The 55818-nt window shown below is 73.7% G+C and carries 55 protein-coding genes (2 of these 55 cut by a window edge); 21 read left to right on the top strand and 34 right to left on the bottom strand.

Going from position 1 to position 55818, the window contains the following annotated elements; all coding sequences use genetic code 11:
- The 6 genes in view from JOE61_RS12425 to JOE61_RS12400 are tightly spaced (each overlapping or abutting the next) and all read right to left on the bottom strand, a layout consistent with a single transcriptional unit that may run on beyond the window.
- Positions 1-212, bottom strand: partial view of a TVP38/TMEM64 family protein gene (locus JOE61_RS12425; protein ID WP_193668232.1) — the start only. The gene continues 463 nt to the left of window position 1, outside the view; 212 of the gene's 675 nt are visible here — the first part of the coding sequence; the start codon lies at positions 210-212; its stop codon lies off the left edge, out of view.
- Complete coding sequence (locus JOE61_RS12420) at positions 209-1324, bottom strand: ABC transporter ATP-binding protein (RefSeq protein ID WP_193668234.1); 1116 nt, start codon at positions 1322-1324, stop codon at positions 209-211. Before JOE61_RS12420 ends, JOE61_RS12425 begins: the two co-directional genes overlap by 4 nt.
- Positions 1317-2114 carry an ABC transporter permease gene (locus JOE61_RS12415; protein WP_193668236.1) on the bottom strand — a complete coding sequence of 266 codons (798 nt, stop codon included), beginning with the start codon at positions 2112-2114 and terminating at the stop codon, positions 1317-1319. Before JOE61_RS12415 ends, JOE61_RS12420 begins: the two co-directional genes overlap by 8 nt.
- Complete coding sequence (locus JOE61_RS12410) at positions 2111-2971, bottom strand: ABC transporter permease (RefSeq protein WP_193668238.1); 861 nt, start codon at positions 2969-2971, stop codon at positions 2111-2113. The genes JOE61_RS12415 and JOE61_RS12410 overlap by 4 nt, the downstream gene beginning before the upstream one ends.
- Positions 2968-4236 (bottom strand): ABC transporter substrate-binding protein, encoded by a 1269-nt coding sequence (locus tag JOE61_RS12405; RefSeq protein WP_307822989.1) that lies wholly within the window; start codon positions 4234-4236, stop codon positions 2968-2970. Before JOE61_RS12405 ends, JOE61_RS12410 begins: the two co-directional genes overlap by 4 nt.
- The gene (locus tag JOE61_RS12400) at positions 4233-4883 is read right to left on the bottom strand and encodes a CDP-alcohol phosphatidyltransferase family protein (protein ID WP_193668240.1); all 651 of its coding nucleotides are present in this window, start codon (positions 4881-4883) and stop codon (positions 4233-4235) included. Before JOE61_RS12400 ends, JOE61_RS12405 begins: the two co-directional genes overlap by 4 nt.
- A 119-nt stretch (positions 4884-5002) precedes the next feature.
- On the opposite strand from JOE61_RS12400, the gene JOE61_RS12395 reads away from it, so the two are divergent.
- Positions 5003-6484 (top strand): MFS transporter, encoded by a 1482-nt coding sequence (locus tag JOE61_RS12395; protein WP_193668243.1) that lies wholly within the window; start codon positions 5003-5005, stop codon positions 6482-6484.
- A 48-nt stretch (positions 6485-6532) separates the two neighbouring features.
- Here the strand turns inward: JOE61_RS12395 and JOE61_RS12390 are convergent, their stop codons facing one another.
- From JOE61_RS12390 to JOE61_RS12370, 5 genes are all read right to left on the bottom strand, one after another.
- Positions 6533-7228 (bottom strand): type 1 glutamine amidotransferase domain-containing protein, encoded by a 696-nt coding sequence (locus JOE61_RS12390; protein ID WP_193668245.1) that lies wholly within the window; start codon positions 7226-7228, stop codon positions 6533-6535.
- 120 nt (positions 7229-7348) lie between these two features.
- A complete protein-coding gene (purB, locus tag JOE61_RS12385) occupies positions 7349-8779 on the bottom strand; it encodes an adenylosuccinate lyase (protein WP_193668247.1) in 1431 nt (476 codons plus the stop codon).
- A 42-nt stretch (positions 8780-8821) separates the two neighbouring features.
- Positions 8822-9340: a hypothetical protein gene (locus JOE61_RS12380; RefSeq protein WP_193668249.1), complete on the bottom strand. Its 519-nt coding sequence runs from the start codon at positions 9338-9340 to the stop codon at positions 8822-8824.
- Between the two features lie 140 nt (positions 9341-9480).
- Entirely contained in the window at positions 9481-10743 is a 1263-nt protein-coding gene (gene purD / locus JOE61_RS12375; RefSeq protein WP_193668425.1) for a phosphoribosylamine--glycine ligase, read from the bottom strand.
- A gap of 50 nt (positions 10744-10793) precedes the next feature.
- Complete coding sequence (locus JOE61_RS12370; RefSeq protein WP_443678575.1) at positions 10794-12089, bottom strand: adenylosuccinate synthase; 1296 nt, start codon at positions 12087-12089, stop codon at positions 10794-10796.
- A gap of 129 nt (positions 12090-12218) precedes the next feature.
- Here JOE61_RS12370 and JOE61_RS12365 point away from each other — a divergent pair, with 129 nt between their 5' ends.
- Positions 12219-13145: a diacylglycerol/lipid kinase family protein gene (locus JOE61_RS12365; RefSeq protein WP_193668251.1), complete on the top strand. Its 927-nt coding sequence runs from the start codon at positions 12219-12221 to the stop codon at positions 13143-13145.
- An 18-nt stretch (positions 13146-13163) separates the two neighbouring features.
- Here the strand turns inward: JOE61_RS12365 and JOE61_RS12360 are convergent, their stop codons facing one another.
- Positions 13164-14156, bottom strand: a complete 993-nt coding sequence (locus JOE61_RS12360; protein WP_193668253.1) for a helix-turn-helix domain-containing protein — start codon at positions 14154-14156, stop codon at positions 13164-13166.
- A gap of 278 nt (positions 14157-14434) precedes the next feature.
- On the opposite strand from JOE61_RS12360, the gene lysS reads away from it, so the two are divergent.
- On the top strand, positions 14435-16195 hold the full coding sequence (gene lysS, locus JOE61_RS12355; protein ID WP_193668255.1) for a lysine--tRNA ligase: 1761 nt from the start codon (positions 14435-14437) through the stop codon (positions 16193-16195).
- Positions 16196-16261: 66 nt separating this feature from the next.
- Here the strand turns inward: lysS and JOE61_RS12350 are convergent, their stop codons facing one another.
- Both JOE61_RS12350 and fbaA read right to left on the bottom strand, forming a co-directional pair.
- Complete coding sequence (locus tag JOE61_RS12350; protein ID WP_307822984.1) at positions 16262-16618, bottom strand: DUF3151 domain-containing protein; 357 nt, start codon at positions 16616-16618, stop codon at positions 16262-16264.
- 101 nt (positions 16619-16719) lie between these two features.
- On the bottom strand, positions 16720-17751 hold the full coding sequence (gene fbaA, locus JOE61_RS12345; RefSeq protein ID WP_193668257.1) for a class II fructose-bisphosphate aldolase: 1032 nt from the start codon (positions 17749-17751) through the stop codon (positions 16720-16722).
- A 110-nt stretch (positions 17752-17861) separates the two neighbouring features.
- Here fbaA and JOE61_RS12340 point away from each other — a divergent pair, with 110 nt between their 5' ends.
- The 5 genes from JOE61_RS12340 (at position 17862) to JOE61_RS12320 (ending at position 23140) form a co-directional block, all read left to right on the top strand.
- Positions 17862-18368 carry a DUF2867 domain-containing protein gene (locus tag JOE61_RS12340; RefSeq protein ID WP_193668259.1) on the top strand — a complete coding sequence of 169 codons (507 nt, stop codon included), beginning with the start codon at positions 17862-17864 and terminating at the stop codon, positions 18366-18368.
- 58 nt (positions 18369-18426) lie between these two features.
- Positions 18427-19398, top strand: coding sequence for a PT domain-containing protein (locus JOE61_RS12335; protein WP_193668261.1), 972 nt, complete (start codon positions 18427-18429; stop codon positions 19396-19398).
- Entirely contained in the window at positions 19395-19898 is a 504-nt protein-coding gene (locus JOE61_RS12330; RefSeq protein WP_193668263.1) for a SigE family RNA polymerase sigma factor, read from the top strand. The genes JOE61_RS12335 and JOE61_RS12330 overlap by 4 nt, the downstream gene beginning before the upstream one ends.
- Before the next feature lie 129 nt (positions 19899-20027).
- Positions 20028-20798 carry a septum formation family protein gene (locus tag JOE61_RS12325; protein ID WP_193668265.1) on the top strand — a complete coding sequence of 257 codons (771 nt, stop codon included), beginning with the start codon at positions 20028-20030 and terminating at the stop codon, positions 20796-20798.
- Between the two features lie 170 nt (positions 20799-20968).
- Positions 20969-23140: a M14 family zinc carboxypeptidase gene (locus JOE61_RS12320; RefSeq protein ID WP_193668267.1), complete on the top strand. Its 2172-nt coding sequence runs from the start codon at positions 20969-20971 to the stop codon at positions 23138-23140.
- A gap of 48 nt (positions 23141-23188) precedes the next feature.
- Here JOE61_RS12320 and JOE61_RS12315 read toward each other — a convergent pair whose 3' ends face one another.
- Positions 23189-23836: a TrmH family RNA methyltransferase gene (locus tag JOE61_RS12315; protein WP_193668427.1), complete on the bottom strand. Its 648-nt coding sequence runs from the start codon at positions 23834-23836 to the stop codon at positions 23189-23191.
- 88 nt (positions 23837-23924) lie between these two features.
- On the opposite strand from JOE61_RS12315, the gene JOE61_RS12310 reads away from it, so the two are divergent.
- Complete coding sequence (locus JOE61_RS12310; RefSeq protein WP_307822982.1) at positions 23925-24578, top strand: DedA family protein; 654 nt, start codon at positions 23925-23927, stop codon at positions 24576-24578.
- An 83-nt stretch (positions 24579-24661) separates the two neighbouring features.
- Here JOE61_RS12310 and JOE61_RS12305 read toward each other — a convergent pair whose 3' ends face one another.
- Positions 24662-25624, bottom strand: a complete 963-nt coding sequence (locus tag JOE61_RS12305; RefSeq protein ID WP_193668269.1) for a DUF368 domain-containing protein — start codon at positions 25622-25624, stop codon at positions 24662-24664.
- Positions 25621-26172 (bottom strand): orotate phosphoribosyltransferase, encoded by a 552-nt coding sequence (pyrE, locus tag JOE61_RS12300; protein ID WP_307822980.1) that lies wholly within the window; start codon positions 26170-26172, stop codon positions 25621-25623. The genes JOE61_RS12305 and pyrE overlap by 4 nt, the downstream gene beginning before the upstream one ends.
- 44 nt (positions 26173-26216) lie before the next feature.
- On the opposite strand from pyrE, the gene JOE61_RS12295 reads away from it, so the two are divergent.
- Positions 26217-27431, top strand: a complete 1215-nt coding sequence (locus JOE61_RS12295; protein ID WP_193668273.1) for a pyridoxal phosphate-dependent aminotransferase — start codon at positions 26217-26219, stop codon at positions 27429-27431.
- Between the two features lie 70 nt (positions 27432-27501).
- Here the strand turns inward: JOE61_RS12295 and JOE61_RS12290 are convergent, their stop codons facing one another.
- The gene (locus JOE61_RS12290; protein WP_193668276.1) at positions 27502-28626 is read right to left on the bottom strand and encodes a hypothetical protein; all 1125 of its coding nucleotides are present in this window, start codon (positions 28624-28626) and stop codon (positions 27502-27504) included.
- Positions 28627-28694: 68 nt separating this feature from the next.
- On the opposite strand from JOE61_RS12290, the gene JOE61_RS12285 reads away from it, so the two are divergent.
- Positions 28695-29105: a DoxX family protein gene (locus JOE61_RS12285; RefSeq protein ID WP_193668278.1), complete on the top strand. Its 411-nt coding sequence runs from the start codon at positions 28695-28697 to the stop codon at positions 29103-29105.
- 36 nt (positions 29106-29141) lie between these two features.
- Here JOE61_RS12285 and clpB read toward each other — a convergent pair whose 3' ends face one another.
- On the bottom strand, positions 29142-31736 hold the full coding sequence (clpB, locus tag JOE61_RS12280; RefSeq protein ID WP_193668280.1) for an ATP-dependent chaperone ClpB: 2595 nt from the start codon (positions 31734-31736) through the stop codon (positions 29142-29144).
- 221 nt (positions 31737-31957) lie between these two features.
- On the opposite strand from clpB, the gene JOE61_RS12275 reads away from it, so the two are divergent.
- Genes JOE61_RS12275 through JOE61_RS12265 form a run of 3 tightly spaced genes read left to right on the top strand, consistent with a single transcriptional unit; the run spans position 31958 to position 34823 of the window.
- The gene (locus tag JOE61_RS12275) at positions 31958-32674 is read left to right on the top strand and encodes a hypothetical protein (RefSeq protein ID WP_193668282.1); all 717 of its coding nucleotides are present in this window, start codon (positions 31958-31960) and stop codon (positions 32672-32674) included.
- Positions 32675-32676: 2 nt separating this feature from the next.
- Positions 32677-33303, top strand: a complete 627-nt coding sequence (locus JOE61_RS12270; protein ID WP_193668284.1) for a hypothetical protein — start codon at positions 32677-32679, stop codon at positions 33301-33303.
- On the top strand, positions 33300-34823 hold the full coding sequence (locus tag JOE61_RS12265) for a response regulator (RefSeq protein ID WP_193668286.1): 1524 nt from the start codon (positions 33300-33302) through the stop codon (positions 34821-34823). Before JOE61_RS12270 ends, JOE61_RS12265 begins: the two co-directional genes overlap by 4 nt.
- Positions 34824-34899: 76 nt before the next feature.
- Here the strand turns inward: JOE61_RS12265 and JOE61_RS12260 are convergent, their stop codons facing one another.
- Positions 34900-35913: an Abi-alpha family protein gene (locus JOE61_RS12260; protein ID WP_193668287.1), complete on the bottom strand. Its 1014-nt coding sequence runs from the start codon at positions 35911-35913 to the stop codon at positions 34900-34902.
- Positions 35914-35932: 19 nt separating this feature from the next.
- Positions 35933-37231: a DUF445 domain-containing protein gene (locus JOE61_RS12255; protein ID WP_193668289.1), complete on the bottom strand. Its 1299-nt coding sequence runs from the start codon at positions 37229-37231 to the stop codon at positions 35933-35935.
- A gap of 131 nt (positions 37232-37362) precedes the next feature.
- Between JOE61_RS12255 and JOE61_RS12250 the strand changes: the two genes are divergently transcribed.
- Positions 37363-39267, top strand: a complete 1905-nt coding sequence (locus tag JOE61_RS12250) for an alpha-amylase family protein (protein WP_193668290.1) — start codon at positions 37363-37365, stop codon at positions 39265-39267.
- Positions 39268-39435: 168 nt separating this feature from the next.
- On the opposite strand, the gene JOE61_RS12245 is transcribed toward JOE61_RS12250, so the two are convergent.
- The 4 genes from JOE61_RS12245 to dnaK all read right to left on the bottom strand — a co-directional run bounded on the left by JOE61_RS12245 (position 39436) and on the right by dnaK (position 43702).
- The gene (locus tag JOE61_RS12245) at positions 39436-39876 is read right to left on the bottom strand and encodes a heat shock protein transcriptional repressor HspR (protein ID WP_193668429.1); all 441 of its coding nucleotides are present in this window, start codon (positions 39874-39876) and stop codon (positions 39436-39438) included.
- On the bottom strand, positions 39876-41084 hold the full coding sequence (gene dnaJ, locus JOE61_RS12240; protein WP_307822979.1) for a molecular chaperone DnaJ: 1209 nt from the start codon (positions 41082-41084) through the stop codon (positions 39876-39878). Before dnaJ ends, JOE61_RS12245 begins: the two co-directional genes overlap by 1 nt.
- A 72-nt stretch (positions 41085-41156) precedes the next feature.
- A complete protein-coding gene (gene grpE / locus JOE61_RS12235; RefSeq protein ID WP_307822978.1) occupies positions 41157-41819 on the bottom strand; it encodes a nucleotide exchange factor GrpE in 663 nt (220 codons plus the stop codon).
- Positions 41816-43702, bottom strand: a complete 1887-nt coding sequence (dnaK, locus tag JOE61_RS12230; RefSeq protein ID WP_193668296.1) for a molecular chaperone DnaK — start codon at positions 43700-43702, stop codon at positions 41816-41818. The genes grpE and dnaK overlap by 4 nt, the downstream gene beginning before the upstream one ends.
- Before the next feature lie 162 nt (positions 43703-43864).
- Between dnaK and JOE61_RS12225 the strand changes: the two genes are divergently transcribed.
- Positions 43865-44386 (top strand): GNAT family N-acetyltransferase, encoded by a 522-nt coding sequence (locus tag JOE61_RS12225; RefSeq protein ID WP_193668298.1) that lies wholly within the window; start codon positions 43865-43867, stop codon positions 44384-44386.
- A 22-nt stretch (positions 44387-44408) separates the two neighbouring features.
- Here JOE61_RS12225 and JOE61_RS12220 read toward each other — a convergent pair whose 3' ends face one another.
- The gene (locus tag JOE61_RS12220; protein ID WP_307822976.1) at positions 44409-44846 is read right to left on the bottom strand and encodes an NUDIX hydrolase; all 438 of its coding nucleotides are present in this window, start codon (positions 44844-44846) and stop codon (positions 44409-44411) included.
- A 64-nt stretch (positions 44847-44910) separates the two neighbouring features.
- Between JOE61_RS12220 and JOE61_RS12215 the strand changes: the two genes are divergently transcribed.
- Positions 44911-45756, top strand: coding sequence for an aldo/keto reductase (locus JOE61_RS12215; protein ID WP_193668302.1), 846 nt, complete (start codon positions 44911-44913; stop codon positions 45754-45756).
- A 38-nt stretch (positions 45757-45794) separates the two neighbouring features.
- Here the strand turns inward: JOE61_RS12215 and JOE61_RS12210 are convergent, their stop codons facing one another.
- From JOE61_RS12210 to JOE61_RS12200, 3 genes are all read right to left on the bottom strand, one after another.
- A complete protein-coding gene (locus tag JOE61_RS12210; RefSeq protein ID WP_193668304.1) occupies positions 45795-46379 on the bottom strand; it encodes a hypothetical protein in 585 nt (194 codons plus the stop codon).
- A gap of 23 nt (positions 46380-46402) precedes the next feature.
- The gene (locus JOE61_RS12205) at positions 46403-46960 is read right to left on the bottom strand and encodes a hypothetical protein (protein ID WP_193668305.1); all 558 of its coding nucleotides are present in this window, start codon (positions 46958-46960) and stop codon (positions 46403-46405) included.
- A gap of 90 nt (positions 46961-47050) precedes the next feature.
- Positions 47051-47476, bottom strand: a complete 426-nt coding sequence (locus tag JOE61_RS12200) for a nuclear transport factor 2 family protein (protein ID WP_193668307.1) — start codon at positions 47474-47476, stop codon at positions 47051-47053.
- A 45-nt stretch (positions 47477-47521) separates the two neighbouring features.
- On the opposite strand from JOE61_RS12200, the gene JOE61_RS12195 reads away from it, so the two are divergent.
- The 4 genes from JOE61_RS12195 to JOE61_RS12180 are packed head-to-tail and all read left to right on the top strand — an operon-like array spanning position 47522 to position 51670.
- The gene (locus JOE61_RS12195; protein WP_193668309.1) at positions 47522-48400 is read left to right on the top strand and encodes a TIGR03619 family F420-dependent LLM class oxidoreductase; all 879 of its coding nucleotides are present in this window, start codon (positions 47522-47524) and stop codon (positions 48398-48400) included.
- Complete coding sequence (locus JOE61_RS12190) at positions 48397-49638, top strand: hypothetical protein (protein WP_204797230.1); 1242 nt, start codon at positions 48397-48399, stop codon at positions 49636-49638. Before JOE61_RS12195 ends, JOE61_RS12190 begins: the two co-directional genes overlap by 4 nt.
- Complete coding sequence (locus JOE61_RS12185; RefSeq protein ID WP_227491501.1) at positions 49635-50513, top strand: SDR family oxidoreductase; 879 nt, start codon at positions 49635-49637, stop codon at positions 50511-50513. Before JOE61_RS12190 ends, JOE61_RS12185 begins: the two co-directional genes overlap by 4 nt.
- A complete protein-coding gene (locus JOE61_RS12180; protein WP_307822975.1) occupies positions 50510-51670 on the top strand; it encodes a sulfotransferase family protein in 1161 nt (386 codons plus the stop codon). Before JOE61_RS12185 ends, JOE61_RS12180 begins: the two co-directional genes overlap by 4 nt.
- 40 nt (positions 51671-51710) lie before the next feature.
- Here the strand turns inward: JOE61_RS12180 and JOE61_RS12175 are convergent, their stop codons facing one another.
- The 5 genes from JOE61_RS12175 to JOE61_RS12155 form a co-directional block, all read right to left on the bottom strand.
- A complete protein-coding gene (locus tag JOE61_RS12175) occupies positions 51711-51848 on the bottom strand; it encodes a hypothetical protein (protein ID WP_193668312.1) in 138 nt (45 codons plus the stop codon).
- Positions 51849-51852: 4 nt separating this feature from the next.
- On the bottom strand, positions 51853-53151 hold the full coding sequence (locus JOE61_RS12170; RefSeq protein ID WP_193668314.1) for an MFS transporter: 1299 nt from the start codon (positions 53149-53151) through the stop codon (positions 51853-51855).
- A 107-nt stretch (positions 53152-53258) separates the two neighbouring features.
- On the bottom strand, positions 53259-54689 hold the full coding sequence (locus JOE61_RS12165) for a cytochrome P450 (protein WP_204797229.1): 1431 nt from the start codon (positions 54687-54689) through the stop codon (positions 53259-53261).
- A 39-nt stretch (positions 54690-54728) separates the two neighbouring features.
- The gene (locus tag JOE61_RS12160) at positions 54729-55703 is read right to left on the bottom strand and encodes an alpha/beta hydrolase (protein ID WP_193668316.1); all 975 of its coding nucleotides are present in this window, start codon (positions 55701-55703) and stop codon (positions 54729-54731) included.
- A protein-coding gene (locus tag JOE61_RS12155; protein WP_193668318.1) for a TetR/AcrR family transcriptional regulator crosses the window boundary here: on the bottom strand, positions 55700-55818 show its 3' portion. Its footprint extends 484 nt past the window's final position; 119 of the gene's 603 nt are visible here — the last part of the coding sequence; its start codon lies beyond the right edge, outside the window; its stop codon occupies positions 55700-55702. Before JOE61_RS12155 ends, JOE61_RS12160 begins: the two co-directional genes overlap by 4 nt.

The following is a 55818-nucleotide window of genomic DNA, read 5'->3' as shown; positions in this document are numbered from 1 at the left end:
CCGAGCACCGTCATCACCGCGGTGGGACCGGCCGGCAGCAGGCTGATGGCGGCGTAGGCCGCCACGAACGCCGGCACCGCCCACCCGCCGAGCCCGTCGAGGGTCGAGCGCAGCTCGGCCTGGCTGGGCAGGCCCACGCTCAGCTGCAGCACCACCGCGGCGACCACCAGCGCCAGCAGCACGCCGGCCTTGAGCAGCACGCCGCGGCTCACCGCTCCCCCTCCAGCACGTGGCAGCGCTCCGGCGCCAGCACCAGCCGGGCCGCGGCTCCGGGGGCCACCGCCGAGCCGACCGGCAGGTGGGCACGCAGGGGGGTGCCGTCGGCCAGCGCCGTCTCGACCACCAGGTGGGTGCCGGCGAAGCGGACCTCCTTGACCGCGACCCCCACGTCGTACGCCGCCGGCGCGGCGTCGCCGGCCAGGGCGAGCGTCTCGGGGCGGACGACGAGCACCGCCGGGCCGGTCGGGGCGCCGGTGGGCACCACCAGCGTGCCGTCGCGGCTGGTGAAGCGGCCGCCCGCCACCTCGCCGGGCAGCTCGTTGACGGGGCCGAAGTAGCGCGCGGTGGCCAGGGTGTCGGGGCGGGTGTAGACCTCCTCGGGCGTGCCGGCGCCGACGACGCGCCCCCGGTCGAGGACGACGACCCGGTCGGCGACGTCGACGGCCTCGTCGCGGTCGTGGGTCACGAAGAGGGTGGTCACCCCGAGCTCGTCGTGCAGGCGCCGCACCAGCCCGCGCATGTCGCCGCGCAGCTCGGGGTCGAGCTGGCTGAACGGCTCGTCGAGCAGCAGCACCCGCGGGCGGCGCAGCAGCGCGCGGGCCAGCGAGACCCGCTGCTCCTGCCCGCCGGAGAGCTCGTGCGGTCGGCGGGAGCCGAGGTCGTCGAGGCGCACCCGGCGCAGCATGTCGCGCGCCTCGGCCCGCTCGTGGGCGCGGGACGCGCCGGCCATCCGCAGGCCGAAGCCGACGTTGCGGGCCACGTCGAGGTGCGGGAAGAGCAGCGGCTTCTGCAGCACCAGACCGACGGGTCGGTGCTCGGGCGGGCTGGCGAGCACGTCGACGTCGTCGATGCGCACGCTGCCGGCGTCGGGTCGCTGCAGGCCCGCGAGGACGGCGAGGGTGGTGCTCTTGCCGCAGCCCGAGGGGCCGAGCAGCGCGGTGAAGCTGCCGGGCTCGAGGTCGAGGTCGAGCCCGTCGACGGCCGTGGTGGGCCCGAAACGGACCACCAGGTCGCGCACCGCCACCCGGGCGGCCGGCCCGGAGGCCGGCCGGTCGGCGGCGTCGCGCTCGTGGTCGTGGTGGTGGTCGTGCCGGCGCCTACGCACGGGAGACCCCCATCCAGGCGACGTCGCGCCCGGCGACCCGGGTCACCGCGAGCACCAGCAGCACCGGCGGCGCCACCACCAGCAGGCCGAGCGCGGCGGCCGCGGTGCGGTCGGAGGACTCGATGGCCGAGAAGAGCAGCAGCGGCAGGGTCGTGACCCGGCCGCCGCCGACGAGGAGGGTCAGCACGTACTCGCTCCAGGAGATGAGGAAGGTCAGCAGGAAGGCGGTCACCAGCGCCGGGCGCAGCAGCGGCAGGCTCACGTGGCGCAGGGTCGCCACCGGGCCGGCGCCCAGCACCCGGGCCGCCTGCTCGTGGTCGGTGTCGAGGTCGGCGTGGGCGGCGGCGAGCAGGCTGGCGGCGTAGGGCACGGTCGGCACCAGCTGGACCAGCACCACCCCGGCGACGGTGTCGGCGAGCCCGTAGCGGATGAAGAAGACCTGCAGGCCCAGGGTGACCGCCAGCGGCGGCACGATGATCGGGGCCAGCAGCAGGAACTGCACCAACCGGCGCCCGCGGAAGCGGTGCAGGCCCAGCGCCCGCCCGGCCGGCAGGCCCACCAGGCAGGCCAGCAGGGCCACGCTGGTGGAGACCAGCACGGACGTGCCCAGGGCCGCCAGGACGCCGTCGCCGAGCAGCAGGCGCAGCCCGCGGGCGCTCAGCTCGGGCGGCAGCAGGGCGGGGTAGCGCCAGGCGCCGGCGACGGCCCACAGCACGACCGGCACCATCGGCAGCACGGTGACCACCGCGACGACGGCGACCGCCGCGCCGCGCCAGGGACTGCGCTTCACAGCGACCGCCTCGCCAGGCCGCCGACGAGCCGCAGGTAGGCCAGCGCCGCCAGCGTGGTCAGCAGCGCGATCAGCACGGCCAGGGCCATCGCCTCGGGCCGCGAGGTCAGGTCGATGTCGCGGTAGCGCTGGAAGGCCTCCACCGACAGCGTCGTCGGGTAGGGCCGCCCCAGCAGCCGGGGCACCTCGTAGGAGGCGGTCACGAAGGCCAGCACCAGCACCGACGCGGCCGCGACCGGCGGGGCCAGCACCGGCAGCGTCACCTCGCGCAGGCGCTGCCAGCGCGAGGCGCCCAGCGTCGCGGCGACGTCCTCGAGGTCGCCGACCCGGCGGCCCAGCGCGGCCAGCGCCACGACGGCCACGAAGAAGGTCTCCTTCCACGTGTACTCCGCGATGATCCCCCAGCCGAAGGCGTCCTGGGTCAGCGCCGGCACGTCCTGCACCGAGTCCACCAGGCCGAGCCGGTACGCCGCGCGCGAGAGCAGGCCGGAGGGGGCCAGCAGCAGGCCGATCGCCAGCGCCCCCACCAGGTGCGGCACGGCCAGCGTGCCGTGGAACAGCACCGCGAGGCGGCGGCGCCCGCCCAGGCGGCGTACGAGCAGGGCCAGGGCGGTGCCGAGCACGGCGGCGGCCGCGGTGGAGATCAGGGAGACGCGGGCGGTGAGCAGCAGCGAGGCGTGCACGGCCGGGTCGGCGAGCACGCGGCGGTAGGCGTCGAGCGACCACTGCGACTCCCCCACCACGGGGGCGTGGCCGAGGCTCTGCAGCACCGCCTGGAGCACCCCGCCGACGACGAAGACCCCGACGACCAGCAGCGCCGGGGCCAGGAGCAGGGCGATGCGCAGGCGCGGGCTCATCCCTCGCCCCGCAGGACCCGTGCCCTCCAGTCGTCCTCGATCCGGGCCAGGGTGGCGCTGTCGAGCTCGGGCAGCGCGTCGGCGGTGAGCTCCTCGGGGCTCAGCACCGAGGGCCCGGCGTCGACGGCGGCGAAGCGCTCGGCGAGGGCGGGCTCGACGGTGTCGAGGTCGATGACCGGGAAGATGCCGGTGGCCTCGTAGAGCCCGAGCTGGACCTCGGGGTCCTGGAGCACGTCGGCCAGGACCATCGCCCCGGCGCGGTCCTCGGCGTTGGCGGGCACCCCGACGAAGCTGACGTTGGAGATGTTGCCGACCGAGAGCACCGTCTCGCGGGTGCTGCCGGGGAAGACGCCGTCCTCGACGAGGCTGCTCACCGCGCCGGGGCCGTAGGTGAGGAAGGCGCTGATCTCGCCGTCGGCGTAGAGCTTCTCGACCTCCTCCTGGCTCACCGGGTAGGTCTCGCCGCCGCGCCAGAAGCCGTCGGCGGCGTCGAGCAGCCGGTCGAAGGTCTCGTCGCGGGCCTGCTCGTAGACGTCGTCGTCGAGGCCGCCGGCCTCGGCCGCCGCCGTGACGGCCTCGGCGCCGAGGGTGTCGTAGAGGAAGGTGCGCACCGCCATCGAGCCGGTGAAGTCGGGCGGGGCGGGGTGGGTGAAGCGCCCCGGCTCGCTCGCGGTCCAGGCCAGCAGCGACTCGACCGACTCCACGTCGGCCTCGTCCAGCGCCGCGCTGTCGTAGACCAGCGCCGAGCTGGCCTGCTGCCAGGCGGCCTCGCAGCCCTCGACCGGCACCCCGAAGTCGGTGGCCACGGCCGGGTCGTCGAGGTCGACGTGCTTCGCGTTGGGCAGGTCGGCGGTCCAGCCGCAGGCCCACAGGTCGGCCTGCACCCCGGTGGCGAAGTTCTCGCCGTTGACCCAGATCGCGTCGACCGAGCCGCCCGAGGTGCGCCCGGCCTGCTGCTCGCCGAGCACCTTGTTGACCGCCTCGGCGGTGTCGGTGATCTTGACCTGGTCGAGGCTGACCCCGAGCCCGGCGAGCCGGTCGGCGACCTCGCCGTTGACGAAGTCGTTGAGACGCTGGTCGCCGCCGTACATGTACCAGTCGACGCTCTGGCCCTGTGCCTCGGCGAGCACGGCGTCCCAGTCGGAGGCGTCGACCGCGGCGGCCTCGTCGGGCTCGCCGCCGCACGCGGAGGCCACCAGGGCCGTGACCGCCAGGGCGGCCGTCAGCAGCAGGGGTCGGCCTGGGCGGCCGGCGGGGCGGGTCACGGGGTCTCCTCGGGAAGCGTCTCGGAGGTGGTTCGGAGCGGACGCGGGGCCCGGATGCCCAGGCTCCGGACACCCAGCCCGATGCGCTGCAGCGCGGTGAGGGCGACCATGGCCGCGAAGACCCACAGCACGGTCTCGGCGTGGGCCGGCAGCAGGCACAGCACGGCGTAGGCCAGCACCGTCTCGGTGCCCTCGGCCAGTCCGCCCACGAAGAGCACCGAGCGGCCGTCCCCGCGGGCTCCACGCCTCTCCAGCAGCGGCGCCAGGGTCAGGAACGCGGTCCCGGAGACGTAGTAGGTCAGCAGCAGCACCAGGCAGGCCAGGCGCGCCTCCGGCACCGCGACGCCCACCGCGAGCACGAAGCCGCCGTACACGCTGAAGTCGGCGAGCAGGTCGAGGAAGCCGCCCAGGTCGGTGGCGCCGCGGCGGCGCGCCAGCGGACCGTCGAGACCGTCGAGGGCCCGGTTGGCCAACCACAGCACCAGCGCGGTCGACCAGTGCGAGGTGGCCACGGCGACGCAGGCGGCGAGGCCGACCAGCCAGCCGAGACCGGTCACGGCGAGCGGGCGCACCCCCAGCCGGTCGAGGCCGGCCGCGGCGGCGTCGAGGCCGGGGGCGATGACGCGGCGCACGGGGGCGTCGAGCACGGTGGGTCCTCCGGGTCCTGGATGGGCATGTCCTGGACCGGGAACCCGGTGGGACCCCGGCCATCATCCCGGGCCGGCCCACCCCCCGGGGTCTGGGGTGGTAGGTCAGGCTGGAGGGCATGGTCGAGCACCAGGAGTCCCCGCGCGCGGCGGACGCCCTCGCGCCCTGGTCGGGTGGCGACGGCGGCGACGAGCCCGACCCCCGGCGCTGGCGGATCTTCGCGGTCTCGCTGGTCGTCGGGTTCATGGCGCTGCTCGACGTCACGATCGTCAACGTGGCGATCCCCTCGATCCAGGAGGGCCTCGACACCTCCACCGGCACCGTGCAGTGGGTGGTCTCGGGCTACGCGCTGAGCTTCGGGCTGGTGCTGGTGACCGGAGGCCGGCTCGGTGACGCCTACGGGCGCCGCCTGCTGCTCCTGGTCGGGCTGGGCCTCTTCGTGCTCACCAGCGCGGCGGTCGGGCTGGCGCCCAACGTCGAGCTGGTGATCCTGGCGCGGCTGCTGCAGGGCGCGGCCGCGGGCCTGCTGACCCCGCAGAACTCGGGGCTGATCCAGGAGCTCTTCTCGGGCCGCGAGCGGGGACGCGCCTTCGGGATCTTCGGACTGACGGTCTCGGTCTCCGCGGCCCTCGGCCCCGTGCTGGGCGGGCTGATCATCTCGCTCTTCGGCGAGGAGGACGGCTGGCGCTGGATCTTCCTGGTCAACGTGCCGATCGGGCTGGCGGCGCTGGTGGCGGTGCTGCGGCTGGTGCCGCACACCAACCCGCGCGAGGCCGGCGAGGCCCGCCCGCGCCTGGACCCGCTCGGCTCGGTGCTGCTGGGCGTGGCGGTCCTGCTGCTGCTCTACCCGGTGGTCCGGGCGGAGAGCGGCAACTACCTGTGGCTGCTGGGGCTCCCGCTGGTGCCGGTGGTCATCGCGGTGTTCGTGCGCTGGGAGCACCGCGTCGTACGCCGCGGCGGTGCGCCGCTGCTCGACGTCGCGCTGCTGCGCCGTACCCCCGGCTTCGCCAACGGCATCGCGGTCGGCACCCTCTACTTCACCGGGTTCACCGGGCTGGTGCTGGTGCTCTCGGTGCACCTGCAGACCGAGATGGGCCTCGCTCCGCTGACGGCCGGGCTGCTGCTGACCGGCTTCGCGGTCGGCTCGGCGATCTCGGCGCCGCTGGCCGGGCGGGTGGTCACCACGGTGGGCCGCCAGCTCAGCGTCGGTGCGCTGGTGACGGTGGTCGCGGCGGTCCTGGCGATGGCGGTGCTGGTGCCGGGCCGCGAGGGCGGGGCGCTGTGGGCGCTGCTGCCCCCGCTGCTCTTCGTCGGCGGCCTCGGCGGCGGCGCGGTGATCTCGCCCAACTTCACCCTGACCCTCGACCAGGTGCCACCGCGGATGGGCGGTGCGGCGGGCGGGGCGCTGCAGACCGGTCAGCGCATCGGCTCGGCCGTCGGCTCGGCGCTCGGGGTCACCGCCTACACGGTGGCGCTGGGGCTGTGGGGGCCGGAGGCCGGGCTGCGCACCGCGTTCCTGACCTCGGCCGCGCTGGTGGCGCTGGCGCTGGTCGCAGCCGTCGTGGCCCTGCGCGACGAACGCGCCGGCCGCGAGGCGTGAGCCTCGCGACCGGCGCGTCCTCGTCCGGGTCTCCAGGTGCGGGTCGGCTCAGGAGCCGATGGCCTCGAGCATCCGGCGCGCCAGCGGGCCCGAGGAAGCGGGGTTCTGGCCGGTGAAGAGCGAGCGATCCACGACGACGTTCTCGCTCCAGGGCTCGGCCTCCTGGAAGTCGGCACCCAGGGCGACGAGGCGGTCCTGCAGCAACCAGGGCGCGCCGTCGGCGAGCCCGGCCTGGGTCTCCTCGGCGTTGGTGAAGCCGGTGAGCCGGTAGCCGGAGAACGGCGAGCCGCCCTCGCCCTCGGTGGCCAGCAGCGCGGCCGGGGCGTGGCACACGATGCCCAGGGGCTTGCCCGACTCGAGGGTCTGCACCAGCAGGCGCGCGGAGTCGGCGTCGCCGGAGAGGTCCTCCATCGGGCCGTGGCCGCCAGGGTAGAAGACCGCGTCGTAGGCGGTCGGGTCGACCAGCTCGAGCGACTCCGGGGAGCGCAGCTGCTCGATGTCGTCGATCGCCTGGCGCAGCGCGTCGGCGTTCTCCTGGCCGCCGTTGGCCTCCGCGGCCAGGCTGCCCTCGTCGACGACCGGCGGCACGCCGCCCGGGGTGGCGACGACGACCTGGTGGCCGGCGCCGGTGAAGACCTGGAAGGGCGCGACGAGCTCCTCGGCCCAGTAGCCGGTGGGGTGCTGGGTGCCGTCCTTGAGGGTCCAGTGGCGGGCGCCGGTGACGACGAAGAGGATCTTGCTCATGGGGTTGCTCCTTCTGCGAGGCAGGTGGTGCGTACCCCGTCCCAACCCCGCGCCCCGCGGCGCCCATTCCTGACGCGGGGGTGAGGCCGGCCTCAGGGCCGCGTCAGGAGCGGACGACGGTCAGAGGATCGCGCCGGGTGCGTACGCCGCCGCGGCCGGGTGCTGCTCGGCGAGCGCGGCCACGCGGCGTACGACGGCCTGGGTCTGGGCGACCGCGGCGCCGGTGAAGGCGATCGGCTCGGCGACCAGGCTCTCGAGCTGCGCCTCGGTGAGCCCGAGCCGCTCGTCGGCGCCGAGCTTGGCGAAGACGTCGTTGTCGGCCTGGCCCTGGCGCATCGCCAGCGCCGTGCCCACCGCCGCCTCCTTGATGGCCTCGTGGGCGCTCTCGCGGCCCACCCCGTTGCGCACCGCGGCCATCAGCACCTTGGTGGTGGCCAGGAAGGGCAGGTAGCGGTCGAGCTCGCGCTGGATCACCGCGGGGAAGGCACCGAACTCGTCGAGCACGGTCAGGAAGGTCTGGAAGAGCCCGTCGACGGCGAAGAACGCGTCGGGCAGCGCCACCCGGCGGACCACGGAGCAGGAGACGTCGCCCTCGTTCCACTGGTCGCCGGCGAGCTCGCCGACCATCGAGAGGTAGCCGCGGGTGACGACGGCCAGGCCGTTGACGCGCTCGCAGGAACGCGTGTTCATCTTGTGCGGCATCGCCGAGGAGCCGACCTGGCCCTCCTTGAACCCCTCGGTGACGATCTCGTTCCCCGCCATCAGCCGGATCGTGGTAGCCAGGTTGGAGGGGCCGGCGGTGAGCTGGACGAGCGCGGAGAGCACGTCGAAGTCGAGGCTGCGCGGGTAGACCTGGCCCACGCTGGTCAGCACCCGCTGGAAGCCGAGGTGGCCAGCGACGCGCTGCTCGAGGTCGGCGAGCTTGTCCTCGTCGCCGTCGAGGAGGTCGAGCATGTCCTGCGCGGTGCCCATCGGGCCCTTGATGCCGCGCAGCGGGTAGCGGCCGAGCAGGTCCTCGACCCGCTCGAGGCTGACCAGCATCTCGTCGGCGACGCTGGCGAAGCGCTTGCCCAGCGTGGTGGCCTGCGCGGCGACGTTGTGGGAACGGCCCGCCATCACGGTGGTCTCGTGCTCGGCGGCCAGTCGCCCCAGACGGGCCAGGGTGGCCACCGCCCGGTCGCGCAGCAGCTCGAGCGACTGCTTGACCTGCAGCTGCTCGACGTTCTCGGTGAGGTCGCGGCTGGTCATGCCCTTGTGGATCTGCTCGTGCCCGGCCAGGGCCGAGAACTCCTCGATGCGCGCCTTCACGTCGTGGCGGGTGATCCGCTCGCGCGCGGCGATCGAGCCCAGGTCGACGGCGTCGACGCCCTGGGCGACCACCCGCTCGTACGCCTCGACGACCCCGTCGGGCACCGCGATGCCCAGGTCGCGCTGCGCCTTGAGCACCGCCACCCACAGCTCGCGCTCGAGCACGATCTTGTGCTCGGGCGACCAGATCTGGGCCAGGTCGGCGGCGGCGTAGCGGGTGGCGAGGACGTTCGGCACGGTCACGGGCACAGTGTCTCGCACCCTCGCGACCGGCGGGGCCCTGGCCTACGCGAAGGCTGCCCCGTGGAACCTCCAGGGTCGACCCGGCCCGGTCGGCAGCCGCCGTCCGCGGAAGGACTCGAACCACGACGTGGGCTCGACCAGGTCGAGGCGGCAGGTGTCGCGCCGCCCTCGCGCCGTCCCCTCCCCGTGGGTGTCGACGATCCCGGCGCCGTCCGTCACGAAACCACCCGTCGTGGCCACCATCGGGAGCTGACCATCGGCTTGTGCCACCCGGCTGATCTCGAGCCGGGCGTACAGCGGCAGCGTCCACGCGTCTCGAAGCTGATCCGCGCTCCGACGGGCCACGAGGAGCCCCGACGGACACACCTCGTCGACCTCTGCCCAGGACAGGACCGGACGGCGCATCAGATCCTCCACGCGCTCGGAGTCGAAGAGCAGTGCTGCACTGGTGCGCAGGGGCTCTCCGGCCAACCCGGCGTCCAGGACCTGCCGTGCCTGGCGAGGGCCGATGCCCAGGGAGCGCAGGCGCTCGGTCGCTGCGCGCTGGGTGAGGAGCTGCATCTGGTCACGCTAGGCGACCGTCGGGCGACGCGCAGCGTGCCTGACGCCGGCTGTGGACAGTGGCCCTGCGTGCCCTTTGCAGAGGGGCACGCGTGTGCCCCTCTGCAAAGGGCTCGGCGCAGGCGTTGGCCTGGGACGGGTCAGTCGGTCGAGGCGGCCCTCAACGCGATGTCGGTGCGGTGCTGGGCACCGTCGAAGGAGATCGCGCCGACGCCTTCGTACGCCGCGGTGCGGGCCTCGGCCAGCGAGTCGCCGGTCGCGACGACGGCGAGCACGCGCCCGCCCGCAGTGACGACCTGGTCATCGACCAGCGCGGTGCCGGCGTGGATGACGTGCACGTCGGGCAGCGCCTCAGCGGCCTCGAGGCCGCTGATGACGTCACCCTTCGACGACGACTCGGGGTAGCCGGCGCTGGCGAGCACCACGCCCACGGCCGAGCCGGCGCGCCACTGCGGAGCGGGCACGTCGGCGAGGGTGCCGGTCGCGGAGCCGAGGAGCAGCGGCGAGAGCGGGGAGTCGAGCAGCGCGAGCAGCGGCTGGGTCTCGGGGTCGCCGAAGCGGGCGTTGAACTCGACGACCCGCACGCCTCGGGAGGTGAGCGCCAGGCCGGCGTACAGCAGGCCGGTGAAGGGGGCGCCGCGCCGCGCCATCTCCTCGACGGTGGGGCGCAGCACCGTGGCCAGCACCTCGTCGACGAGTCCCTCGGGCGCCCACGGCAGCGGCGTGTAGGCGCCCATGCCGCCGGTGTTGGGGCCCTCGTCGCCGTCACGGATCCGCTTGAAGTCCTGGGCGGGCTGCAGCGGGTGCACGACCGCGCCGTGCTCGTCGTCCCAGCCGCAGATCGCGAAGAGCGAGACCTCGGGGCCGTCGAGGAACTCCTCGACCAGCACCCGCTCGCAGCCGGCGGCGTGGGCGACGGCCTCGTCACGGTCGGAGGTCACCACGACGCCCTTGCCGGCGGCCAGGCCGTCGTCCTTGACGACGTACGGCGCCCCGTGGGCGTCGAGCGCGGCCGCGACCTCCTCGGCGGTGGTGCAGCTGGTGGCGGCGGCGGTCGGCACGCCGGCGGCGGCCATCACGTCCTTGGCGAAGGCCTTCGAGCCCTCCAGCTGCGCCGCAGCCGCCGAGGGGCCGAATACCGGGATGCCGCGCTCGCGCACGACGTCGGCGACGCCGGCCACCAGCGGCGCCTCGGGGCCCACGACCACCAGGTCGGCGCCGAGGCGCTCGGCGAGGTCGGCCACGGCTGCGCCGTCCATCGGGTCGACGTCGTGCAGCTCGGCGACGGCCGCGACACCGGGGTTGCCGGGAGCGCAGTGCACCGCCGCGACGCCCGCGTCGTGGGCCAGGGCCCGCGACAGCGCGTGCTCTCGGCCACCGGTGCCGATCACGAGGACGGTCAGGGGGCCGGTCGGCACGGTCGCGGAGGGGGTGCTCACGGGCCCTGATGCTCTCAGATCAGCGGGTGCACGACCACGGTGGCCTCACGGTCCGGACCGACGCCGACCGCGGAGATCCGCGCCCCCGACAGCTCCTCGACCCGGCGGACGTAGTCCTGCGCCGCCTGCGGCAGGTCGTCCATGGTGCGTGCGCCGCTGATGTCCTCGCTCCACCCGGGCAGGTACTCGTAGACCGGGGTCGCGTGGTGGAAGTCGGTCTGGTTGACCGGCATCTCGTCGTGGCGGACCCCGCCGACGTCGTAGGCCACGCAGACCGGGACCTGCTCCAGCCCGGTGAGCACGTCGAGCTTGGTGAGCACGAAGTCGGTGACCCCGTTGACCCGGGCGGCGTAGCGCGCGATCACGGCGTCGTACCAGCCGCAGCGGCGCTGGCGACCGGTCGTGGTGCCGAACTCGGCGCCGACGCTGGCCAGGTGCGCGCCGAGCTCGTCGAAGAGCTCGGTGGGGAACGGACCCTCGCCGACGCGGGTCGTGTAGGCCTTGACGATGCCGATGACCTGGTCCATCCGCATCGGCGGGATGCCCGAGCCGGTGCAGGCACCGCCGGCGGTCGCCGAGGAGGAGGTGACGAAGGGGTAGGTGCCGTGGTCGACGTCGAGCAGCGTGGCCTGGCCGGCCTCGAGCAGCACGGTCTCGCCGCGGTCGAGCGCCTGGTTGAGCAGCAGCCCGGTGTCGGCCACCATCGGGCGCAGGCGGTCGGCGTACTGCAGCAGCTCCTCGAGCGTCTCGTCGACCGAGGGGGCGCGGCGGTTGTAGATCTTGGTCAGCACCTGGCCCTTGAGCTCGAGGGCGCCCTCGATCTTCTGGCGCAGGATCTTCTCGTCGAAGATGTCCTGGACGCGGATGCCGATGCGGTTCATCTTGTCGGCGTACGTCGGGCCGATGCCGCGCCCGGTGGTGCCCAGGCGGCGCGAGCCGAGGAAGCGCTCGGTCACCTTGTCGACGGTGCGGTTGTAGTCGGCGATGACGTGGGCGCTGGCGCTGACGACCAGCTTGCTGGTGTCGACGCCGCGGGCCTCGAGGCCCTCGATCTCCTGGAAGAGCACGTTGAGGTCGACCACGACGCCGTTGCCGATGACCGGGGTGCAGCCGGGGGTGAGGATGCCGCTGGGCAGCAGGTGCAGGGCGTACTTCTGGTCGCCGATGACGACCGTGTGCCCGGCGTTGTTGCCGCCGTTGAACTTCACGACGTAGTCGACGCGCGAGCCGAGGAGGTCGGTGGCCTTCCCCTTGCCCTCGTCGCCCCACTGGGCACCGATGATGGCGATCGCGGGCATCTGCTCGCTCACTCTCCTCGAGAAATCGAAGGACCCCGGCACAAGCGCACCGGGGCCTCTTGCGGCGTCACGCTACCAAAACGGCCCACCCGCTGCCCTTTCGCCGCGGCCCGTCCCGGGTGGCGGATAGGGTCACCGGCGATGGAACCCCTGCTCGTCATCAAGAACAGCGACGCGGGCACCGCCGACGAGCAGACGCTCGAGCGGGGCCTGGCGGTCCTGCGCGCGCGCACCTCCGTCGAGGTCGCCGGCACCTCCGACCCGGGCGAGCTCAACGGGGTGCTGCACCGCGCCGGCTCGCGGCGCATCGTCGTCGCCGGCGGCGACGGCAGCCTGCACGCCGTCGTCTCCGCGCTGCACCGGCGCAACGAGCTCAGCGAGCGCACCCTGGCGCTGCTCCCGCTCGGCACCGGCAACGACTTCGCGCGCGGCAACGACATCCCCCTCGACATCGAGGAGGCGGCCCGCGTGGTCCTCTCGGGCGAGCCGCGACCGGTCGACCTGGTGGTCGACGAGGTGGGCGAGGTGGTCGTCAACAGCGTCCACGTCGGCGCGGGCGCCCAGGCCAGCCGCCGCGGGGCGCGCTGGAAGGAGCGGCTGGGCTCGATCGGCTACCAGAAGGTCAACCTCGGCAAGCTCGGCTACCCGGTCGGGGCCGCGCTCGCCGCGTTCCGGCCCCCGTTCGTGCGCCTGCACGTCGAGGTCGACGGCCGCAGCGTCGTGGGCTTCGACCAGCCGGTGCTGATGGTCGCGGTCGGCAACGGCTCCAGCGTCGGCGGGGGCACCGACCTGGTGCCCGACGCCGACACCGAGGACCGCCGCCTCGACGTGATGATCTCGCGCTCCATCGGCCCGGTGGCGCGGTTCGGCTACGTCGCCGGGCTGGTGCGCGGGCGCCACCCCGAGCGCGACGACGTCATCTGCCTGCGCGGCAGCGAGGTGTCGGTCTCGGGCGAGGAGTTCTGGTGCGCCGCCGACGGCGAGGTCTACGGCCCGGAGCGGCGCCGCACCTGGCGCCTCGAGCCGGCGGCGTACTCGATGGTGCTGCCGCGACGTCACCCCTCCTGAGCGGCCGGCAGCGAGTCCTCAGAGCCAGCCGCGGCGGGCGGCCTCGACCCCGGCCTGGAAGCGCGAGTCGGCGCCCAGCTCGGCGAGCAGCTCAGCCACCCGGCGGCGCACGGTGCGCAGGCTGACGCCGAGGCGGCGGGCGATCTGCTCGTCCTGCGCCCCGGAGGCCAGCTGCTCGAGGAGGAACTCGCGCATGTCGGGGACGCTGTCACGGGTGCCGTCGAGGTCGAGGGGCACCGCGCGGTCCCACATCGACTCGAACCACAGCGTCATCGCCTCGACCCAGCCCTGCTGGCGCACCAGGGTGCGCGGCTCGTCCATGAAGCCCAGCGGCTCGGGCAGGATCACGTGCGTGGTGCCGATGATGATCATCCGGGTCGGCAGGTCGGGCAGCAGCCGGATCTGCTCGCCCACCTCCGAGCGCAGCCGCAGGGTGTCGGGGACCTCGCTGACCGCGCGCACCGGGTAGATCGCCCGCGACTGGCGCCCGCTGCGGATCGCCTCGTGGACCAGGTGGGCCATCGCGTCCTCGCGCGGCTTGCGGAACTGGTCGGGGCGCAGCCAGAGCATGTCGCCGCGGCTCTCGCGGATCAGCGCGGTCAACAGCTCGACCGGCTGGCCGCCCGAGCTGATCTCGCCGTCGATGGGCTCCACGTCGAGCACGTCGATCGGGCCCGGGCGCGCGTTGCTGCCGCTGAGGTAGGGGATCGCCTCGGCCACCGCGCTCAGGCGGGCGTGCGCGGCGGCCGCCGACTCCGCGGTCGAGGCGACCATCCGCCCCACCACCTCGGCGGGAGAGGCCACGAAGAGCCGGGAGTCCTCCAGGGTCACGATGCCCCGCTCGCGCAGCGGCGCCAGGTCGCGCAGCAGCTCCTCGGGGGTCTGCAGCAACGAGGCGGCCACCCAGACCAGCTCGCGACCCGACTGCGGCAGGACCCGGTGGTAGGCGCGGTCGGCGTTGCGCGAGAAGCCCAGCGCACTGATCACCGAGGGGTAGCTGGACCGCACCATCGACACATCCTACTAGCAGCCCTGGCAACTTGGTGCCAGCGACAGGTACGCCGCGACTGGCAGGCACCGGTCAGTACACACTGTCCCCATCGGTGCCCCGCCGTCCTCGGTCGGGGTCCGGAGCCTCACGACATCGGGGGATGACGTCGCTCCGACCACCGTGCAGGAGGCGCCGGGGCTGCCACAGGGGACGGCCCCGGCGCTCTCTGCGGCACGACGCCACGTCTCCGGTAGCGTTGCCGCGCCACAGCACCCACGACGCAGGAGCTCCCCACCCCATGGCACGAGGCGGCGACGCACGCGGTACCGACCGGCCCGACAGCACCGGCCCCACCGACTGGGTCACCCGGGCCGCGGACGACGCGATCCGCCACGCCGGCGGCGAGGAGGCGGTCCGCGCGGAGGGCCGCACCATCACCTGCGCCTCGGGCGCCAGCCCGTCGGGCCCGGTCCACCTGGGCAACCTGCGCGAGTTCCTGACCGTGCACTTCGTGGCCGAGGAGATCCGCCGGCGCGGGCTGCCGGTGCGCCACCTGCACAGCTGGGACGACTACGACCGCTTCCGCAAGGTGCCCGCCGGCGTCGACCCGTCCTGGGCCGACCACATCGGCCGCCCGCTCTCCGCGGTGCCCGACCCGTGGCAGTGCCACGCGTCGTGGGCCGAGCACTTCAAGGAGCCGCTGGTCGCCAGCCTCCACGCGATGGGCGTGGAGATGGAGGAGGTCTCCCAGACCGAGGCCTACCGCCGCGGCGACTACGTCGAGCAGGTGCTGCAGGCCGTGGCGCACCGCGACCGCATCGAGACCATCCTGGGCCGCTACCGCACCAAGGCCGCCCCGGTCGCGGAGTCCGAGCAGGAGGCGGCCGCGCTGGCCGACTCCGTCGTCGAGGACGACGAGGCCACGGGCGCCGGCGACGCGCCCGACCGCGCCGGGCACCTGGCCCGGTTCCCCTACAAGCCCTACTGCCGCGAGTGCGGACGTGACACGACGACCGCGACGGCCTACGACGACGAGAGCGCCGACCTCGCCTACTCCTGCACGTCCTGCGGCTTCGAGGGCGTCACCAACCTGCGCACCGACCACGAGGGCAAGCTGGTCTGGAAGGTCGACTGGCCGATGCGCTGGTCGGTCGAGGGCGTCGACTTCGAGCCGGGCGGGGTCGACCACGCCAGCCCCGGGTCGTCGTACACCGTGGGCAAGGAGGTCGTGAAGGCCGTCTACGGCGCCCGCGCGCCCTCCTTCGTCGGCTACTCCTTCGTGGGGGCCGGCGGCCAGGTGAAGATGTCGTCCTCGCGCGGCGGGGTGCCGACCGCCGCCGACGCGCTGCAGATCCTCGAGGCGCCGGTGCTGCGCTGGCTCTACGTGCGCCGCCAGCCCAAGCAGGCCTTCAACGTCGACTTCGGCCCCGAGGTGGTGCGCCTCTACGACGAGTGGGACTCCTTGACCCGCAAGGCGAACGACCCGGCCAAGCGCGACGCCCAGGTGCTGGCCTACGAGCGCGCCTCGGCCACGGCCGCCGCCGGCACGCTGCCCACGCCGGCCGTGGTGGTGCCGTTCCGGCTGCTGTCGTCGGTGGCCGACGTGACCGCCGGCAGCGCCGAGCTGGTCAGCCGCATCGTCGGCGACGTGGGCCACGAGCACGACTCGGTCGCCGACCTCGAGCCGCGCCTGAGCCGGGCGATGACCTGGATGTCGGAGTACGTGCCCGAGGCCGAGCGCACCACGGTGCGCCCCGAGCCCGACACCGCCCGGCTCGCCGCGCTCGACGAGGACGAGGAGCGGTGGCTGCGCCACCTCCTCGACCGGCTGCCCGACCGCCTCGAGCTCGACGAGACGACCGCGCTGATCTACGGCGTGCCCAAGCTGGCGCGCGGCCTGGGCCTCGACGACGCCCCCACCGACGAGGTGAAGGCCGACCAGAAGGCGTTCTTCCGGCTGCTCTACCAGCTGCTGGTCGACGCCGAGCGCGGCCCGCGGCTGCCCACGCTGTTCCTCGCGCTGGGCGCCGAGAAGGTGCGCAGCCTGCTCACCCCCTGACGACGGACGCCGAGCCGGCTCGTGCGAACGAGCCGGCCCGGCGTCGCGGGCGTGGGCCGGGTGGCCTCAGGCGTCGGCGACCAGCTCGTCGTACGCCGTCTGGCTGGAGTCGCGCAGGAAGTCGCGGCAGCGCTCCCACTCGTCGCTCTCGCCGATGCTGCGCGCGGCGAGCGCGAGCAGGGCCAGGCACATCAGGAAGCCGCGGTTGGGCTCGTGCTCCCACGGGACCGGGCCGTGGCCCTTCCAGCCGTTGCGGCGCAGCATGTCGAGGCTGCGGTGGTAGCCGACGCGGGCGTAGGCGTAGACGGTGATCGCGTCCTCCTGCGCCTCGGCGGCCGCACCGGCGAGCGCCGCCCACGCGAAGGGCGAGGCCGGGTGGGTGCGCGCCACGTCCATGCGGTCGCCGCCGTCGGCCAGCAGCACCTGGGCGGGGTCCTCGGGGAGGTGGGTGGGGGGGCGGTCCTGCCATCAGGTCCTGTCCGATGTCCATGCCCTGCATGGTGCCACCCACCTCCTCCGGGGCCTCAGGCCAGGGCGCGCCCGGCGGAGCGCAGGTTCTCGCAGGCCTCGACGACACGGGCCGCCATCCCGGCCTCGGCCGCCTTGCCCCACGCCCGCGGGTCGTACTGCTTCTTGTTGCCGACCTCGCCGTCGACCTTGAGCACGCCGTCGTAGTTGCGCAGCATGTGCTCGGCGACGGGACGGGTGAAGGCGTACTGGGTGTCGGTGTCGACGTTCATCTTCACCACGCCGTAGTCGACCGCCTCGGCGATCTCCTCGGCGCTGGAGCCGGAGCCGCCGTGGAAGACCAGGTGGAAGGGCTTGGAGCCGGGCTCGAGGCCGAACTCGCCGACGACGGCCTCCTGGGCGTCCTTGAGCACGCTGGGACGCAGCTTGACGTTGCCGGGCTTGTAGACGCCGTGCACGTTGCCGAAGGTCAGGGCGGTCATGTAGTAGCCCCGCTCCCCGTGGCCCAGGGCCTTGGCGGTCGCGATCGCGTCCTCGCGGGTGGAGTAGAGCTTGTCGTTGATGGCGTTCTCGACGCCGTCCTCCTCGCCGCCGACCACGCCGACCTCGATCTCGAGGATGATCTTGGCCTCGATGCACCGCTCGAGCAGCTCGGCGGCGATGGAGAGGTTCTCCTCCAGCGGCACGGCCGAGCCGTCCCACATGTGCGACTGGAACAGCGGCGCCTCGCCGCGCTGCACCCGCTCGCGCGAGATCTCGAGCAGCGGCCGCACGAACCCGTCGAGCTTGTCCTGCGGGCAGTGGTCGGTGTGCAGCGCGATGTTGACCGGGTAGGCCTTGGCGACCTCGGCGGCGTACGCCGCGAAGGCGACCGAGCCGGTGACCATGTCCTTCACGCCCGGCCCGGAGAGGTACTCCGCACCTCCGGTCGAGACCTGGATGATGCCGTCGGAGCCGGCGTCGGCGAAGCCCTTGAGGGCGGCGTTGAGGGTCTGCGACGACGACACGTTGATGGCGGGGAAGGCGTAGCCGCCGGCCTTGGCGGCGTCCAGCATCTCGGCGTACTTCTCGGGCGTTGCGATCGGCACTGCAGGCTCCTGGGTCGCGGGCGTGGGTGGTCCGGCCAGCCTAGTGGAGCGCGGCCCCGGGCGTCCCGGGCCGCCGGGCGGGTGTGCCCGGGCGACGTACGCTCCGGAGGATGGAGCGGCGCACGAGCTGGGGCAGCACCACGCGCAGCAGCCGGGTGCGCCTGGACGCCGAGCACGCCTGGGCCCTGGTGGCCTCGGCCCGCGCCGGCCCGCAGTGGTACGTCGACGCCGCGCCGTTCGTCTTCCGCGGCGCCGTCGACCGGTTGACCCTGGGCCGTGGGCGCCGGTGGCCGGTGCCCGACCGCCCGGTGCTGCGACCCGGCGACACCGCCGGGTTCTGGCGGGTGCTGGAGGCCGGACCGGTCGAGGAGGGGCCGGTCGAGGACGGGCACCACCTGCTGCTCGAGGCGGCGTTGCGTGCCCCGGGCACGGTGCGGTTGAGCACGCTGGTCACGCCGGAGGGCCCGCACTGCTGCCGGGTCGCGCAGACGGTGACCTTCACGCCGGCGGGGCTCCTGGGGCGGGCCTACCTGCTCACCGACGTGCCCGCGCGCGAGACGCTCATGGAGCTGGTGCACCGGCGGGTCCTGCGCGACCTCGGGCGCGCCGCCACCTGATCACCGGGTCGGCGCGGCACCATGACAACCGATCGGCCACGAGATCCGTAGACAGGGCATGGACGAGCACACGAGCAACGAGCGCGACCTCTCCCGCCGCTTCGACGCCTCCTTCGGCGACGGGCCCCCTGGCGCGCCGGTCGACGAGGTCGTCGCCGCCGGGCGCGGGGCGCTGCGGCGCCGCCGCGCCGCGACCTGGGGCGGTGCGCTGGCCGTGCTGGCCGTCGTCGGCCTCGGCGGGGTGCTGGCCCAGACCGGCGCCCCGGGCGGCGGGGACGAGCTGGTCGCCGGCGGGACGAGCGACTCCGCGTCGGCCCAGCCCAGCGACGAGCCCAGCGACGAGCCCAGTGATGGGCCCAGTGATGGGCCCAGTGATGGGCCCAGTGATGGGCCCAGTGACCAGCCCAGCGCCGAGACCGAGCCGCCGTCGTACTCCACCGACGCGCCCGCGTCGTGGGGCAAGGGACAGCTCGCCGGGTACGTCGGCGACGAGGTCGTGGTGCGTGAGGGCCTGACGGTGACCGAGGTCGCCGAGGACCCGCTGGGCCTCGAGCCGGCCGTCTCCTCCACGGCCCTGGCGATCGAGGAGACCGACGGCAAGCGGTCGTGGCGCTACCTGCTGTGGACCGACGGCGAGAAGCCGCGCCACTCCCAGGAGAGCTCGACCGTGCCGGCGTGGAGCTTCGAGGAGTGGCTCGAGGCGTACGCCGTCGACACGGTCGAGACCATCGGCCGCGACCTGGTGACCTTCGGGCCGGGCGAGACGCTCGAGGCCGGCGCGGGCACCACGATCCTCGAGCAGCGCCGCGACCCCGACCTGCCGGCGCCCTTCGCCCCCGCCTCGGCCCGCACCGCCGTGGCCCAGGTCGAGCGCGACGGGCTGACCTGGTTCGTGCTGGCCCGCGAGCTCGAGGGCGAGCGCGACTACGTCGCCACGCCGCTGTCGGCAGAGACCGGCGACGACCTCGACTCGTTCCTCGAGCTGGCTACCGAGCGCTACGCCGACCAGGGCGGCACGGGCATGCAGTGAGCCGCGACAGCGAGTTCAGCGCCTTCGTGGCCGCCCGGCGCACCCACCTGCGCCGGGTGGCCTACGCGTGCTGCGGTGACTGGCACCGCGCCGAGGACCTCGTGCAGACCTCGCTGGTCAAGCTGTACGTCGCCTGGCCGCGGCTGCACCGCGACGGGCGCGAGGAGGCCTACGCCCGGCGCATCATCGTGCGCGCCGACGTCGACGAGCGCCGGCGGCCCTGGCGCCGCGAGGTCCCGTCGTCGCGGGCCGGCGAGACGCTGCACGGGGCGGGCGAGCCGGCCGCCGAGACCGGCCCGGGCCTGGAGGAGCGCAGCGAGCTCTTCGCCGCCGTGCAGGCGTTGCCGGCCCAGCAGCGCAAGGTGGTCGTGCTGCGGCACTGGCTGGGCCTCTCGGTCGCCGAGACCGCCGAGGAGCTCGGCATCTCCGAGGGCACCGTCAAGAGCCACTCCTCGCGCGGGCTCGCCGCCCTGCAGCGCACCCTGACCACCTCCGACTGACCCGCGACCGGCCCGCGCGCGCTCCCGGGGCGCGCTCCCGGTCGGCGAAGCGGTGCCGGCGGGGGCCACGTCCTACGATGCGCCTCGCGCCGGACCTCGGCGTCCCGTGCTCCTGTCGAAAGGTCCGTCGTGCTCCGCCCTGCCCGCGCGCTCGTCGCCGCGCTCTCCCTGTCCCTGCTCGTGCTGGCTCCCGCCACGGCCTCCGCCGCGGGCACCACGACCGACCCGACCGAGCCTGCCGAGCCGACTGGGGACCCGATGGCCGGCGCCCCGGCGGTCGGCACCTGCTACCAGCTCACCTACGACGAGCTGATGGCCGTGTCCACCCCGGCCGAGCCCGTCGACTGCGGCACCCGCCACACCGCACAGGTCCTCGACGTGCGCACCTTCCCGGAGGGCCTCGACTGGGACAGCTCGCCGAAGCGGCTCGACCGCACCGCGGTGAAGGCCTGCCAGGCGTCCTTCTCGGGGGTCGTCAAGGACGACCCGCTGCTGCGCGCGCGCACCGTGGTCCAGTTCGCCTACTTCTACCCCGACGCCGCCGAGCAGGAGGCCGGAGCCCGCTGGTTCCGCTGCGACATCACGCTGCGCGCCGGCGAGAAGATGCTGCCGCTGCCCGAGGAGCTGTCACGGGTGCAGCGCGCCGGACGCATCACCGACGCCCTGGGCCGGTGCCTGACCAAGAAGCTCGCCTACACCTCGTGCGCCAAGCCGCACCGCTACGAGCACTCCGGCGCCCTGCGGGTCACCGATGTCCGCGGACGCACCGCCCAGCAGCAGCTGTCCGAGGCAGCGGCACGCGGCTGCCCGCGACGTACCCGGGGCCGCGACTGGGCCTGGTCCGCGACGCCGGGGCCGAAGAAGCGCACGTACGTCGTCGTCTGCTACCAGCGGGGTTGAGCACCCGGCCGGCCGGCTGGAAGTCGCGCCGGGTCGGCGGGAAGTGGCGCCGGGTCGGCGGGAACTGGCGCCGGCTCGGCGGGGTGCTGGAGGGGTCGTGGCGTCACCTCCGCGGCAAAGGCGCGTTGTAGGAGCAACCCCGCCCACCGCGACCCGCCAGGAGATCGACGATGACCCGCCGACCCCGCCCCGTCCCCCACCCCCGCCGGGCGCGCCGCCGCGTCGCCGGCCTGGCCGCGCTCGCTGCGCTGGCGGTGACCGCCCCGCTGGCCGCCACCGTGGGCGCCACCGGCGCCGCCGCGACCACGGCCGCACCCAGCGTCTTCGCGCCCCAGCTGGTCACCGTCGACACGCCCGGGCGCGCCGACCGCACCCGGCTGCAGAAGCTCGGCCTCGACCTGACCGAGCACGCCGGCCGCGACTACGTCGAGGTGCTGCTGCACACCGCCGCCGACCGGGCCGCGCTGCGCGCCGCCGGCTTCACCTACGACGTGCGCATCGAGAACCTCGTCGAGCGCGGCGTCGAGATCGCCGAGCTCAACGAGGCGTACGCCGCCTCGGTCGACGTCTCGCCGCTGCCCTCGGGCCGCGACACCTACCGCACCCTGGCCGACTACGTCGCCGACATGACCACGCTGGCCGCCGACTTCCCGGGCCACGTGCGGATGTTCGACCTGGCCAACCCGACGCTCGACGGCAACACCGTGCACGCGATCGAGATCGGCGCCGACGTGGACAAGAAGGCGTCGGGCAAGCCGACCTTCCTGCTGATGGGCCTGCACCACGCCCGGGAGTGGCCGTCGGGCGAGCTGGCGATGGAGTTCGCCACCGACCTGGCGCAGGGCTTCGGCAAGGACAAGAAGATCACCCGGATGCTGAAGAGGGCCCGGGTGCTGGTCGTGCCGGTCGTCAACCCCGACGGCTTCGACCTCTCGCGCACCGACGGTGAGTACGTCGACCTGCGGGCCCTCAACGACGCCGACCCGCTGGGCGGCACCGGCACCGTGCTGGCCACCCCCGGCCAGGCCTACAAGCGCAAGAACTGCCGGGTGGTCGACGGCCAGGACATCCCCGACGGCACCTGCCGGCTGACGCTGACCAGCCCGGGCGGCTTCGGCCTCGGCGTCGACCTCAACCGCAACTACGGCGGCTTCTGGGGCGGCCCCGGCGCGGCCGGCCCGGTCCCGGCGGCCGGCGAGGTCGAGGCGGGCGTCCTCGACCCGACGTACCGCGGCGCGTCGGCGTTCTCCGAGCCCGAGACCCAGAACATCCAGACCCTGGTGCGCGAGCGCCAGGTGACGATGATGATCTCGAACCACACCTTCTCCAACCTGATCCTGCGGCCCAACGGTGTCGCGCCGACGACCATCGGCCCCGACGGCAACCCGGTCGGCAACGCCCCCGACGAGAAGGGCCTCAAGGCGCTCGGGGCCCGGATGAGCGCCCAGAACGGCTACCTGAACCAGAACAGCTGGCAGCTCTACGACACCACCGGCACCACCGAGGACTGGTCCTACAACGCCACCGGCGGCTACGGCTACACCTTCGAGATAGGCGCGCACGAGTTCCACCCGCCGTTCCCCGAGGTCGTCGACGAGTACCTCGGCGCCGGCGAGCACGAGGGCCGCGGCAACCGCGCGGCGTACCTGCTCGCGCTGCAGCACGCCATCGACACCAGCAAGCACGGCGTCCTCAAGGGCAAGGCGCCCAAGGGCGCGACGCTGCGCCTGCGCAAGGACTTCGAGTCCCCGACGTGGGAGTCCTCCTTCGAGGACCACCTCGACTCGACCATCACCGTGGGCCGCAAGGGGCGCTTCTCCTGGGTGGTCAACCCCTCCACGCGTCCGCTGCTGCAGTCGCGCCCCATCGAGGAGCTGGCCGCCGAGCCGTTCGCCGGCGAGACCATCGAGGGTGGCACCACCGAGCCGCTCGTCGGCACCGTCGACCACGAGTACGTCGCGCGCAGGGCCTCCGACGTGCTGCGCATCGACCTCGACTGGCCCACCCCCGACGACTTCGACCTCGAGGTCTACCGCAAGGACGCCTCCGGCGAGCTGGTGGAGGTCGGCACGTCCGGCAACGCGCCCGGCGAGAAGGAGCAGGTCCAGGTGCCCGACGCCGCCGCCGGCACCTACGTGGTGCGGGTGGTCAACTACGCCTCGGTCAGCCCGTCGTACACCGTCGAGGTCGGGCAGTACGCGACCCGGTCGACCTTCACCGACGGCCGGCGCGAGAAGTACACGCTGACCTGCGAGGTGGGCGGCAAGGCGCTGGCCACCCGCAAGGTCTTCATCGACCGCGGCCAGGTCAAGCGCTTCGACCTTAAGCGCGCCTGCCGCTGACCACAGCAGAACCCCTGAGCCGGCTCCCGCGCACCAGCGGGGGCCGGCTCAGCCGCGCCAGGTGCGCTCGTCGCCCAGGTCGGCGTGGTCGCGCACCCACGAGTGCATCGCGATCGCCGCGGCGGCCGAGGCGTTGATCGAGCGCGTCGAGCCGAACTGGGCGATCGAGAAGGTGGCGTCGCAGGCCTCGCGGGCGCCCTCGGAGAGCCCCGGGCCCTCCTGACCCAGCAGGAAGCAGACCCGCCGCGGCACCGGCCCGGCCTCCAGCGGCCGCGAGCCGGGCAGGTTGTCGATGCCGTGCAGCTCGACCGGCCCGCCCGGCAGCGCGTGGAGGTAGTCGCGCAGCGCCGGCACGTCCTCGTGGTGGCGCAGGTGCTGGTAGCGGTCGGTGACCATCGCACCGCGCCGGTTCCAGCGCCGGTTGCCCACGATGTGCACCTCGGCGGCCAGGAACGCGTTGGCGCTGCGCACCACGGTGCCGATGTTGAAGTCGTGCTGCCAGTTCTCGATCGCGACGTGGAAGTCGTGGCGCCGGGTGTCAAGGTCGGCGCGGATCGCCTCGAGGCTCCAGTAGCGGTAGCGGTCGACGACGTTGCGCCGGTCGCCGCCGGCGAGCAGCTCGGGGTCCCACTGCGGGCCCGTCGGCCAGGGGCCCTCCCACGGGCCGACGCCCACCTCGACCGGCCCGTGCGGCATCGGGTCGTAGGGCGCTCGGCGTACGTCGTCGGGGGGTGAGGAGGACACGCGCCGCAGGCTAGTCGGCACCGCCCGATAGGCTGACGTCGTGCTGGGTATCGAGCCGTTCCTGTTCGGCATCGACTGGCTCCAGCTGGAGTGGTGGCTCGGCCACTTCGGCGAGACCCTCTTCTGGATCGCGCTGGCCGTCATCTTCGTGGAGTGCGGACTGCTCTTCCCGTTCCTTCCCGGCGACACGCTGCTCTTCAGCCTCGGTCTCTTCATCGCCACCGGCCAGATCGACCTGTTTCCCGGCGGGGTCGTCGCCGAGCTGGTGATCTCGATGGTGCTGCTGGTCACCGCCGCCTTCGGCGGCAACGTCGTCGGCTACGAGATCGGGCGGCGCATCGGGCCGCCCCTCTACGCCCGCGACGGGCGGATCATCAAGCGCAAGCACTTCGACCAGACCCACGAGTTCTTCGACCGGCACGGCTCGACCGCGCTGGTGCTGGGCCGGTTCGTCGCGTTCGTGCGCACCTTCATCACCGTCGTGGCCGGCGCGACCGGCATGCCGCGGCGCACCTTCTGGCTGTGGAGCTTCATCGGAGCCGTCCTGTGGGTGCTGGGGATCACCCTGCTCGGCTACTTCCTCGGCGGGATCGCCTGGCTCGGCGACAACCTCGACTTCGCCCTGCTGCTGATCCTCGCGGTCTTCGCCGTGCCGCTCGTCCTCGAGTGGCGCCGCGAGTCGCGCACTCCCTGACCCGGGCCAGACTTCGCGCTGACCCGGCCCACATCTCACGCTGACCCGGCCCGAACTTCGCGTCGAGCCGGCCCGGACCGGCGTCAGGCAGGGGCGTCGCGGTTCGCGCGCGACTCGACGACCACGAGCACCAGCACCACCGCGGCACCCAGCAGCGCCAGCAGCACCGGCCCGGCCACCGGCGCGTAGGGCGCCAGCAGCGCGCCCGGGCCGTGGGCCTCGCCGTCGGCGGACGTCTCGGGCACCGACTGCCAGGGCCACAGCGCTCGCAGCGAGCCCAGCATCAGTCCGACCATCACCAGCAGCGTGGTGCGCCGGCGGTGGTCGAGCAGGTGGTTGAGCAGCTGCACGAAGGAGGCCAGGCCCAGCGTCGCGCCCGCTGCGAAGACGGCCAGGTAGACCAGGTCGCGCCCGTCGATGGCCTCGAGCGTGGTCGTGTAGAGGCCCACGGTGAGCAGGAAGAACGACCCCGAGACGCCGGGCACGACGAGCGCGCAGATCGCGATCGCGGCCGCCCCGAAGACGACGACCAGGGACGGGTCGGCCTCGGCGCCACCGCCGGCCAGACCGACCGTCCAGAACGTGGCGACCGCCACCAGCGCGACCAGCACCACGTCGACCCAGGCCGGGCGGCGCCCCGCGGGCATCATCCGCAGCGGCACCAGGATCGAGACCGCGACCATGCCGAGGAACAGCCCCCGCGACAGCTCGGGGTGGTCGGTGACGAACGAGCCCATCAGGCCCGCGATCGTCACCAGCGCCGTGGCCATCCCCGCCAGCACGGGCAGGATCAGGAACCAGTCGGTGCGCTTGAGCTCGGCCCGGGCGGAGGCGAGCCGGTCGGGGCCGGTGACCAGGCGGCGTACGGCCGAGACGACGTGGTGGGCGGAGTCGATGAGCTGCTCGTAGACACCGGTGACCAGCGCGACCGTGCCGCCGGAGACGCCCGGCACCAGCTCGGCGGAGCCGATCAGGAAGCCACGGACCAGGTCGAGCGGCAGCGCATGGCGCGGGCGGTTGGTCGCGAGGGCGCGGGCCTCGGTCACGAGACGGCGTCCAGCTGGGCCTTGGTCAGCACCGGGCGCACCTCGAGCCCGACGTCGGCCAGCGGGTCCTGGCCCTCGGGGCTGCGGTCGATCGCGCAGACGACGACCTCGACGACCGCGCCTGCGGCGCGCAGCGCGTTGGTCGCGTCGCGCACGGCGCCGCCGGTGGTGATGACGTCCTCGATCAGCGTCACACGGCGACCCTCGACGCCGGGGCCCTCCGCGAGCTTGCAGGTGCCGTACTCCTTGGCCTTCTTGCGCACGAAGAGCGCCGGTCGCCCGGTCAGGCTCGAGACCATGGTGGCGATCGGCACGCCGCCGAGCTCGAGGCCGCCGAGCAGCCCGGTGCCGTCGGGGTCGTCGGGCAGCAGGCCCACCATCTGGCGCGCCACCCGCAGCAGCAGCGCCGGGTCGGACTCGAAGAGGTACTTGTCGAAGTACTCCGGGGCCACCTGGCCCGAGCGCAGGGTGAAGCTGCCGGTCAGGCGGCACAGCGCGTCGATGTCGGCGGCCAGGGCGGCGTCGGGGGCAGCAGTCGTCTCGCTCACGCGGGACATTCAACCCGACCCGGGCGCGTGGCTACGGTGGGGCCATGGCTGCACCCGGCGCGTCCTCCGCCTCCTCCACCGTCCCCCGGCCCCGCGGCGCCTCCCCCGCGCACCGCCTCGACGGCATCCCACCGACGATCTTCACGCAGATGTCGGCGCTCGCGCTGCGCACCGGGGCGGTCAACCTGGGCCAGGGCTTCCCCGACGTCGACGGGCCGGCCAGCAGCCGCGCGCGGGTCGCGCAGGCCGTCGAGGAGGGCGCCAACCAGTACGCCCCCGGCACCGGCGTGCCGGCGCTGCGGCGGGCGGTCGCCGAGCACCAGCGCCGCCACTACGGCATCGACCTCGACCCCGACACCCAGGTCTGCGCCACCACGGGCGCCACCGAGGGCATCGCGGCCGCGCTGCTCGGCCTGGTCGACCCGGGCGACGAGGTGGTGGTGCTCGAGCCCTACTACGACTCCTACGTCGCGATGATCCAGATGGCCGGCGGCGTACGACGCCCGGTCACCCTGCGCGCGCCCGACTACCGCCTCGACGTGGCCGAGCTGCGCGCCGCGGTCACGCCGCGCACCCGGTTCGTGCTGCTGAACTCCCCGCACAACCCCACCGGCACCGTCCTCGGCCCCGACGAGCTGCAGGCCGTGGCCGACGTCGCGGTCGAGCACGACCTGGTGGTGATCACCGACGAGGTCTACGAGCACCTGGTCTTCGACGACGCCGTGCACACCCCGATCAGCACGCTGCCGGGGATGGCCGAGCGCACCCTGAGCCTGTCGTCGGTGGGCAAGTCGTGGTCGTTCACCGGCTGGAAGGTCGGCTGGGCCACCGGGCCGTCGTACCTGGTCGAGGCGGTGCTGGGCGCCAAGCAGTGGCTGACCTTCACCTCGGGCTCGCCGCTGCAGCCGGCGGTCGCCCAGGCCCTGCGCGAGGAGGCCGGCTTCCCGCTCGAGCTGGCCCGCGACCTGCAGTCGCGGCGCGACCTGCTCTGCGCGGGCCTCGGGGCGGCCGGGCTCCCGTCGCGGGTGCCGCAGGGCACCTACTTCGCCAGCGTCGACGTCGAGCACCTGGGCTGGGAGGACTCCACGGCCTTCTGCCTGGCCCTGCCCGAGCGCGCCGGCGTCGTCGCGATCCCGCTGCGCGGCTTCTACCCCGACTCCGACGCCGGGCGGCACCTGGTGCGCTTCGCCTTCTGCAAGACCGTGCCGGTGATCGAGGACGGCCTGGCCCGGCTGGCCGCCGCCGACCTCACCGCCTGACGCCGACCCGGGAGGTCCGGGCCGGGTCGGCGCGAAGTTCAGGCCGGGTCAGCGCGAGATCTGGGCCGGGTCAGCGTCGCCAGGCGCGCACGCCCGGCAGCAGCAGCAGGACGAACGTGGCGGCGACGGGGACGAGCACCAGCACCATCGGCGGAGCCGCGACCACCGCCGCGAGCAGCATGCCGGTCAGGGCGCCGGTCGAGACGGTCAGGGCGATGCGGGCCCAGCGCACGCCGCGGAAGGCGAGCACGGCCAGCACGCTGGCCACGATGCCCCCCAGGACCAGGACCGCGGTCGTCGCGTAGATGCCCTGGACGAGGCTCTCCCAGCCCAGGTCCTCGATCTGGGCCGCCAGCTCGGCACGCTGGTCACCAGCGGCCTCCAGGAGCTCGGCCTCGGTGACGACCGAGAAGACCAGCGAGGCCAGCAGCATCAGAGCGACGGCCAGGCCGCTGCCGACCCAGACCAGCGCGCAGGCCCAGGCCAGCGCGGCCGGGCGCCGCTGGGGGCGGGCGGCGTGCCCGCCGACCGGGGCCGTCTGGGGCCGCTCGGGCTGCGCCTGGCCGAAGCCGGCGTACGGCGCCGGGCCGGGCTGCTGCTGGGGGTACGCCGCCGGCGGCGGCGGGCCGGCGTGACCGACCGGCTGGCGCTCCTGCTCGTGCCGGGGAGCGGGAGGCGTCGGAGGCGCGGTGGGCGGAGCGGTCTGCTTGCGCGGCGCCTCCTCGGCCTTGCGCAGGGTGCCGTCGGCGTTGAAGCGCTCGGGCAGCGGCTCGCCGGCCAGCCAGGAGCGGGCCGGCTGCAGCCACAGCATCACCACGGCGGCCGCGACCAGCGCGCCCATGAAGCCGCCGATGAAGGCGGCGGAGAGGAAGAGCGGCACCGCCAGCACCGAGAGCCACAGGCGGGCCGACCGGGAGCGCTGCAGCACCTGCGTGCCCAGGATCGCGGTGGCGGTCGCGGCGGCCGCCGCGACCATCGCGACGATCCGCAGGATCTCGAGCACGGTGTCGACCGCGAGGCCCAGACCGTCGGCGGGCGGCTCGGAGAGCAGGGTCTCGATGCGTTCGCGGGTCTCGAGCGAGCTGCCGGCGGAGACCTGGCCGAAGGCGGAGAAGACGACGAAGACCGAGCCGAGGATGATCAGCCAGGCAGCGACCGTCACCTGCCGCGGTCGGGCGGGGGCGGCATCTGACATGGCACCCATTCCACCAGACGGCAGGTGAGACGACCGCGCCGCCCGAGGCCGGCTCCTAGGCTGGCGTCATGTCCTCGATGCTGCGCACCGCCTCTCGACTCCTGCTCGGCTCGGCCATGGTGGGCGCCGGGGTGCTGCACCTGACCACCCAGCGCGCCGAGTTCCAGGCGCAGGTCCCCGACTGGTTCCCCCTCGACGACGACCTGGTCGTGGTCGGCTCGGGCGTCGTGGAGATCGGCCTGGGAGCGGCCTTCGTGGCCCTGCCGCGGCGGCGCCGGCTCGTCGGGGCGCTGCTCGCGGCGTTCTTCGTGGTGATCTTCCCCGGCAACGTGGCGCAGTACGTCGAGGGCACCGACGCGTTCGGCCTCGACACCGACCGCGCCCGCCTCGTCCGGCTGTTCTTCCAGCCGGTCCTGGTGGTCTGGGCGCTCTTCGGGGGCGGCTGGCTCGGCCGGCGCCGCGGGGGCGACCGGGCCTGAGCCCGGCCGCCCCCGCCGGCGGTCCCGCCAGCGGCGTCAGGCGCCCAGCACCAGCCCGTCCACGCCGACGTCGACGTGCACCGCTCCCCCGTCGACGACCTCGCCGCCGATGAGCATCCGCGCGAGCCGGTCGCCGATGGCGGTCTGGATCAGCCGGCGCAGCGGCCGGGCGCCGTACGCCGGGTCGTAGCCGGTCTCGGCAAGCCAGCGGCGCGCGGCGTCGGTGACCTCGATCGAGATCCGCCGCACCGCCAGCCGCTTCTCCAGCAGCGCCAGCTGCAGGTCGACGATGTGGGTCAGCGCCTCCTGACTCAGCGACTCGAAGGTGACGATCTCGTCGAGCCGGTTGAGGAACTCGGGCTTGAACGAGGCCCGCACCAGCGCCAGGACCTTCTCTCGGCTGGCCTCCGCGTCGAGCGCGGGGTCGACGAGGTACTGCGAGCCCAGGTTGGAGGTCAGGATCAGCAGCGTGTTGCGGAAGTCGACGGTGCGGCCCTGCCCGTCGGTCAGCCGGCCGTCGTCGAGGACCTGCAGCAGGATGTCGAAGACCTCCGGGTGCGCCTTCTCGACCTCGTCGAGCAGCACCACCGAGTAGGGCCGGCGGCGCACCGCCTCGGTCAGCTGGCCGCCCTCGTCGTAGCCGACGTAGCCGGGAGGGGCACCGACCAGCCGCGAGACCGAGTGCTTCTCGGAGTACTCGCTCATGTCGATGCGCACGATCGCGCGCTCGTCGTCGAAGAGGAAGTCGGCCAGCGACTTGGCCAGCTCGGTCTTGCCGGTGCCGGTGGGGCCGAGGAAGAGGAACGAGCCGGTGGGTCGGTTGGGGTCGGCGATGCCGGCGCGCGAGCGGCGTACGGCGTCGCTGACCGCGGTGACCGCCTGGCGCTGGCCGATGAGCCGCTCGCCGATGACCTGCTCCATCTCGAGCAGCTTGGCGCTCTCGCCCTGCAGCATCCGGCCGGTGGGGATGCCGGTCCAGGCCTCGACGACCTCGGCGATCTGCTCGGGGCCGACCTCCTCGCCGACCAGCGGCTCGGTGCCCTCGACCTGGCCGCTCTCGGCGGCGGCCGCGGCCTCGATCTGCTGCTCGAGCTGGGGGATGCGGCCGTAGAGGATCTCGCTGGCGCGGCCCAGGTCGCCCTCGCGCTGGAGCCGCTCGGCCTCGATGCGCAGGCCGTCGAGCTGGCGGCGCAGCTCGCCCTCGCCCTCGAGGGAGGCCTTCTCGGACTCCCAGCGGGCCTCGAGCCCGCGCAGCTCCTCCTCGGCGTCGGCGAGGTCGGCGCGCAGCGACCCGAGCCGCTCGACGGAGGCCTCGTCGCTCTCCTTGGCCAGCGCGAACTCCTCCATCTTGAGCCGGTCGACGTGGCGGCGCAGCTGGTCGATCTCCTCGGGCGAGGACTCGATCTCCATCCGCAGCCGCGAGGAGGCCTCGTCGATGAGGTCGATGGCCTTGTCGGGCAGCTGGCGCCCGCTGATGTAGCGGTCGGAGAGGGTGGCGGCGGCCACCAGCGCGGCGTCGGTGATGCGCACCCCGTGGTGCGCCTCGTACTTCTCCTGGATGCCGCGCAGGATCTGGATGGTGTCCTCGACGCTGGGCTCGCCGACGAAGACCTGCTGGAAGCGGCGCTCCAGCGCCGGGTCCTTCTCGATCCGCTCCCGGTACTCGTCGAGGGTGGTGGCGCCGATCATGTGCAGCTCGCCGCGCGCCAGCATCGGCTTGAGCATGTTGCCGGCGTCCATCGCGGAGTCGCCGCCGGCGCCCGCGCCCACCACGGTGTGCAGCTCGTCGATGAAGGTGATGACCTGCCCGCCGGCCTCCTTGACCTCCTCGAGGACGGCCTTGAGCCGCTCCTCGAACTCGCCGCGGTACTTCGCGCCGGCGACCATCGCGGCCAGGTCGAGGCTGAGCACCCGACGGCCCTTGAGCGAGTCGGGCACGTCGCCGTCGACGACGCGCTGGGCCAGGCCCTCGACGACTGCGGTCTTGCCGACGCCGGGCTCGCCGATGAGCACGGGGTTGTTCTTGGTGCGCCGGCTCAGCACCTGCACGACGCGGCGGATCTCGGCGTCGCGGCCGATGACCGGGTCGAGGCGGCCCTCCTCGGCGGCGGCGGTGAGGTCGACGGAGTACTTCTCGAGCGACTCGTACGTCGACTCCGCGTCCTGGCTGGTGACGCGGCGGTTGCCGCGCACGGCGGTGAGCCCCTCGCGCAGGCCGGCCTCGGTGAGCCCGGCGTCGGCGAGCACCTTCTGGGCGCTCGACTCGGTGCCGGCCATCGCGATCAGCAGGTGCTCGGTGGCGACGTAGTCGTCCTTCATCGAGGCGGCCAGGTCGAGCGCGCCGGCCAGCACCCGGGTCAGCGCGGCGGAGGCGGCGGGCTGCTGGACCGTCGCGCCGCTGGCGCGCGGCAGCGCCTCGAGCGCCGAGCCGGCCCCGGCCACGAGCTGCTGCACGTCGACGCCGGCCTTGGTGACCAGGCTGCGGGTGGTGCCGTCGTCCTGGCCGAGCAGGGCGACGAGGAGGTGCACGGGCTCGGTGTGGCTGTGGCCCGAGGTGGTGGCCAGGCGCTGGGCGGTCTCGATGGCCTCGCGGCTGCGGGTGGTGAACTTCTCGGCACCGAACTGGCTCATGGGGTCTCCTCCAGGTGCGGGTCCCGGCGGGCGGGACGGATCTCGCCGACACGACGATTGTCGCTGTCACCGTGCTCAACGCGCCAGGAGTTGAGTCTGTTCCGCTCAACTTTGACGGTCGACAAATTTTCTGTGATTCCGCTCGCACCGCCGCACGGGCGCCCTAGCGTGGGGCTCGGAGCAGGGCCCACCTGGGGAGGACGGGCCCGGAGGGGAAGCCGGTGACGGCCTGGGTAGGCGCCACGAGTGCCAGCACAGCCGCCCACACCGTGCACTACGCACTGGTGGTCGGCGGGCTCGTCGCGCTCGCCTGGCTGCTGGGCGCGCGCCTGCTGCCGGCGGGGCACCGGCCCCCGGACGCCCACGACCTGCGCGTCGCCGCGCTGCGCCGCGCCGCCACCAGCGGCACGCTGGGCGTGCGCCCGGTGCCGGCGACCACCTCCGTGCGTGCGCCCGCGCCCCCGGGGCCCGCCGACGCGCTGCTGCCGCTCGCCCTGGTCGCCAGCGGTGCGGCGGCAGGGGTGCACGCCGCGATGGGCCCCGCCCACCTGCGCGCGCAGACCGTCTTCGGGCTCTTCTTCGCCGCGGCCGCCCTGGCCCAGCTCGCCTGGACCGCAGTGGCGCTGCGCGGCCGGCCCGGTCGCGGCCTGCTGCTGGCCGGCGTCGTGGGCAACGGCGCCTGCATCGCCCTGTGGGCGCTGAGCCGCACCTCCGGGCTGCCGCTGGGCCTGCTGCCCGCCCCCGAGGCCGTCGGCGCCTGGGACCTCGCCGCCCTGGCGTGGGAGCTCGTCGTCGTGGGCGCCTGCCTGGCGCTGCTGCGCAGGGCGCCGGGCGGACGACGTACGCCCCCGGGGCGGTGGCACCCCGCCGCCACCGCGTTCCTCGGCGCCTCCGTCACGGCGCTGGGCCTGCTGTCGCTGAGCGGGACGGGGGGTTGAGCATGGAGCCGTGGATCGTCGGGATGGTCTGCAACGCGTTGATCGCGATCGCCTACCTGCTCATCAGCACCGCCATCGTGGTGCCGCTGGCGCGCTCCAACCAGCTGCGCAGCAACCCGCTCGGCGCCGCGACCGCCGCGATCTTCCTGACCTGCGCGGTCCACCACGGCGCGCACTCGGTGCACATGCTGCTGCCCGCCTTCGGCCTCGACGACACCCAGGGCCTGGCGATGCGCACCGCGTGGGGCTGGCCGCTGGCGCTGTGGGACGTCGTCGGCGCCGCCGTCGGCATCTACTACTGGACCCAGCGCCGCCAGTACTCGTCGCTGATGGAGGGCGCCCAGCTCTTCCAGGACCTGCGCCAGCGCGAGCAGCAGGCCCTCGAGCTCAACGACACGGTGCTGCAGGGCCTCGTGGTGGCCAAGATGGCCCTCGACCTCGACGACACCGCGCGCGCCCAGGCAGCCCTGACCGCCTCCATCGACTCCGCCAGCCGGATCATCACCGACCTGCTCGGCAGCACGAGCGCGAGCCAGTCGCTCGAGCTGGTGCGCAGCGCCGCCGCCGACATCGTCCGCGAGCCGCCCCCGGACGGCCCCGCGGGCCCACCAGAGAGGCCCGTCCCGTGAGCGCAGCAGCCCGAGCCCGACCGCTGCGGGTCGTGGTCATCGACGACACCGCCGACCTGCGCGACCTGCTGCGCCTGGCCCTGGGCCGAGGCGGGTACGACGTGGTGGGCGAGGCAGGCGACGGCCGCCGGGGCATCGAGGTGGTGCGCGAGCTGCGACCCGACCTGGTGCTGCTCGACCTGTCGATGCCGGTGATGGACGGGCTGGAGGCGCTGCCCTCGATCCGGCGCGCCGTGCCGCGCGCCAAGGTCGTGGTGCTCTCCGGCTTCGGCGCCACCCAGATGTCGGAGCGCGCGCTGGCCGCCGGCGCCGACGGCTACGTGCAGAAGGGCGCCTCGCTCGACTCCCTGCTCACCTACGTCGCCGAGGTGACCGCCGGCCCGCCCGCCGCGCGGGCCCCGCGACCCCTGTCGGTGGTCACCACCCCCGAGCCGACGGCCGACGACACGGCACCGGTCCCCGAGGCCGACTCGGGGGCGACGCCGGCGCCGACCTCGGCGGGCCAGGTCTCGTGGTGGCAGGCGCTGAGCCTGGCCCCGATGGGCATCCTCGAGCTCGCCGACGAGCCGGTGTTCCGCATCGTCTTCGCCAACACCACCGCGCAGCGCCTGCTGGGGCCCACCGCCGCCCCGGGCACCCCGCTGGGCTTCGTCTCCGGCCCGCTGGCCACGCTGGTGGCCTACCACCGCCTCGACGCCGACGCCTCCTTCGAGGTCGAGCTCGACGGCGGCTCGGTGCGCGCGACGATGCGGCGTACCGGCTGGTCGGTGCTGGTCTTCCTCGACTCCACGGCCGACGACGTGGGGCTGCTGCGCCGCGCCATCGCCACCACCGCCCACGAGATCCGCGGCCCGGTCGCGGTCATCTGCGGCATCGCCGAGGCCAGCGACTGGGGCGAGAGCGACCTCGAGCCCGAGGTGCGGGGCAGGCTGATGGGCTCGGTGGCCCGGCAGGCGCGGATGCTCGACTCGATCACCGCCGACCTGCTCACCGCGGCCCAGATCCAGCACGGCACGCTGCGCCTCGACCTGCGCCCGGTGCGTCCGCGACAGGTCATCGAGTCGCTGGTCCACGACCGCTACCGCGGTGACCCCGACCTGGTCGTCGAGGTGCGCATCGACGACGACCGCGAGGTCCAGGCCGACGCCCTGCGGCTGGAGCAGATGGTCGGCAACCTGCTCGGCAACGCGCTGAAGTACGCCCGCGCGCCGTTCCTGGTGCACGTGCGCGGCGAGGGCGAGCGGGTCTGCATCGACGTCGTCGACCACGGCCCGGGGGTGCCCGAGGACTTCCGCGGCGACCTGTTCCGCGAGTTCACCCGCGCCAGCGGCACCGTGGCCACCGGCACCGGCCTGGGTCTCTACGTCGTGCGCACCCTCGCCGAGGCCCAGCACGCGAGCATCGCCTACGCGCCGGGGCGCTACGGCGGCTCGGTGTTCACCATCTCCCTGGCCGCGGCCCAGGAGCCGCTGCTCGCCGAGTCGCCCGTGGAGGGAGTGGGCGGCGCGGTCGAGCAGTAGCCGGTCGCACCGGCGGAGCGGCCCCCGGCCCGGCACCGGGCCGGGGGCCCGGCACGTCCTGCGGGCGCCGCGTCCCTCAGTCGGAGCGGTGCTGCGACGGCTCGCCGCTCTCCGCCTCGGGCGGCGCCTCGTGGGCGGGGAAGGACCGCTCCGCGGTGACCTCGTCGACCAGGCAGGTGCGGCAGAAGTCCTCGCCGAAGGGCGTCAGGTGGATGCTGCGCCGCACCACCTTGGCGAACTTCACGCTGTGGCAGGCCTCGAGCACGTCGGGCTGGGCCTCGAGGACCTGGTAGTCCATCGGGTCGCGCACCGGCTCGCGGGAGAACCACACCAGCCCGAGCCGGAACAGGTTGTTGAGGTAGGCCGGCACCTGGTCGACGTAGCGGCACCCCGCGCGCGCCCCGATCATCGTCAGCCCCGGCGCGATCAGCTGGCTGCTGACCATCCCGATCGGGCCACCGGTGCGCACGTCGACGCTGGGCTGGGGCCCGTGCTCGAGCAGGAGCAGCAGCACCCGGGCCTCGTCGGGGGCCAGCTCGCCGAGCATCCGCTCGTACGCCGGGTGCCCGTCGCGCTCGCTCCACACGTCGCGCGAGCGCTCCAGCAGCTGGGCGCCGCGCTCGCGCAGCGACGGGCGGCGCGGGTCGGAGCGCGGCGCCTCGTCGGCGTCGCGCCGGGCGCCCCGCCCGGCCCGCTGGGGGACCTCGGAGAACGACCCGAGCGTCTCGCCGGCGCGCACCAGGGCCGAGGAGACGGGGATGCCGGCGGAGACCGAGCGGGCCAGGTCGCTGACCACCTGCACCGCCTCGGTGGCCTCGTGGGCCAGCGAGGCGGCCTCGTGGGGGTCGGTGACCGCGCGGGCCAGCCGGGCGGTGCTGCGCAGCGAGGTGCGCACCCCCCAGCCGGTGGTGTGCCAGGCGGCGGAGGCCGCGACCCGGGCCAGGCCCGGCAGCGCCTCGACCGCCGGTGCCAGCCGGTCATGGGCGTGCGCGTGCGCGCCGTCGTCCGGGGGCTCCTCGCGCAGCGGCTCGGGGGGATCGGGCAGCGGCGCGCCCGCGGGCGGCACCACCTCGTCGTGCAGATCGGTCATGACCAGCCCTCCTGTCGGCTCATGCGACACCGAAGATCCACAGGTGCAGGAACCCGCCGCCGAGCCCCATGATGGCGCCGTGGGCGTAGAGCATCCACTCGTCCTCCCGGATGGCCGATCGCATCATCTCCACGAAGTCGCGCGGCGGCAGCTCCTTGGTGCGCCGCGCGATGAGCACCTGGATCTTGTCGGACTGCTGCCGGCTGAACTCGGGGTCGCGGAACGGCGTGAGCGTGCGCCCCACCGCCTCCTGGGCGACCTGGTCGCGGATCGTGTCGAAGCGCCGCGTGCCGACCGCGACCCGCACTGCCCCCCGCGCCGGGCCCACGGCCCGCTCGATCGCCGGGCGCAGCGAGTGCGCCAGCATCTGGCGGGTGCGGTCGCCGCTGGGGCCGTCGAGCAGGAAGTCGCCGATCCGCTCGAGGGTGATGACGTCCTCGGCGATGATCCGGGCGTACACCTCGGCGGCCTCCTCCTGGCGGCGCAGGAACAGCCCGTGCACCTTGATGCCGAGGATCCTGCGCGGCTCGGGCGGCTCGAAGATCAGCCACATGCCGAGCGCGTTGGTGATCCAGCCGACCACCACGCCCATCACCGGCAGCAGCCACCACTGGCCGAAGATGCTGTCGACGACCGCGACCGGCACCCCGAGCGCGAAGCCGAAGACGAAGCCGAACGCGACCATCAGGTTGAGCTCGCGCTGGCCGAAGTCGCGGAAGATCCGCACCACCAGCGACGGGTTGTCGCGGAAGTGGTCGATGACCATGATCTTGGGGTCGAGCAGCTGGTCGATGTGCACCCCGATCTCGGTGGTGATGCCGCTGACCACGCCCGGCAGCTGCGACTGCACCCGCTCGACGATGGCCTGGCGGATCGGTCGCGGCAGGTCGCGCCACAGCCGCGGGTGCTCGCGGCGCATCACCTCCTCGACCAGGCCGGGCACCTCGGGGCGGAAGGACTCGACGATGTGCTCGGCGATCCGCTCGGGCTCGAGCTGCTGGTAGAACTCCGCCGGCGTGCCGAGCTTGGAGATCGCCTTGTCGACGGCGATCGAGCCCATCTTGGCGGCGCGCGCCGGCACGATCCCCTGCCAGCCGATCCCGCCCTGCAGGACGCCGGGCACCTCCTGGACCTTGCGTGGCAGCACCCCGGCGAGCTCGCGCATGCCGGGGATCCGCACGCCCTTGAAGTGCAGCGGGCTGAAGAGCATGAAGAGGCCCGACCAGTTGATCAGCCAGCCCACGACGCCGGTGAAGACCGGGATGGTCAGGAAGTGGACCCAGTGGATCCCCGCGACCCACTCGTTGATCCAGTCCACCGACGCCTCGTCCTTCGTCCGACCCTCCCCAGAGCCTGGCCCGGTGCCGGGGCACCCGGGCTGACCTGGTGAGACTAGCGTCGTGCCCGGCAGTGCGACAGGCCCTGACGGAGGCCGGATAGCGTGACGACGTGACCCACGACACGTCGGCAGCACCGGCCCGCGCGCTGGCCGCCCTCCCCGAGCACCGGCAGCGCACCTTCGCCGCACGGGTCGAGCGGTGGCGCCCCGACCTGGTCGCCGCGCTCACCGAGGTCACGCCCGGGCCCGCCGAGGCCGAGGCCCTCGCCGAGCGGCTGCTGGGCGTGGCCGCGCGCCGCTTCGCCGAGCGCGACGACGACCTGCACGACCTCGACGAGCGCCGGACCCTGGCCCCCGACTGGTTCCAGCGGCCGGGGATGCTCGGCTACGCGGCGTACGCCGACCGCTACGCCGGCACCCTGGCCGGCGTCGGCGAGCGCCTCGACCACCTGCGCGACCTCGGGGTCACCTACCTGCACCTGATGCCGCTGCTGCGCCCGCGCCCGGCGCCCAACGACGGCGGCTACGCGGTGATGGACTACCGCAGCGTGCGCGAGGACCTCGGCACCATGGACGACCTGCGCGCGCTGGCGGCCCGGCTGCGCGAGTCGGGGATGAGCCTGTGCCTCGACCTGGTGCTCAACCACGTCGCCCGCGAGCACGAGTGGGCCGCGCGCACCCGCGCCGGGGAGGCGGCCTACCTCGACTACTTCCACGTCTACCCCGACCGCACCGAGCCCGACCGGTGGGAGGAGACGCTGCCCGAGGTCTTCCCCGACTTCGCACCCGGCAGCTTCAGCTGGGACGACGAGCTCGACGGCTGGGTGTGGACCACCTTCAACTCCTGGCAGTGGGACCTCGACTGGTCGAACCCGGCGGTGCTCGAGGAGTTCGCCGACATCATCTGCGACCTGGCCAACGCCGGGTGCGAGGTGTTCCGGCTCGACGCGATCGCCTTCACCTGGAAGCGGATGGGCACCGACTGCCAGAACCAGCCCGAGGTGCACGCGCTGACCCAGGCGCTGCGGATGGTGGCGCGCATCGCCTGCCCGGCGGTGGCGTTCAAGGCCGAGGCGATCGTGGGGCCGCGCGACCTGGTCGCCTACCTCGGCGAGGGCCGTCACCACGGCAAGGTCAGCGACCTGGCCTACCACAACGCGCTGATGGTGCACCTGTGGTCGATGCTGGCCACCGGCGAGACGTGGATGAGCTCGCACGCGCTGGCCTCGCTGCCCACGCCTCCCTCGAGCACGGCCTGGATCACCTACGCGCGCTGCCACGACGACATCGGCTGGGCGGTCTCCGACGAGGACGCCGCCGCGGCGGGTCTCGACGGCTTCGCCCACCGCCGCTTCCTCTCCGACTTCTACGACGGCTCGTTCCCCGGTTCCTGGGCGCGCGGGCTGGTCTTCCAGGCCAACCCCGCCACCGGCGACAAGCGCATCTCGGGCTCGCTGGCCTCGCTGGCCGGGCTCGAGGCGGGCGACCCGCACGCCCTCGACCGGGTCGTGCTGGCCCACGCGGTGGTGCTCGGCTTCGGCGGGGTGCCGGTGATCTGGATGGGCGACGAGGTGGGGCTGCTCAACGACGCCGCCTGGGACGACGAGCCCGACCACGCCGACGACAACCGCTGGGTGCACCGGCCCCGGATGCCCTGGGCCGCCGACGGCACCGTGCCCGACCCACACGGGCTGCTGCCGCGCCTGCGGCACCTGGTCGGCGTACGCCGCTCGCTGCCGCACCTGCACGCGGCCACGCCCGCCGAGGTGCTCGACCCGCCCGACACGGGCGTCTTCCACGTGCTGCGCCGCCACCCGGAGGGCCCGTTCCTGGCGCTGCACAACATGACCGCGGTGGAGCGCCGGGTGCCGTGGTGGCTGCTCGAGCAGGCCGGGCTGGGCCGCGACGGCGCCCCGGTGCACGACCACCTCGCCGGCGGCCCGGTGCGCGCCGCGGACGGCCACGTCCTGCTGGCGCCCTACGCCGTCTCCTGGCTCACCGCCCCAACCCGCTGACCCGGCCCAGATGTCGCGCTGACCCGGCCTGAACTTCGCCTCGAGCCGGCCCGAACCTCCCGCCGCACGCACCTGCTCCGACGAGCGGGGATCCGGGCCGGGTCAGTGAGAAGTTCGGGCCGGCTCGGCGGGAGATTCAGGCCGGGTGGGCGGGAGATCTGGGACGGGTCAGCGGGGGCGGCGCCACACCACGACCGAGCCGGAGGCGTCGGGGGCGCGCAGGACGGGCAGCTTGTTGGGCGGCAGGTCGCCACGGCGTACGGCGACGGCCTGGCGCAGGGCGGCGCGGGTGGCCTCGAGCTCGGCCACCAGTTCCTCGTTGCGGGCCGAGAGCGCGTTGACCCGGTTCTCCAGGTCGAGGATGCGCCGCACGCCCTCGATGCCGATGCCGGCGCCGGAGAGCTCGGCGATCTCGCGCAGCCGCTCGATGTCGCGCCCCGAGTAGCGCCGCCCGCCACCACCGGTGCGCCCGGGCGTGATCAGCCCGAGGCGCTCCCAGGTGCGCAGCGTCTGGGGGTGCAGCCCGGTCAGCTCGGCGGCCACCGAGATGACGAAGACGGCGGCGTCGGGGTGGGCGTCACCGAAGGGGCTGGCCGACCGCCTGGCCATCACGCACCGGCCTGCTCGAAGAGGTTGGCTCGCAGCGGCTTCGACGCCGTCGCCTCGCGGTAGGCCTCGACCGCGGCGCGGGCCTCGGCGTCGAGCACCGCCGGCACCTGCACCTCGACGGTCGCCAGCAGGTCGCCGCGCGACCCGTCGGCCTTCTTGGCGCCCTTGCCGCGCACCCGGAAGGTGCGCCCGTTGGGGGTGCCGGCCGGCAGCCGCAGCGTGACCGGGGTGCCGCCGAGGGTGGGGATGCGGATCTCGGCCCCGAGCGCGAGCTCGTCGAACGAGACCGGCACGTCGATGGTCAGGTTGTCGTCCTTGCGGCCGAAGACCCGGTGCGGGGAGACCTTGACGGTCACGAAGAGGTCGCCGGCGGGGCCGCCGTTCTCGCCGGGCGATCCCTTGCCCCGCACGCGGATGCGCTGGCCGTCCTTGACGCCGGCGGGGATGCGGGTCTGGATGGTGCGCGCCGAGGTGCCGCGCCCGGTGCCGCGGCAGGTGGGGCACGGCTCGTCGTAGACGAGCTGGCGGCCGCCGCAGGCGGGACAGGTCTCGTTGACCGAGAACGAGCCGCCCATCGAGGCGACCACGAAGCCGGCGCCCTCGCAGGTGGTGCAGATGTGCGGCTTGGTGCCGGGCTTGCCGCCCGAGCCGCCGCAGGTCGTGCAGGCCGACTCCGAGGAGAGCCGCAGCGAGACGGTCACGCCGTCCATGGCGTCAGTGAAGCTGATGGTCGCGGTGGTCTCGACGTCGCCGCCCTTGGTCGGGCGCGGGCGCGTCGTACGCCGGCGCCCGCCACCGCCGCCACCGCCGAAGAGGTCGCCGAACATGTCGCCGAAGCCGCCGGCGCCGGCCCCGCCGCCGTCGCGCAGCAGGTCCTCGAGGTTGATCCCGCCGCCCTGGCCGCCGAAGCCGCCACCGAAGCCCCCGCCGGCACCGCCCGCGGGGTAGCCGCCGGCGGCGTAGAGGCGGCGCATCTCGTCGTACTTGGCCCGCTTGGCGGGGTCCCCGACGACGTCGTAGGCCTCCGCGACCTTCTTGAACGTGTCGTGCTTGGCGGTGTCGCCGGGGTTGGAGTCGGGGTGGTTGGCCCGCGCGAGGCGCCGGTAGGCCTTCTTGATCTCGTCGGCCGGGGCGTCCTTCTTGACGCCGAGGACCGCGTAGAAGTCCTTGCCCGCCCAGTCGGCGCGCATGCCGTCGGTGTCGCTCACGTGGCCTCCCCTCGCTGCTGGTCTGGTGCTGGTGCGGGCCGGCCCGGGTGGGGGCCGGCCCGCCAGCGTGTCCTACTGGTCCTGCTGGTCCTGCTGTCCCTGCTCCTCGGGCGCGGACTGCGCACCCTCGGCAGCGGGGTCGACCACCAGCACCTGGGCGGCGCGCACCACCCGGTCACCGATGCGGTAGCCCGCCTTGGCGACGATCTTGCAGGTGGTCACGCTCACCTCGGGATCCTCCCCGACGTGGGAGAGGGCCTCGTGGAGGCTGGGGTCGAACGGGTCGCCGGGCGCGCCGTAGCGGGTCAGCCCGGCCGCACCCACGGTGCGCTCGAGCTGCTCGGCGACGGCCTTGAAGCCACCCTCGAGGGGCTCGTGCTCACGCGCCCGGTCGATGGTGTCGAGGACCTCGGTGATCGGGGCCAACGCGGCGTACGTCGCGTTCTCCTTGATCAGGTCGCGGTCCCGCTCGACGCGGCGCTTGTAGTTGACGAACTCGGCCTGCAGGCGCTGGAGGTCGAGCGTGCGCTCCTCCAGGGCGATGCGGGCCAGGGTCAGCTCGTCGTCGGCGCCCTCACCCGCGGTGTCCGCCGGGTCGGCGGCAGGGTCGGCGGTGGCGGGGTCACCACCGGCCGCACCCGCCTCGACGTCGGTCTCGGCGACCATCTCGGCCGCCTCGTCGGGGAAGGACCCCTCGGGCGGAGGGATGTTCTGCTCGTCGCGGGGCTCGGTCACTTGCTCTCACCCTCGGCAGCGCCGTCGGTGCTGTCGGTGCCCTCGGTGCCGGGCTCCTCGTCCACGACCTCGGCGTCGACGATGTCGTCGTCGGCCTCACCGGTCGCGCCGGTGGTGCCACCCGCAGCGGCCTGGTCGGCCTCGGCGGCGGCGTACATCGCGGCGCCCATCTTCTGGCTGGACTCGTTGAGCTTGGTCAGCCCGGCGTTGAGCTCGTCGGCGTCGGCGTCGTCCTTCTCCAGGGTCGCCTTGAGCGCGTCGACGTCGGCCTGGACCTCGGTCTTGACGTCGTCGGGCAGCTTCTCGGCGTTCTCGGAGAGGAACTTCTCGGTCGTGTAGACGAGCTGGTCGGCCTGGTTGCGGACCTCGATGGCCTCGCGACGCTTGGCGTCCTCCTCGGCGTACTGCTCGGCGTCCTTGACCATCCGGTCGATCTCCTCCTTCGACAGCGCGGAGCCGCCGGAGATGGTCATCGACTGCTCCTTGCCGGAGCCCTGGTCCTTGGCCGAGACGTGCACGATGCCGTTGGCGTCGATGTCGAAGGTGACCTCGATCTTGGGCACGCCACGCGGCGCCGGGGGCAGGCCGGTGAGCTCGAAGTTGCCCAGCGGCTGGTTCTGCGCCCACATCTGGCGCTCGCCCTGGGCGACCTTGATCTCGACCGACGGCTGGTTGTCGTCGGCGGTGGTGAAGATCTCCGAGCGCTTGGTCGGGATCGTGGTGTTGCGCTCGATGAGGTTGGTCATCACGCCTCCCTTGGTCTCGATGCCCAGGGAGAGCGGGGTGACGTCGAGCAGCAGCACGTCCTTGACCTCGCCCTTGAGGACGCCGGCCTGCAGGGCCGCGCCGATGGCCACGACCTCGTCGGGGTTGACGCCCTTGTTGGGCTCCTTGCCGCCGAGCAGGTCCTTGACGACCTCGGTGACCGCGGGCATCCGGGTCGAGCCGCCGACGAGCACGACGTGGTCGATCTTGTCGACCGCGACGCCGCCGTCCTTGAGCACGGCCTGGAAGGGGGCCTTGGTGCGGTCGAGCAGGTCGGAGGTCAGCTTCTGGAACTCCGAGCGGGTCAGGCGCTCCTCGAAGTGCAGCGGGCCCGACTCGCCGTGGGTGATGTAGGGCAGGTGGATCGTGGTCTCGGAGCTCGAGGACAGCTCGATCTTCGCCTTCTCGGCGGCCTCCTGGAGGCGCTGCTTGGCGATCTTGTCGGCGGCGAGGTCGACGCCGTTGTTGTCCTTGAACTTCTTGACCATCCACTCCACGACGCGGGAGTCCCAGTCGTCGCCACCGAGGTGGTTGTCGCCGGAGGTCGCCTTGACCTCGACGACGCCCTCGCCGATCTCGAGGAGGGACACGTCGAACGTGCCGCCACCGAGGTCGAAGACGAGGATCGTCTGGTCGTCGCCCTTGTCGAGGCCGTAGGCCAGCGCGGCCGCGGTGGGCTCGTTGACGATGCGCGAGACGTTGAGGCCCGCGATCTCGCCGGCCTCCTTGGTGGCCTGGCGCTGGGCGTCGGAGAAGTACGCCGGCACGGTGATGACCGCGTCGGTGACCGTCTCGCCGAGGTAGGCCTCGGCGTCGCGCTTGAGCTTCTGCAGGACGAACGCGCTGATCTGCTGCGGCGTGAAGTCCTTGTCGTCGATCTTGGTCTTCCAGTCGGTGCCCATGTGGCGCTTGACCGACCGGATGGTGCGGTCGACGTTGGTGACCGCCTGACGCTTGGCGACCTCGCCGACGAGCACCTCGCCGTTCTTGGCGAACGCGACGACCGAGGGGGTCGTGCGGGCGCCCTCGGCGTTGGCGATGACGGTGGGCTCGCCACCCTCGAGGACCGACACGACGCTGTTGGTGGTGCCGAGGTCGATTCCGACCGCTCGGGCCATGGTGTTACCTCCATCTAGGGGGACGTGCTGGGGAAGTCCGGTGCGACCATCGTGCGTCGCTGCCGAGAGTCTGGCAAATTAGTTGAGCCGCTTCAACTCAACTTTGCTCACTGGTCTCAATGCAATGGCGGCCGGTTTCATTCCCGTGCTTGGCTGCGCCCCATGAGCGACCTCCTGCTGCGACCCCTGGGCCCCGCCGACGAGGCGCAGGCGCGCGCCGCGCACGCCGAGCTGGCCGCCGACGACTTCGGGTTCTTGATGTTCGAGCGCGACGGAGAGTCGTGGCCCGACTACGTCGCCCGGATCGAGGGACACCGCCGAGGGCAGGGCCTCGAGGAGCGGATGGTGGCCTCGACCTTCCTGGTCGCCGAGGTCGACGGCGAGATCGTCGGGCGCGCCTCGGTGCGCCACGAGCTCAACGACTTCCTGGCCACCTGGGGCGGCCACGTCGGGTACGGCGTGCGCCCGGCCCACCGCCGGCGCGGCCACGCCACCGCGATCCTGCGCGGCTGCCTCGAGGTGTGCCGCGAGCACGGCATCGAGCAGGCGCTGGTCACCTGCGACGTCGACAACGTCGGCTCGGCCGCGGTGATCGAGGCCTGCGGCGGGGTGCCCGACGGGGTCGCGCCGGCCACGGAGTCGGTGGCGGCGAAGAAGCGCTACTGGGTGCCGACGGGGCCCTGAGCCGCGGCCCCTCAGACCAGCCTCAGACCAGCCCGGCGAGGCGCAGCGAGATGTCGACGATCGAGACCCGGTCGAGGCGGCGCACCTCGTCGAGGGTGAACCAGCGCGCCTCGTCGGTGCTGCCGTCGCGCTCGTGGGTCAGCTCGCCGCCGACGATCTCGGCGCGGAAGACGGTGCGCACGGCCTTGAGCGAGCGGTCGCTGTCGTTGAGCCGGCGGTGCGGGGGCAGCACGTAGGTGTCGACGCCCAGCAGCGCGCCGGCCACGACGTCGTACCCGGTCTCCTCGCGCACCTCGCGCACGACGGCCTGCTCGACGCCCTCCTCGAGCTCGACCCCGCCACCGGGCATCGTCCACTGCCGGCGCGAGCCCTCGTTCCACAGCGCGAGCAGCACGCGCCCCTGGTCGTCGGTGATGACGGCGTACGCCGCGAGCCGGGTGTCGTAGTCGGTGTAGTGCACGTGAGCATCCTCTCCCACCCCGTTGGCAGGAATGACCCAGGGCGTGATGGGCATTGTGGACACCATGAACGTTCCCACCATCACCCTGAACAACCAGACGCAGATCCCGCAGCTCGGCTTCGGCGTGTTCCAGGTGCCGCCCGAGCAGACGGCGGACACCGTGACCAAGGCCTTCGAGGTGGGCTACCGGCACATCGACACCGCGCAGATGTACGGCAACGAGCAGGAGGTCGGCATCGCCATCGCGAACGCCGACATCCCGCGCGACGAGCTGTACGTGACCAGCAAGCTCAACAACAGCTTCCACCGCCCCGACGACGCCCGCCGCGCCTTCGACGACACGATGGACAAGCTGGGCCTCGACCAGATCGACCTGTTCCTCATCCACTGGCCGCTGCCGACGCTCTACGACGGCGACTTCGTCTCGACCTGGCAGACCCTGGCCGAGTTCGTGGCCGACGGTCGCGCGCGCTCCATCGGCGTCTCGAACTTCCAGCCCGCCCACCTCGAGCGGATCATCGCCGAGACCGGCGTGGTGCCGGCGGTCAACCAGATCGAGGTGCACCCCTACTTCACCAACGAGGAGGCCCGCGCCGCCTCGATCCGCCACGGGATCGAGGTCGAGGCCTGGTCGCCGATCGCCCAGGGCGCGGTGCTGTCCGACGACACCATCGGCAAGATCGCGGCCGCGCACGGCAAGTCGATCTCGCAGGTGACGCTGCGCTGGCACGTCGAGCGCGGCGACATCGTCTTCCCGAAGTCGATGCACGAGGAGCGGATGCGCGAGAACTTCGACATCTTCGACTTCTCCCTCACCGCCGAGGAGGTCGAGACGATCGCCGCCCTCGACCGCGGCGCGGACGGGCGTCGCGGGCCGAACCCCGACGAGTTCGACTACATCCCGGGCTGAACCAGCCCCCGCACGCCCCGTACGCCGCCCGGCCCGCCTCAGGTGAGCCGGGCGGCGACGTCGTCGGCCTCGGCGCGGGACCAGCCCCCGCCGACCTGCAGGACCGCCCCGACCCCGTCCGCGGCGCGGGGCAGGTCGACCACGGTGCCGTCGACCACCACGGCGAAGCGGCCCTCGGAGCCGACCAGCCCGCCCACGAGGTCGCCCAGCGCGTCGGCGGAGGCCTGGTCGAGACCGACCTGCACGGCGTACCCGCCACGGACCTCGACCACCTCGGCCCGCTGCACGCCGCCGTCGACCCCGGCCGGGCCGAGCAGGAAACCGGCGCCGCGGGTGTCGCAGGCGAGCATCGCCTCGGCGGTCGGCGCGTTGGCCGTCGGCGCCTTGCGCAGGCAGTCCAGCGTCTCGAGCCGGCGCACCAGCCCCGGCTCGAGCCCGGCGCCGTCGAGGTCGCGACCCTGCACGGCCAGCACCGGCCGCGCCTGGAAGGGCGCCGGCCCACCGGCCGCGCTCGGCGTCACGCCGTCGCCCGGGCTCGGCTGCGAGGGCGACGAGCCGCCGTCGGCGCAGCCGACCGCCCCCGCCGCGACCAGCAGCAGGCCCACGAGCCGAGTCGTCCGCATGCCTCGAGCCTACGCACGCGGGCTCAGCCCACCGTCACCTTGACCTCGTTGGAGGCGGTCTCGGAGTCGTTGTCGACGACCCGGAAGCGGTTGACGCCCTGGGCGCTGGTCTGCACGTAGGTCGCGAAGGTCTCGTTGCTGACCACGGCGGTGACGGGGAAGTCCTGCCAGCCGCCGCTGACGAACTTCTGCACCTGCAGCACCGCGCCCTCGCCGCCGGGGTAGACACCGGTCAGGTCGATTTGGCCCATCGGGGCGACCTGGGTCTGCCCGGCCGACAGGGAGATCTCCTTCTCGGCCTTCTCCTTCTCGGTGGGCTCCTGGCTCGGCTCCTGGCTCGCGCCCTGGCCCGGCTCGGCGCCCAGCGTCAGCAGCGGCCCGGAGGGCTCGCCGGTCTCGGAGGGCCGGGGCAGGTAGAGCGAGCCGACGTCGGTGGCCGTGGTGGTCGCCGAGGAGCCGTCGACGCCGAGCACCCGCGTCACGGCCAGCGCGCCGCCGCCGAGCACCAGCCCGACCGCGAGGCCGACACCGACCAGGGCGAGCAGACCGGTCAGGACCGGACGGTCGTCGTGCAGGGCCACAGGGGTCTCCGTCGTCTCGGCGTGCAGTGGCTTCTCATTGTCGCGGAGAGGACGGCCGCGACCAAGCCACGCGCCCCGGCCCGGCGTTGCTCAGAGCCCGCGCCGCCAGGTGATCTGCTCGTGCAGGCGCCGGCTGCGCCAGCCCTCGGCCGTGCGCACCATCTCGTGGTGGTAGATCCCACCGAGCTCGACGACCTTCTCGCCACCCGCCCCGTCGGCCATCGCCATCGGGTTGTGGAAGTACGCCGCCACGCGCGCGGTGTCGCCGTCGACCACGCTCTCGACCTGGCCCAGCATGTGCAGGCGGCGCAGGAAGAAGGCGGGCAGCACCTCGGCCAGCCACGGCTTCACCGCGGCGTACTCGCCGGCGATGCCGCCGGACTCGGTGTAGTCGATGGTCGCGTCGGGGGTGAAGACGGTGTCGAGCAGGTCCCACTCACCGGTGTCGATGGCACGCGTGTAGCGGGTCAGCACGTCTGCTGTCTCGAGCCGGTCACTGATCTGTCGGAGGTCCACGTGCCGACCCTGGCACAAAACTGGAACACGTTCTAGTGTGACTGCATGCGTTTCACCTATGCCGAGGCGATGACCCGCCTGGAGCTCTACGCGCCGCTGGCCCAGGCCGCCGAGGCGGCCGGCTACACCTCGATGACGGTGGCCGACAGCCTGATCTACCCCGAGGTGTCGGACTCGACCTACCCCTACACCGACACCGGTGACCGGGAGTTCCTGGCCGGCAAGGACTTCGTGGAGACGATGGTGATGTGCGCGCACCTCTTCGCGCTCACCTCCACGCTGCGCCTGACGCCGTTCGTGCTCAAGCTGCCGGTGCGCCCGCCGGTGCTGGTGGCCAAGCAGGCCTCCAGCCTGGCCGCGCTGTCGGGCGACCGGCTGGGTCTGGGTGTGGGCCTCTCCCCCTGGCCCGAGGACTTCACCGCGCTGGGCGTGCCGTGGGAGCGCCGCGGGAAGCGGATGGACGAGTGCCTCGACATCGTGCGCGGCCTGACCTCCGGCGAGTTCTTCTCCTACGAGGGCGAGTTCTTCTCGATCGAGTCGATGCAGCAGCGCCCGGCGCCGGGGCGGCCCGTGCCGCTGCTGGTCGGCGGGCACGCCGACGCCGCGCTGCGCCGCGCGGTGCGCAAGGGCGACGGCTGGATGCACGCCGGCGGCGACGGTGAGGAGCTCGACCGGCTGCTGGCCCGCCTCGCCGAGATCCGCCGCGAGGAGGGCGACACCCGCGACGACTTCGAGGTGCACGTGATCTCCTACGACGCCTACGACCTCGACGGCATCAAGCGCCTGGCGGACAAGGGCGTCACCGACTGCATCGTCGGCTTCCGGGTGCCCTACATCAAGGGCCCCGACACCGAGCCGCTCGAGACGAAGCTGGCCCACCTGGAGTCCTACGCCGAGAAGATCATCAGCAAGGTCGGCGCATGAGCAGCCCGACCCGGGCCCAGACCCAGGCCCAGCCCCAGGACCAGGCACAGGCCCCGTCGCAGGAGCCCACCGCGGACCCCGGCTGGGACCTGACGGCGCCGCTGCGCGAGGCCATCGCCGAGGGCGAGCACCTGGTCGCCACCGCCCCCTTCATCCGCACCGAGCAGGACCGGCTCGAGGGCTACGACTACCTGGCCGGCCGCATCCGGATGGCGATGCAGACGGCCTTCGACCACGACCTCGAGCGGCCGCTGTTCATCAACGCCACCCACCAGTTCGCCCGCCAGGGCCTCGACAACCCCGACGCCGTCTACTTCAGCGCCTACCTGCGCGAGGGCGTCGAGTACGTCGTGCGCGGCAGGCGGGGCAGCTCGGCCGACCTGTCCTTCCAGGTGATGGGCGGCGCCTACACCGCCGACTCGGCCGCCACCTCGCTGATGGCCTTCGACGACCGCGAGCTCGAGGTGCGCCCCGACGGCACCTTCGAGTTCACCTACACCGCCGAGCCGGGCGCCAGGACGATGATCGTTCGCGAGGTCTTCAACGACTGGGACACCGAGGAGCGCGGCACGATCACCATCGAGCGCACCGACACCCTGGGCCGCCCCGCCCGCGAGCTGACGCGAGAGCTGCTGGCCAAGAGGTACGACGTCGCCGCCCGCACCCTGACCGGGTCGATCCGCACCTGGTTCGCCTTCCCGCACTTCTTCCAGTACGCCGAGCCGGTCAACACCCTGACCACCCCGCAGCAGACCCCCGGGGGGCTGGCCTCGCAGCGCTCCTCGATCGGGCACTACGCGCTGGCCGAGGACGAGGCGATGATCGTCTCGGTGCCGCGCTGCGACGACTGCTCCTACCAGGCGATCCAGGTCGGCTCCGACTGGTACGCCTCCACCGACTACGAGACCCACCAGACCTCGCTGACCAAGGCCCAGGCGGTCACCGACCCCGACGGCGTGATGCGCTTCGTGGTCTCCGAGCACCCGCCCAGCGGCCACGCGGAGGCGCCGTACCTGGCGAACTGGCTGGAGACCACCGGGCACCGCACCGGCTCGATGATGCTGCGCTGGCAGCGCCTCGAGCGCGACCTCGGCCCGGCCGACGGCCCGAGCGTGCAGGTCGTGCCGCTCGCCGAGGTGCCCGCGCACCTGCCCCACCTCGCCCCGCTCACCCACGAGCAGCACGCCGAGCGGATCACCGCCCGGCAGCGCTCCGTCGCCCGGAGGATGATCAGTTGAGCACCACCGCCACCCCCGCCACGGCCGCCTCGGGCTCCGCCGCCGTCCCCGACCACGACGCCATCGACGCGGCGTACGCCCCGCTACCGCTGCTGGCCGACAAGGTCGTGGTGCTCTCCGGGGTCGGTCCCGGGCTGGGCCGCGCGCTCGGCGAGGAGGCCGCCCGGATGGGCGCCGACCTGGTGCTCGTCTCGCGCACCGCCTCGCGGCTGGAGAAGATGGCCGACGTGGTGCGCTCGCACGGGCGCCGCGCACTGGTGGTGCCCACCGACATCACCGACGAGTCGGCGCAGGCCGCGCTGGTCGAGAGCGCGCTGGCGGAGTTCGGGCGGGTCGACTGCCTGGTCAACAACGCCTTCGCGATCCCGCCGATGGACCCGATCAGCACGATCGGCCTCGACGCGCTGCGCGCGGCCAACGAGACCAACGTCTTCGCGCCGCTGCGGCTCTCGGCGGCCTTCGCCGACGCGCTGGCCGCGGCGCCGGGCAAGCCGGGCGGGTCGATCATCATGCTCAACTCGTGCGTGCAGTACTCCTCGCAGCCCGAGTTCTCGGGCTACAAGCTCTCCAAGGGCGCGCTGGCCCACCTCGCCTCGTCGCTGGCCACCGAGCTCGGCCCGCGCGGCATCCGGGTCAACAGCGTGGCGCCGTCCTACATCTACGAGGACGTCAACAAGGCCTACTTCGACTGGATCGCCGCGGAGTCGGGGCGCAGCCACGCCGAGGTGTACGCCGAGAAGGCCGCACCGACCGACCTGCAGCGCCTGGCCTCCCCCGCCGAGATCGCCCGGGCCACGCTGTTCCTGGCCACCGACCTGGCCTCCGCGGTCAGCGGCCAGACCCTCAACGTCGACTGCGGCGAGTTCCACTCGTGAGCAGTGCCAACGTGATGGCCCGCGAGCGCGCCGACGTCGGGTCGTACGACGACATCGCGGCCGCCGCGGTCCGCACCACCGGCCTCGACGACTTCGGCGGGGACGCCCACGAGGAGGGCCTGCGGGTCCTGGTCGAGGACCTGGGCAGCCCGGAGGCCGGCCTGACCGGGCGCGGCAACTACTTCCAGCGCTCCGAGGTCAAGAGCGCGCTGGTGGGGCGGCTGCTGACCCAGGCGCAGTTCAACGCGCTGCCCCAGCACGCCGACGTACCCGTCGAGCGGCCGGTCTTCGTGATGGGCCTGCCGCGCACCGGCACCACGGCGCTGCACCGGCTGCTGGTCTGCGACCCGGCGCACCAGGGCCTGGAGATGTGGCTGACCCAGTTCCCCCAGCCGCGCCCGCCCCGCGAGACGTGGGAGACCGACCCGGTCTTCGCCGCGATGCAGGAGGCCTTCAGCGCCCACCACGTCGAGGACCCGGAGTACATGGGGATCCACTACATGGACGCCACCTCGGTCGAGGAGTGCTGGCGGCTGCTGCGCCAGACGGGCAAGTCGAACTCCTACGAGTCGTTGGCCAACCTGCCGCGCTACACCGACTGGCTGCGCGGCCAGGACTGGACCGACGCCTACGCGCGGCACCGGCAGAACCTGCAGCTCATCGGGATGAACGACCCCGAGAAGCGCTGGGTGCTCAAGAACCCCTCGCACATGACGGCCCTCGACGCGCTGATGAGCGTCTACCCCGACGCGCTCGTGGTCTCCACGCACCGCGACCCGGTCTCGTGCATCGCCTCGTCGTGCTCGCTGTCGGCCGCCACCACCGCCGGGCACTCGGAGACCTTCGTGGGCGGCGTGATCGGCCACACCCAGCTCGACCTGTGGTCGCGGGCCTACCACGCCTTCCACGACGCCCGTCCCCGCTACGACCAGGCGCAGTTCGTCGACGTCGACTTCGCCGACCTGCAGGGCGACCCGGTCGGCACCGTCCGGGGCGTCTACGCCGCCTTCGGCCTGAGCCTGTCGGCCGAGGCCGAGGAGCAGGTGCGCCTCATCGACGCCGAGGCCCGCTCGGGCCACGCCCGCCCCAGCCACCACTACTCGCTCAAGGACTACGGGCTCTCCGAGGCCCGCGTGCGAGACGCCTTCGCCCGCTGAGCGGTGGTCGAGGAGGGACGAAGTCCCGTCTCGAGACCCCTCAGCCCAGCGGCTCGCCCTCGCAGCAGTTCGCCTTGAACTTGCAGTGCGGGCAGAACCAGCGGGTGGCGATGGGGTCGAACTCGTGGCCGCAGGCCATGCAGGAGTAGTAGCCGCTCATGGCGGCCAAGCCTGCCACGAGATCACTCCTCGCCGCGGGCGGCGCGCACCGCCCGCTCGGCCACGGCGTGCTCGTCGGTGCGGGCGTCGTAGGACCAGAAGTCGCGCAGCCACAGCGCGGTCGCGCCGACCCCGACGACGCAGGCCACCCCGCCGCTGGTGATCGAGCCCCGCACCGACCACAGGTCGGCGGTGACGCCGGCGCGCACCTGCCCGCCCAGCGGTCCCACCGAGTAGGAGAGCATCTCGATCCCGGCCAGGCGCCCGCGCATCCCCTCGGGGATCGTCTGGCTCCACACGATCCCGCGGAAGACCCCGGAGACCATGTCGGCGGCGCCGGCGAGCGCGAAGAAGCCGGCGACCAGCCAGAAGGTCGGCATCAGCCCGGCGAGCGCGATGCACACGCCGTACGCCGCTGCCGCCAGCACGATCGCCCGCCCGTGGTGGTGCACCCGCGCGGTCCACCCCGACAGGGCGGTCGCCACCAGGGCCCCGACGGTCTCGGCGGAGTAGAGCAGCCCGATCAGCTCGGGGCGCCCGAAGACGGTCTCGGCCAGCGCCGGGAAGAGCACCACCGGCATCGCCAGCAGCATCGCCGCGACGTCGACGAGGTAGGTGCCGAGCAGGTCGCGGCGACCCAGCGCGTAGCGGAAGCCCGTCGCGATGCCGGCCAGGCTCGGCGGGGTGGTCTCCTCGCGGTGCGGGTGCGGGTCCATCGCCAGGTACATCAGCGTCGCCACCCCCAGCCCGACGACGTCGACCACGAAGCACCAGCCCAGCCCGACGAAGGCGATCAGCAGGCCGCCCACCGCGGGCCCCACGAGCACCCCGATCTCCATGCCCAGGCTGGTCAGCGCCTGCGCGGCGGGGATCTCGTCGTGGCGCACCGTGCGCGGCATCAGCGCCTCGCGGGAGGGCCGCTGCATCGAGGAGGTCGAGGCCAGCACCGCGGCCAGCGCGAAGACCAGCCACAGCTGCGGGTCGGGCCCGAAGGCCCCGAACGCGTTGGCGGCCAGCACCGCCGTGGCCACCGCCTGGGCCACGCCGGTGGCCACCAGCAGCCGCCTGCGGTCGACGTGGTCGGCCAGCGCGCCGCCGTACAGGCCGAAGACGACCAGGGGCACCAGCTCGACGAGGCCGACCAGGCCGACCGCGAGGTTGGAGCCGGTCTCGGTGTAGACCTGGAAGGGGATCGCGACGTAGGTGACCATCGCGCCGAGGTAGAAGACGGTGCCGGCCACGAAGAGCAGCCGGAAGTCGCGCGAGGTGCGCAGCGGGGTCAGGTCGATGCGCAGCGCCCGCAGCCGCTCACCCCAGGTCATGCTCGGTCACGACAGCCCAGGCTGCCAGCGCGGCGGCCCGGCGGCGAGTCATTTTGCGCCGGGTCAGTGCGACATCTGCGCCCGGTCAGGGTGCGATCTGGGCCGGGTCAGCGGCGGGTGACGCGGATGCGGGCGCCGTCGCGGGGCACCGAGGTGATGTTGCGGACCTTCGGCACGTCGCCGGTGGGGGTGGCCACGTCGTGGACCCGCAGCACCTCGCGCAGCACCGCGACGCCCTCCATCTGCGCGAAGCCCGCGCCGATGCAGCGGCGTACGCCGCCGCCGAACGGGATCCAGGTGTTGGTCGGCGGGTTCTGGCCCAGGAACCGCTCGGGGCGGAAGACCTCGGGGTCGGGGTGGTTCTCCGACTTCTGGTGGGCCACGATGATCGAGGGCCCGACGGTGACGCCGCGGGGCAGGTCGACCCCGCCGATGGTGGCCGGGCGCATCAGCGTGCGCACCACCATCGGGATCACCGGGTGCAGGCGCATCGACTCCTTCATCACCGCCTCGAGCCAGGCGTCGTCCTCGGCGCCGTCGCCGTCGGCGGCGGCCTGCGAGCGGCGCAGCAGCTCGGGGTCGCGGCCCAACTCGTAGAGCGCCCAGGCCAGGGAGGTCGCGGTCGTCTCGTGCCCCGCGAGCAGCAGGGTGATCAGCTGGTCGCGCAGCTCGGTGTCGCTGAGCCCGCCGAGGCCGTCACCCTCCTCGGCGCCGCCGTGGCGGATCAGCCGCGACAGCACGTCGCTGCGCTCCGCGAGGTCGGGGGCGGCGCGCCGCTCGCGGATCTCGGCGTAGATCAGCCGGTCGAGCTCGGCCTGGTTCTGCACCGTGCGCCGCCAGGGCCCGAACCGCTGCAGCCGCGGGTAGCCCCAGCCCAGCAGCACGGCGGGACTGATGTCGACGGTGGCGTTGACGCGCGGGCGCATCGCGGCCAGCCGCTCCTCGTCGGTGACGCCGAAGACCACGCGCAGGATGACCTCGAGGGTCAGCACGTTCATCCGGTCCAGCGAGCGCAGCACGACCCCGTCGGGCCAGTGCGCGGCCTCGTCGGCGGCCAGGTCGGTGACCAGCGAGCGGTACTCGCGCAGCGCGGCGCCGTTGAAGGCGGGCATCAGCAGCTTGCGGGCCCGCTTGTGGTCGTCGCCGTCCTGCAGCAGCAGCGAGTGCTCCCCCATGATCGGGCCCAGGATGGCGTTGCCCTTGCCGGCGTGGAAGAACTCCGGGTCGGCGGCGAAGATCTCCTTGGCGTGCTCGGGGCGGGTGAAGAAGACCAGCGGCTGGCCGCCCGGGACCAGCCGGACGGTGAAGACGTCGCCGTAGGTGCGGTGCAGGTAGGGGTGGAACCAGTGCCGGAAGCGCATCAGCGCCGCGCTCTGCACCAGCACCGGCCACCGCGGGCCGGGCGGCAGGCCCTGCGGAGCCACCCGCGGGGCGCGGCCGTCGCCGACCGACGCACCGCTCATCTTCTTGAAGCGCTCCTCGGTGAGCCCCCCGGTCTCGGGGAGCTGGTCGAGCAGGGCGTTCTGAGTGGTGGCCATGTCACATACTAGGAGTACGTACCCCCGGCATGTCGAGGGTCATCGGCCATCGGCCCGCTCCGTGGACGCCGCCGGCGCCAGGTGGCGGGTCAGGAAGTGCACCTGGTGGGCGAGCGCGGGGGCGAAGAAGTCCTTGCCCGGCCAGACGTCGAAGTGGTCGCCGGGGTAGTGCCGGACCTCGGCCCGTCCCTTGACCGCCGCCTTGGCCGCGGCGTGCGGCGGCGCGAGCCGGTCGAAGTCGGCGATCTGCACCAGCAGCGGGCAGCCGACCTGCTTGGCCTGCTTGACCGGGCGGTGGCTGCCGAGCTCGAGGGCCACGGCGGCATCGACCTCGTTGCGCCACGACGGGCCGGCCAGGGCCAGGTAGTCGTCCTTGCAGCCCGACAGCGTCAGCGCGCCCTGCTGACCGGGGTCGGCGACGACCGGCACCATCACCGGGCCGCGCCGGGAGCCCAGGGCCCGCGAGCGCACCCCGTCGACGGTGGAGCGGGCCAGGGTCAGCGGCGAGTGGTGGCGCAGGGCCAGCCGGCCGGCCGCGGCGCCGTCGACCAGCGGGGTCAGGGAGACCACCGCGGCCACGTCGTCGCGCCCGGCGGCCACGCTCAGCACGTGCCCGCCGGCGAGCGAGACCCCCCACAGCACCAGGCGGGCGGGGTCGACCCCGGGCAGCGCGGCCGCCGCCCGGCAGGCCGCCGCGAAGTCCTCGAGCTGGCCGGTCACCGACACCCGCTGGCGCGTCGACCCGCCCGAGAGCCCGAAGCCGCGGTAGTCGAAGGCCAGCACGTCGAGCCCGGCCGCGGCCAGGCCGTCGGCGAAGGGCAGCAGGCCCGAGTCGACGGTGCCGGCGAGGCCGTGGGCCATCACCACCACCGGGCGCCCGGCGGGGCCGGCCAGGTCGTCGTGGGCGGCCACGACGTGGGTGGCCACGCACTCGTCGCCGCCGGAGCGGAAGCGCACCTCGCGGTGGCCGGCCGCACGCGCGGCGGCCTCGGGGCTCAGGGTCGTGTCGGTCATGACGTCCTTCCGTAGATGGAGCGCAGCCACACCGCGACCACGCCCTCGACCAGCTCCTCGCGCCCCAGCGGCCCGCCCAGGGCCACCCGCTCGAGCATCCGGTCGTTGAGCTCGA

Origin of the sequence: Nocardioides salarius (assembly GCF_016907435.1) — a bacterium.
GTDB lineage: Bacteria > Actinomycetota > Actinomycetes > Propionibacteriales > Nocardioidaceae > Nocardioides > Nocardioides salarius.
Note: the sequence above shows the minus strand (reverse complement) of the source record. Positions and strands in the feature narration are given on the sequence as shown.

Coding starts and splice junctions, on each gene's coding strand:
- JOE61_RS12410 (WP_193668238.1), bottom strand. CDS start 2,971: ATGAGCCCGCGCCTGCGCATCGCCCTGCTCCTGGCCCCGGCGCTGCTG.
- JOE61_RS12395 (WP_193668243.1), top strand. CDS start 5,003: ATGGTCGAGCACCAGGAGTCCCCGCGCGCGGCGGACGCCCTCGCGCCC.
- JOE61_RS12390 (WP_193668245.1), bottom strand. CDS start 7,228: ATGAGCAAGATCCTCTTCGTCGTCACCGGCGCCCGCCACTGGACCCTC.
- JOE61_RS12380 (WP_193668249.1), bottom strand. CDS start 9,340: ATGCAGCTCCTCACCCAGCGCGCAGCGACCGAGCGCCTGCGCTCCCTG.
- JOE61_RS12365 (WP_193668251.1), top strand. CDS start 12,219: ATGGAACCCCTGCTCGTCATCAAGAACAGCGACGCGGGCACCGCCGAC.
- JOE61_RS12360 (WP_193668253.1), bottom strand. CDS start 14,156: ATGGTGCGGTCCAGCTACCCCTCGGTGATCAGTGCGCTGGGCTTCTCG.
- lysS (WP_193668255.1), top strand. CDS start 14,435: ATGGCACGAGGCGGCGACGCACGCGGTACCGACCGGCCCGACAGCACC.
- JOE61_RS12340 (WP_193668259.1), top strand. CDS start 17,862: ATGGAGCGGCGCACGAGCTGGGGCAGCACCACGCGCAGCAGCCGGGTG.
- JOE61_RS12335 (WP_193668261.1), top strand. CDS start 18,427: ATGGACGAGCACACGAGCAACGAGCGCGACCTCTCCCGCCGCTTCGAC.
- JOE61_RS12320 (WP_193668267.1), top strand. CDS start 20,969: ATGACCCGCCGACCCCGCCCCGTCCCCCACCCCCGCCGGGCGCGCCGC.
- JOE61_RS12315 (WP_193668427.1), bottom strand. CDS start 23,836: ATGCCGCACGGGCCGGTCGAGGTGGGCGTCGGCCCGTGGGAGGGCCCC.
- JOE61_RS12295 (WP_193668273.1), top strand. CDS start 26,217: ATGGCTGCACCCGGCGCGTCCTCCGCCTCCTCCACCGTCCCCCGGCCC.
- JOE61_RS12290 (WP_193668276.1), bottom strand. CDS start 28,626: ATGTCAGATGCCGCCCCCGCCCGACCGCGGCAGGTGACGGTCGCTGCC.
- JOE61_RS12285 (WP_193668278.1), top strand. CDS start 28,695: ATGTCCTCGATGCTGCGCACCGCCTCTCGACTCCTGCTCGGCTCGGCC.
- clpB (WP_193668280.1), bottom strand. CDS start 31,736: ATGAGCCAGTTCGGTGCCGAGAAGTTCACCACCCGCAGCCGCGAGGCC.
- JOE61_RS12270 (WP_193668284.1), top strand. CDS start 32,677: ATGGAGCCGTGGATCGTCGGGATGGTCTGCAACGCGTTGATCGCGATC.
- JOE61_RS12260 (WP_193668287.1), bottom strand. CDS start 35,913: ATGACCGATCTGCACGACGAGGTGGTGCCGCCCGCGGGCGCGCCGCTG.
- JOE61_RS12245 (WP_193668429.1), bottom strand. CDS start 39,876: ATGGCCAGGCGGTCGGCCAGCCCCTTCGGTGACGCCCACCCCGACGCC.
- dnaK (WP_193668296.1), bottom strand. CDS start 43,702: ATGGCCCGAGCGGTCGGAATCGACCTCGGCACCACCAACAGCGTCGTG.
- JOE61_RS12225 (WP_193668298.1), top strand. CDS start 43,865: ATGAGCGACCTCCTGCTGCGACCCCTGGGCCCCGCCGACGAGGCGCAG.
- JOE61_RS12215 (WP_193668302.1), top strand. CDS start 44,911: ATGAACGTTCCCACCATCACCCTGAACAACCAGACGCAGATCCCGCAG.
- JOE61_RS12210 (WP_193668304.1), bottom strand. CDS start 46,379: ATGCGGACGACTCGGCTCGTGGGCCTGCTGCTGGTCGCGGCGGGGGCG.
- JOE61_RS12195 (WP_193668309.1), top strand. CDS start 47,522: ATGCGTTTCACCTATGCCGAGGCGATGACCCGCCTGGAGCTCTACGCG.
- JOE61_RS12190 (WP_204797230.1), top strand. CDS start 48,397: ATGAGCAGCCCGACCCGGGCCCAGACCCAGGCCCAGCCCCAGGACCAG.
- JOE61_RS12170 (WP_193668314.1), bottom strand. CDS start 53,151: ATGACCTGGGGTGAGCGGCTGCGGGCGCTGCGCATCGACCTGACCCCG.
- JOE61_RS12165 (WP_204797229.1), bottom strand. CDS start 54,689: ATGGCCACCACTCAGAACGCCCTGCTCGACCAGCTCCCCGAGACCGGG.
- JOE61_RS12160 (WP_193668316.1), bottom strand. CDS start 55,703: ATGACCGACACGACCCTGAGCCCCGAGGCCGCCGCGCGTGCGGCCGGC.